The following is a 57,671-nucleotide window of genomic DNA, read 5'->3' as shown; positions in this document are numbered from 1 at the left end:
CTTCGTCCATATCAGCAGCTTGGAATGAGCTGGCTTCTGTTTCTGCGCCGTTATGGATTTGGCGCGATTCTTGCTGATGATATGGGGTTAGGAAAAACAATTCAGCTTATTTCTTACCTATTAAAAGTACGGGAGATGGAAGAAGGGCCGGCATTGATTATTTGTCCGACCTCCGTGCTTGGCAACTGGCAAAAAGAGATCGAACGATTCGCACCAGACATGAACGTTTATTTGCATTACGGTCCAAATCGTCCAAAAGGCGAGGCATTTGCTGAGATCTGTCAAGGCGCAGATGTGGTCCTTACCTCTTATGGTTTGACACACTTAGATCTTGATGAGTTTGAAGCGATGGATTGGAGCTCTATTTCCATTGATGAAGCCCAAAATATTAAAAATGCCGGGACAAAGCAATCAAGAGCAGTGCGCAAACTAAAGGGCAAACATCATATTGCTCTTACAGGAACACCGATGGAAAACCGTTTGTCGGAGCTATGGTCCATTTTTGACTTCACCAACCATGGCTATCTTGGCAGTCTTGGACAGTTTCAGAATAAATATGTCCTTCCCATCGAAAAGGATGACGATAAAGACAAGGTTCGTCAGCTTCAAGCCTATATACGTCCCTTCCTTTTAAGAAGGACGAAACAGGATGAAGAAGTTGCTCTGAATTTACCGGATAAGCTCGAGCAAAAGGAATATTGCCCGCTGACAGCCGAGCAAGCTTCCCTATATGAACAGCTTGTTCGCGATACATTTGCGCAAATTGAAACATTAACCGGACTCGAACGCCGAGGCATGGTCCTGCAGCTGCTGGGCCGCTTAAAACAATTATGCAACCATCCTGGACTGTATTTAAAAGAAGAAAAGCCAAAATCCATCCTTTCGCGCTCTTCGAAGCTCGAAAAGCTGCACGAGCTGATTAGCGCTGTTCGGGAACAAGGGGAAAGCTGTCTTATTTTTACTCAGTATATTGAGATGGGCAGGATTATTCAGCAGATGCTGAAAAGTGAATTCCAGCTTGATGTGCCATTCTTAAATGGAAGTGTGCCAAAACAGGAGCGCGACAACATGATCACGCGTTTTCAAAACGAGGAGTTCCCTGTCTTTCTTCTGTCTCTAAAAGCCGGAGGAACTGGGCTGAACTTAACAGCAGCAAGTCATGTCATCCATTTTGACCGCTGGTGGAACCCAGCTGTAGAGAACCAAGCTACTGACCGTGCTTATCGGATTGGCCAAAAACGATTTGTTCATGTTCATAAGCTGATCAGCACCGGAACTCTTGAGGAAAAAATAGATGTGATGCTTGAGAAGAAACAGTCCTTAAACGATCAGATTATCCAAAGTGAAAGCTGGATTACGGAGCTTTCAAATGATGAATTGCACGATCTTGTTTATTTGAGTTAATTTATCTTTCATCATGTTTGAAGCAAGCGGGAAATATTCCATATTCCCGCCTGCTTTTTTTATTGCAATCGACCTATGTTCCCTTTCGCCAGTGGTTTTTTTCTTGCTGCTGGATTCAAAACATAACTGACCCAATTTCCCTCTTTTATTAAAATACTATAGAAAAATTCCTTTCCATCTGGCTCAGGGAAACAGATTTCTAAATGATTGTTATGTAGTTGGTATTGAACCTGATTCTTTGGGTGATTTGTATTATATTGAAGTGTCAGCGGCATGTTTTCGATTAGCGGGAGCCTTTGATAGGATTTGATCTTTGGACGCTTACTAAGAAGTACAGCATCCCCAAAACTTGGACGATGCATCATGTCGATTTCATTACAGATTCCCTTATAGAAAAGAAATTTCTCTTCCATGGTTTCACCTCCTCTTACCTAGATTTTTACAACAAATAAATACTAAGTATTTACTCTCAGTTCTTTTCTCCTATAACTTTCCATAATCCTCCTTTTTTCTTCTTTTTTCTCCACTTTTTGTGTCAATCCTGTGAATTTGCAAGTTATATCCTTTTAAAATCAGTTAGAAAAAAACCAGTGCAGCTGCACTGGAAAATGGGGATTAGGGGACGTTATTTGATTTTCTCTAATGAGGCTGTGTTTGGGGAATTCCTTTTAGCAGTATTAGATATTATATTACTGAGCTTGCTGGCTTTGTGCTCCCTGGTGTGTCAACACTCTCCTTTCTTCCTCTAAGTCAACCAGCTGGCGGGCATGCTCATTTTTGCTTTGCGAGAGGATGATGAGCTCAAGCTGTCCCACTCTTTTTGACAGCTCTTCTACTCTTTGATTCGATTTTCCCAGCATTCTAATCAAACTCTCAAGCATGCATTCGACCGTGTTATCTGAAGCAGCTCTATCATACATAATTGTTAAAACTCCCTTCCTGCTGGTACTTCAACTGGTTCTTTCCGTTTATCAAGGAAACGGACGCTCTCTGCAACCACCTCGGTTACATAAACTCGTTTTTGTTCATTGTTTTCATAGTGCCTCGTTTGGATTCTGCCTGTAATGCCAATCAGTGAGCCTTTTTGGCAATAGGACGCTGTATTCTCAGCCGTTTTCTTCCATAGTGTGCATTGAACAAAATCAGCGTCAATTTCTCCCTGCTGGTTTTTGTATTGACGATTGACGGCCAGCACCACATTTGTGACCGGCTTGCCATCCTGCGTTCTCTTCAGCTCAGGATCCTTTGTAAGACGCCCGACGAGGGTGACTTGATTAATCATTGTATTTCCAGCTCCTTTCTTTTGATGATCCCAGCTTAATGGAAATCGATAGCATATGTAAAATCGCCAAAATTCAATTTTTGAACATAATCATTTAAAAATATTTATATTTTTTCTAAAAGGAAATAGCTTTTTTGTTTTTTATAATTCAATTTTACAATTTCAGACAAAAAAATCGTTATGTCGATTCTTTTAGGAAAATTCGTTTTCATTCGGCAATGTGTTATACTTTTACTAATAAATAGGATCGAATGGAGGCAGCGTGCATGAAGACGTTTAAGTTAGTTTCGATGCAGGTGGTCGAAGAGGATAAGCTCACGGATATTGTGCTTGATGACGGTTTGATCATTAATAAAGAAGACGAGAACAGCACATGGCTTTTGGAAGCATATATAAACAGTCAGTATAAAAGCTATTTTCAGCAGAAGTCAGATCAAGAACTTGTTGTTCAAGTAGTCATTTCTAAGAAGGAGAACGATCCGGCTGCTTTCTTAACAACCATTTTATCGATGAACGAATTTGATGACCATATTAGCATTTTATTTAAAGGTCAATTAAAGCGCACAAAAAGTGATTTTGCTGAGATTCTTCTTCAAGATCTATTAACACAAGGTTTAACCGGCGAAGACCTCATGAATGAATTTAAACTAAAAATGCGGAGCCGTCCGAAGTTAGCTGCAAAATAACGTTCCTATGACCCGCACGATTTCTATAAAAGCTTTACTAAATACAAAAAAACAATCCATTATGAGGATTGTTTTTTTATTGTGTTGTCACTTTTAGTCGATCATGCCTTATTTGGCAGTGTGACATTATTATGCATTTTTCAATTGCTCAATTACATATTTCGCTTCCATTTTACAGGAATAGTCCATTTCCTTGCCCGTCTGCTTTTGGAGAGATTCGATCTCCTCCATTTGTTCATCTGTTGGCTTTTCTGAGAAGATTTTCTCGATTATTTCGTTAATTTTCGCAGCAAGTTCTTGATGAAATTCAGGGTCAGCTTTCATTTCGTCACTGACTTGGCTATACCAGGAAGAATGATTCTGTATATACTCTTGCCACTCAGAAACAAAGCGCTGAATATCAAATTGCTCTTCGTCCCATTGAATATTGCTCATATACCGTTCAAAAGAAGTTGTAATGGAACGAGATACACTTATTTTGATTCCTTGCGAAAGATCTTTAAACGCCATGCTTTTAAAAGTACCCCCAATCTAAGCTCTGCAAATGAATAAAGTCTATTTGTAATCATACCATAAAAATATTGTAATTAGTAAACAGTAAATGTCATAAATAGTCGATTCCTATATAGTTTTTTACATAATTAGAGAAAATATGTCTTACTTTTCATCTTTAGGTCATACTCTATTTTTAGCTTAACATGTATTGAATTTTGTTTAAAGGAATATTGGTGTGTTTAGGTCACTTGAGGAGGTCGTGTTAAGTAGCTTATTTGAAGAAAGGACAGGCTCCAAAGCCTGTCCCTAATTAGAATTACTGATTATCTTCTTCGTTATCTTTCATTTCATCTTCAATCATATCTTCGCCAGGATTGTCTTCGCCTTCAGTCTCTGTATTCATGCTAGGATCGCCAGTGTCATTAGCATTTGGATCAGTAACATCATCGTTACCTTCATTCATATCCATATCGCCGTTGTCACCTTCGTTCATGTCCATATCCATGTCCATGTCTTCGTCACCAGCTGGGTCCTCCACATTGTTATCCTCTGGCGGCGGGTCCTGCTCGTCATTTCCGCAGCCTGTAAGAAGCATGGCTGAAAGTAAAGAACCTCCAACGATCTTTAAAAGCTTGTTATTCATAATGTTAGCTCCTTTCTTCGTTGTTTATTGTCGACCTGTTATTCGGTCTTTTTTTATGTTTCCCAAAACAACAAACAACTTGCATGAAATATTTTAAAAGCAGTCAATTTCTGATCTTGCCCTTGCATATTAATACATACACTTATTGGAGAGGTTATAAACGCTGGTTGGTTGTCCAATAATATCCAGTTTATCTGGTGAAGAAAGCGGTTAATTTATATGATTTAACTTTTCCCATCTAAAAAAGGAGGAAGAAAATCCTCTCCAGCAAGTCTGCAGGATCTCAGCTTTTTCTTTTTAAGCAGCAGGGTTTCAATTACTACATTTCAACCATGTGTAACAGTAATGCGAAACAGCAGCAATAAAAAACCCGAGTGATCAGAAAGGTTATTCTTTCATCACTCGGGTTTATAGTTGATTTTAAATTTAAGCCAGCATAACCTAATTATTATTTTAACGCAAACATGATTTCTGCTTCGCAAACGATTTCTTCGTCTACGGTTGCAGTGCCTTTGCCTTTGCCGATTGGACCTTTCACACGAATAATTTCAACTTCAAGTCGAAGCTGGTCTCCTGGTTTTACTTGGCGCTTAAAGCGGCAGTTATCAATGCCTGTAAAGAAGGCAAGGCGGCCTCTATTCTCTTCTTTCTTTAGCATGGCAACTGCTCCAACTTGTGCAAGTGCCTCAACGATTAGGACACCAGGCATCACTGGGTAATCAGGGAAATGGCCGTTAAAAAACTCTTCGTTTGCTGTTACATTTTTAAGACCAATCGCTTTTTGTCCTTCCACGACCTCTAACATTTTATCAATAAGCAAAAACGGATAACGATGCGGAATGATTTCTTTAATTTGTGTAATATCGAGCATTTTTAGTACCTCCTCCTATTATTAGGTATTATTGTACTAAAAAACCCGTTGAACCGCAAAGTTAAATGGGGAAAGAACAAGGAACAGAGCCGTTTTTGTTAAAACTAGCACGTTTGGTACAAGTTTTTATTGTTTTCCCCTATTGAATGGTCTTTTCACGTGTAAAAAATTACAAATAGTAAGTTAGTCGAGCTATTTATAGCTGATATCCGCCGTCCAGAAAATATATCCACCGTAAAAAAATTATTTTTGCCGTTATTTCAATATATCCGCCAAACTCCAACTCACCCTCCGAACATAAAAAAAGCAGACCTCCTAATAAAGTCTGCTAAACCATTTATTCTTTTTCAACAAGATCGATAATATGAGTCCAGGTTGACTTTTTAAAGATGTCCTTTGCATCGCCATCCCCCATAACTCCATACCCGACTGCAGCACCAGCAATGGCACTGATTGCAATCAAGACAGCGACAATTATAATCCGAAGCCAGATCGGAATAAGACGAATGCGGATTCGTCTTGCACGCGGTTTTTCTTCATTTACTTTTCGTTCTTTTTTCACTTGTTCGCGCGTTTTCGCCGCTTCTTGATTATGACTGTTTACTGACATGTTCTAAGCTCCTTTAGCGAATTCCGTTGACTAGACCCATCATTTGGTCTGCCATCGAAATCGATCTGGACTGAAACTGGTAGGAACGCTGAAGATTGATCAGCTCGGTCATCTCTTTTGATAGATCAACATTGGATTGCTCTAACCTTCCTTGAGCGATTCCAATCTGATTACGAAGAGGCCCATTCAGCTCTGTTAAAATCTCCTCTGCTTCTACTCCCAAATCAGCCATATTTTCAGGCAGACCTAATAGGTTTCCGCCCTTTTGTTCTAAAAACTGTGGCTTATTCACATATGAAATTCCCAAATCATAACTTGCCGTTCCTCCGCCAGGGACATCAACGGTTAGTCTGCCTGTTTCCGAAAGAGCAAAGTTAGAAGCTTGTGCGTTAATGGTGATTGGATTATCATTTTCATCCAGGACAGGATAGCCATTTCCCGTTACAAGCATTGTTTCGTTTTGAGAGATCGGCGTTAAATAAAAGGCACCGTCTCTTGTATAACGAATGGCAGAACCATTATCATTCTGTTCAAGCACTCTGAAAACCTGTCCTTCTGCTGTTAGCGCCATATCAAGCGGGCGATCCGTTGTTTTCAGGTTGCCCTGCGCCATTACAATTTTTGAAATCGCAAGCTTTGCACCTGTACCCTGACGAATGCCATTCGGTGTCAGCCTCCCAGCATCCCCTGCCCCTGGAGCACCTGGTCCATTGTTAAATTGCTGAAACAGCAGATCAGTGAAGTTCGCTTCTCTTCTTTTGAATCCATTTGTATCAATGTTGGCTACATTGTTGCTGACAATGTCCATTTGCTTCTGCAGCTGTGCCAATGTATTGGTTGCCGTGATCATCGTTCTATTCATTGTTTTTCTCCCTTAGAAAGTATAGACATGATTATCCGATGCGCCCAACTTCATTTGCAGCCTTTTCCATGCTGCGGTCATATGCCTGCAGAACCTTCTGATTCGCTTCAAACGCGCGATAAGCTGTCATCATGTCGGTCATCGTGCGACTGACATCTACATTTGAGCGCTCAAGGAATCCCTGCTGAAGGTTAAACTGCACACCGCCGGCCAGATAGGCACTAGGCAAATTGTTGCCATCTTCTGTCCGGTAAAGGCCATCTCCTTCTTTAATCAGTCTGTTGGCATTGTCTGTATAAGCAACTCCAAGACGAGCCACTTCGCCATTTGCACCTGTCAGGATGCCTTCCTCATTAATAGAGAAGTCATCACTTGTCAGCTGAATCTGCTGCCCTGCATCATCCAATACATACAAGCCGCTGGCCGTTGTTAAATATCCTGCTCCATCGAGAGTGAAGTTTCCGTTACGGGTATAACGCTCTTCTCCAGAAGGTCCAGTAACAGTGAAGAATACTGAACCAACTGCATCTTCCTCCCCATTGTCAGGGACATTCACATTGATTAAGGATACATCTGTATTTAAACCTGTTTCTTTTATATCACCTTGAAGGAAATTAGGAATCACTTCCTGCATATACACACCTGTGCTTATGCTGCCGATTGTTGTGTTTCCAGGTATATTTAAACCCTTCTCTGTCGGAATAGATTGCTGATCCATACGCTGAAGCAGCATTTCCGGGAAGCTTCTAATAGCAGACTGATCTGCTTTAAATCCTGGTGTATTCGCATTCGCCATGTTATTTGAAAGCATTTCTGTTCTCCGCTGCTGAGCAAGCATTCCGGAAGCCACTGTATAAAATCCTTTAAACAAAATTCTCACCTCTTAAAATACTGAACGTCTCCTGAAAAGACGAAGCAGCGGATCAAAAACGCAGAAAAAATAAAAGCTATTTACGTCTTACTTTTATTATAAAAAAAAAATCAACAATATACATTAAAAAAATAAAGGAAAAAGTCATATTTTGAAAAAAATTGGCGAAGCATGTGCAAGCTATTATGAATTGCCGATAAAGCATGTCTGCATGTTTCACTATGTTACTGAAAAAAAGCTGCCAGAATTTCTCACTGGCAGCTTTTTAATTAACTAAATTTCCGCTTAGGCAGCTTGTCAATATTATCAAGCATAATGCCTGTTCCAATTGCTACACAATCCATTGGATTTTCGGCAATAAGCACAGGAACCTTCAGCTCTTCTGCTAAGAGCATATCAATGCCGTGTAGCAAAGCGCCGCCGCCTGTTAAAATAACACCGCGGTCAATAATGTCTGCTGAAAGCTCAGGCGGTGTACGTTCAAGTACGCTCTTAGCTGCCTGAACAATAACAGATACCGATTCTCTTAACGCCTGCTCGATCTCTTCTGAATACACAGTAATGGTTCTTGGCAGTCCTGAAACCATATCACGGCCGCGAATATCCATTTGCTCACTTCTTGAACCAGGGAAAACGGTTGCGATCGTTGTTTTAATATCCTCTGCCGTTCTTTCCCCGATTAAGAGTTTATATTTTCTTTTGATATATTGAAGAATTTCATTATCAAATTTGTCACCAGCCATTTTAATGGATGAAGAAGTGACGATGTCGCCCATTGAAAGAACTGCTACGTCTGTAGTACCGCCGCCGATATCAACTACCATGTTTCCGCTTGGAAGGAAAATATCCATCCCCGCACCAATTGCAGCGACTTTTGGTTCTTCTTCAAGATATACCTTTTTGCCGCCGCTCTTTTCTGCTGCTTCTTTAATGGCTTTTTGCTCAACGCTGGTAACATTGGTCGGACAGCAAATTAAAATGCGCGGTTTTGATAAAAATCCTTTTACATCAAGTTTGTTGATAAAATATTTTAACATTGCTTCTGTTACATCAAAATCAGCAATTACGCCATCTTTTAAAGGACGAATTGCCACAATATTTCCCGGTGTACGGCCAACCATGCGGCGGGCTTCTTCTCCAACGGCAAGTACCTTGTTTGTATTTTTATCAATTGCCACAACTGAAGGCTCGTTCAAAACTATTCCGCGGCCTTTCACATGTATGAGCACATTGGCCGTCCCTAAATCAATTCCAATATCCCTAGCAAACATTCTCTTTCTTTCCTCCTTGAAATTTTGGCCCGCACTGTCCGCAGCGGCTTAAGCAGTAAGACACAGACATTGATGATCACTTCAAAGCCTGAGGTGGCCTATATCAGTTTTAGTACAGTACATATCTTTAATTTCCCTCTGAGAAGTTCTTCACAATTAGCGCAAATCATTCTCAGCAAACGATGTCTTTATGAAAAATTGCGAGCAGAAAAAGACAGACAAAAAAGAGCCTTTTTTCCCACATCTATTAGCTAAACTAAGTTATTATCCTAATTGTATATTTTAGCACATCTATCTATAATAAAGTAACTTTTTGTCAAATTATATAGAACAAATTAAAGAATTTGTCGAATTCGTTCCTATCCAGTTTATCGACCTAATTTCTGGAAGAACCTAGGTCCCTTGTCCATCATATAAAAAACACAAACGGTATACATAGAATCCAGAAAACATTCTTTGCATACCGTTTGTGTTACGTCTTGTTTTGTGTGGTTCCCTTATTAATTGATGGGCTCCCCCTCTAGCTCTTCCTTTTTGTACTTCATTTTAGTGGCTTCTCCCCCACGGAGATGTCTGATGGATTTATGATAATCTAAAATTTCCTTTACTTCATTTGCAAGATCGGGATTAATTTCAGGAAGTCTTTCTGTTAAATCTTTATGGACTGTACTTTTGGATACGCCAAACTCCTTCGCAATCACGCGAACTGTTTTTTTCGTCTCCACGATATACTTTCCAATCTTGATAGTTCTCTCTTTGATGTAATCGTGCACACCACTCGCCCTCCCTAAATTGGATGTGAGAAGTGTGAAATGAGACTCGCTTTTATCTTTGTCCTATACGATAGTCCGCACAATTTACCTGCGGCAGAAAGGCAAAACCTCTCCATTTACCTGCTGTAAATAATCATCTGCTCCTGCTCATTCACTGATAGCATTAAAACGATACCCACCTCAAACATTCTCTTTGTAAGGTTTGTAACATTTTATTAGCTTGGATGAAGATATATGCACAATTTCATGAATCGGGACAAGTCATTGCTTATTTTTTTCAGAAAACTTACAAATTTGCTTATTTCTTTCGGCAATTTTTTAAAAAATCCGGCTATATCATCCGTATTAGTTCTATAGATTCGTGTACTATGACCCATTTCTTTCAGCTGATTAAAAAATCCACTTAGGACAATATCTCTTAAATTTCTGCAGCCATTCTCCCATTTGCATCATAAAAAATAACAAACCTTATTCTCCCCGTATCCATCTGCCTATCAATTCAATAATCCCTTTCCAAATTTACAGTTCCATTCGTCTATTGATGAGTTTTGTATTCACTGTTTTCGTGTATATAGTAACAAAAACCACTATGATTTCTTGCCTATTGTCGCTTCGGGACTATTCACATACACTTATGCTGACCAAAACGTTCATAAATATGGGTATACAGCCAGATTCACCCAAACATATATAAAGTTAATTAAAGGAGATTTAAGATGGAAAAAGCTGTTTTAAGACCTAGGAAGGCACGAATTGATGAAACGCGAAAGAAGAAAATGAGGATAAGAAATACAAAGCTTGCGACAGTCACGGTGGCAGCCGCTGTCACAGCTTCTGCTATTGGCCTTGGCGGAAAAGAAGCAAAGGCATCTGCAGGCACGTATGAAGTGGAGAAAGGCGATACGTTGTACCGAATTTCGAAGGATTTTGATTTAACCGTCCAGCAGCTCAAGGAAATGAACGACTTACACTCGGATAAAATTTTCCCCGGACAGAAACTGGAGGTGCCAACTGAATATCACACAACAGAAACCTTCCTTCAGCACGCAGCTATTTACACAGTAGTCCCCGGTGATACATTGTGGAGCATTGCAGACCGTTATGGCGTGCCAGTATCTGAATTAAAAAGCTTGAATCATCTTCAAAATGATATGGTGCTCATCCACCAGCGCCTGATCATTATGGAGGATATCGCTGTTCAATCCGCTAAAATTATCGGAGCTGCTGATAATTTTACCGTTGAATTTCAAGCAGGCGGCCGCCATTTCGCCTTAAAAGTTCCTTATGGCACGGCACAGGAATATCAGCGCCTTGCGGGAAAAACGGTCATTGTGACACATAAAAACGGTTCTGTTATTAATATTCAGAAATAGAAGAGAAATTAAGTTTATCGTGGTGAATGTAAAGCTGCTGCTTTTCACCTCAAATTCTTGAGTGCCATGCATAGGGCTGAATCTATTTCCTAAACAAGAACAAAAACCCGGACATTATGTCGGGTTTTCGTTTTTATCATCTTATGCGTTAGCTGAGTCCTCTTCAGAATGGTCACCAGTATGGTCCCCTTCTTCTTCAGAGCCGCCTTCTGTATCAGTTTCTTCATCAGAAGTGCCTTCATCTTCAGCTTGGTCATTTGGATTTGTTGTGCTGTCTTCACCAGGTGCTGTTTCAGTGCCTTCTTCTGGAGCAGAGCCATCTTCAGGCGCTGTTTTTTCGCCATCTTCAGGTTTTGCTTCCTCATCACCTTCTGGAGCAGAACTTTCTTCAGAGCCATCTTCATTGTCAGCTGCCTCTGTGTCTCCAGATAAATCAGCTTCCTGTAATGCACTTAGAGATTTGTTAAAGTACTCATGCGGATTAACTGCCTGTCCATCCTTGCGAATTTCAAAGTGGACATGTACACCTGCATCTTCATTAAATAGGCTTTGTCCTGCTTTAGCTAAAACATCGCCTTGCTTAACTTGATCGCCAACCTCAACATTCATCTCAGTAACAGATTGATATTGTGTTACAATACCTTCTGTATGTTCGATTTCAATTTTGTTTCCAAGCGTTCTATCTTCCTCGACCTTTGTCACTGTACCGCTTAGTGATGCAAGGACATCAAATGTCTCCCCATCCTTCATAGCGATATCTATACCAGTGCTAGGGTGGTAGATGTTATTATAAACGATGAGCGCAGCCTCTTGATCTGCAGTGTCAGCACTATGATCATAGAACTGTGTTTGAATAACAGCAGTATCTTCATCAGCTACAGGCATTTTGAAGTCTTCTAGTGAATTTGTTACTTCAATTGCCGGTTCTTCTGTTTTGCCAGTAATATCGGTAGCTTCATGATCAAATTCATCTGACTCTATCGCGCTATCACTGCTATTTTGATACCATAGAACCGCCGATAAAATAATAGCTGCACTTGCAATGTAGATTGCTGGGAATGCCCAACGCTTCTTTAAAAAACGCTTAAAACTTGAATCTTGAGAAGATCGTTTCTTTTCTTCCTCTCTCATTATCATCACCTCAGCAATCAGTCTGAACAGATTGCAAGGATTATATACCTTTTTAAAAATATTTTTTTAGATGTTATTTTTCGACAAAGCTGATTGAATTATTCATATTTCTTATAACTTTTTTTCAAAGGAGTTTTTATCATGTTAAAATGGCTGCTTCGCCTCCTTCCTATTTCTTATATGATTCTTATTTGGATTCTATCAAGTCTCCCGCATAATGCAGTAGTAGAGTTGCCAGACTCCGCTTTTGATCGATTCTTTAAAGAATCGATGCACCTTGTTGAATTTGGCATCCTCTATCTTCTGCTCGTTGGAGCTGCTTTCACTTTTAAACAACCCTTTACGTTTAAAATCAACCTGCTCCTGGCCGCTCTAGCCTGTCTCTATGGCGTTGTAGATGAAATACATCAGTACTTTGTGCCGTACCGTTCTGCAACCCTTATTGACGTTGTGAAGGATGTTATAGGTGTGGCAGTTGCCTATTGGGTAATTTCTCAAGCTGTTTTTGGAAAAAGATTTCAAAAAATCGGCCGCTTTCTGGAAAGTATTAAAAGGGTGACGACTGCAGGGAAGTAATTGTGGTATTTGGGTTGAAAAAACTATGTACGTGGTTCGCTGCTGTAAAATAGAGCAGTGATTGCAATATAGCGGAGTTCGGCATGTGGATATTCGCTGTCCTGGAAATATATTCGCCGTTAGCATAAACTTATTCGCTGTTAAAACATTATTTTCGCCGTTATCTCCAGTTTTTCGCCCAAAATAATAATATATTCGCCAAACCCAACTTTACCGATCGAGTAGGAGGGGGTGACTAACCCCCGACCTCTCACACCACCGTACGTACCGTTCGGTATACGGCGGTTCAATTAAGTTTGACGTAGAAATTCATATCTTTGATATAGACTTTTGAGCCCTCGATTACTCCAATAAGAGTTATTGAGGGTTTTGTTTAGAACCGGACTAGAGGCTATTCTCCAATATCTCTTTCTGGAGTTTCCCCATTCGTATGCCTTTTGGTCTGGAACACCTAAGCCCTTGAGTTTTCTTACTCTTGTCCCCGGATTCTTCCATTGTTTCCATTCAATCATACGAAGTCTTCTCCTAATCCACTCATCAAATTCTTTAAATTTGCTAGGTGTATCGGCTAATGCAAAATATCCACACCATCCCGTTAGATATTGATTTAGTTTCTCAATTCTACCTTCCATGGAAATGGATTTGGAACGGGAGGTTAACTCTCGTATTTTAGCTTTAAGCCTTTTAATACTTTCGTTGGCTATTCGAACCTTCGGTTTCTTATTAATCGTAAAGCTAAAGCCAAGGAACTTTCGTTTCCACGGGCGGTCAACCGCTGATTTATCCCTGTTCACTTTGAGCTTTAATTTCTGCTCAATAAAACATGTAATCGAGTTCATCACACGTTCTCCAGCTTTCTTCGATTTCATGTAGATATTACAATCATCGGCGTAGCGGACAAACTTGTGACCTCTCCTTTCTAACTCTTTATCAAGCTTATCCAAAAGGATATTCGAAAGAAGAGGGCTCAGGGGGCCTCCTTGTGGTGTTCCTTCTTCTGCATCGTAGACTACACCATTTATCATGATTCCTGCTTGGAGATATTTCCGTATTAATTTCAAGACCAATCGGTCTTGGATTCTGCTTGCCAATATCCCCATCAACTTATCATGATTCACTTTGTCAAAGAACTTCTCCAAGTCCATATCAATCACCCACCTATAACCTTCACTTATGTATCCCCTTGCTTTACGAACAGCGTCATGGCCTCTTCGGCTTGGCCTGAACCCATAACTATGTTCTGAGAAGATTGGGTCAAAAAGTGGGGTTAAAACTTGGGCAATTGCCTGTTGAATGAACCGGTCTGTCACGGTCGGTATTCCTAGTAATCTTACTCCACCGTTCGGTTTCGGGATTTCGACTCGACGGACTGGGGTAGGCTGATAGGTACCCTTCCTTAAAGAGTCACATAGGGTGTCCCAGTTTTCATAGAGATGTCTTCGTAGGGATTTTACGGACATTCCATCTATGCCGTGACTTCCTTTGTTCTTCTCCACACGTTTAAGTGCTTCTATTAAGTTTTCCCGTGACAGAATCAGATTCATTAACATGTGATATTTCCTTTCGACGTGAACGTAGAAGTCTAATTATGTTATTCCTGCTCCACCCTCATGAAGTCCCCTGTGGATTCACCACTTCCTCCTTCAAGTAAGTCCTTTCGGATTGTCTGCTTCTACACAGGAATTGTATGCCTAGTTCTCGTTCTTCCTAATTGTTCAGTCCTTCCCTTACCGTCTCGAGTAGGTAAGGTACTATGACCTCTGCTGACTTCTGGTTGTTCAGCTATCTATTTCTAGATAGGTTACCAAGTGTACTTGGCGTACCAACCAGACCTCCCCGGGTAAGAGTACAATCTTTCCCTCCATCTATCTGCTCCATTTACTCTGTACCACCTTCGGCAGTAAGGACTTTGTTTTGTCTGGCAAACTCATCCAATGATACCTAGCCTTGTATGAAGTTCGTGTTCCTCAGACCGGAGGTTTGCCGCTCGCTTCCTTCAGATTCCGCGTCGCCGCGGACACCCTTGCGTTAAGCTAACCACTACTACTGCCTTCGTGGCTCGGGACTTGCACCCTATAGATTGCACCCATGCCGGGCGCACCAGCAAGAGCCGCCGAATGCCTTCGGCGGCTCTTTTGTTTCTGTCTATTTTTTCGCCATCACTTTAGCGAGCATCGTATCAGACGTTGAGATCTCGACTCCCTTATAATAATGATTGACGATTTCTTTATATGTTTTTCCTTCTGCAGCCATGCCATTGGCTCCGTATTGGCTCATGCCAACACCATGTCCATAGCCCTTTGTTTGAATGACCACATTATCGCCTTTTCTTTCCCATGTAAAATCGGTTGATCTTAATCCTAGTTTTTCACGGATATCGACACCTTTTAATTCCTTACCATTAATATTCACCTTGGAGACTCTTTTTCCTGCTGTTCGTTCTGTTACACTTCCGATTGCTGGACCTTCCGGCAATGACACGCCCAGCTTTGCTTCAAAATCGGGCACTGCTATGACCAGTTGATCTGTAAACTCTGGTGATTTCTGATCCCATGGGCTCTCAACACTTTTTAAGTAGGGAATGGCATTTGTCCATACCGACTCTGAATTTTCGGTAAAGCCATTGCTCGTTGAAAAGAATTGTGCCTGTATAGGATTCCCTTCATAAGTAAGGATCTGACCTGCTGTAGCACGAACAGCTTCAGTCACCTTCTTAATATTAGAGTCATATTCTTCTTTCCACTGCTTCTTTAGCTCTTCTTTATTTTTATATACCTGATGATCGACCGTATCATACACTTGTGCATCTCCAGGAATATTCAGATCTTGATCCTTCATTAGATGCTGAACAATATAGGTTCGTGCTGTCAGCGCCTGTGCTTTTAAAGCTTCATCTTCAAACTCTGCAGGCATCTCAGCTGATACGACTCCAACTAAATAATCTTCCATTGCCAGGTTTTCAACCTTTTTTGTCGCTGTTCGGAACACAGCCACTTCAATGGCAGGTTCAGTGCCTGCTGGTTCAGCCACTGTTTCTTCCAGTTCTTCATCCAGCTTTCCTGTCTCTTCATTATTTGAAAATGGGATAACCAGAAGAGACGGAACAATGATCGTGACGGCAAAGAGAATCGACGCTAGTAGAATGAATGGTTTGATTTTTGTCATATGTAAGCCTCCGTAGTTTCAGTCTCATTCCATTCATATGGGATTGGACAAGCTAATATGACAAGTATTCGAAGAAATTTTGGGTGGCTGTTTCTGCCGCTGTTTTAAGAGTTTAGCATAACTCTTATAGCTAGAGAGCATTTGGTCACTGACAAGAATGAGTTTAGCTGCCCAAATAAGCAACGGTACAATTATACATAAATAAAAAAACCGCATACCGTTCTGTCCTTACAGACAATTCGGTGTTGCGGTTTTTCAATATATTCCAGTTGATTAAGCGTTTAAATCTGTTACAAACTTTTCAGCTTGCTGCTCTTCAACTTCCGTAATACGTTCAATATCTGCACCTAACGCAGCCAGTTTTTCATGGAAGCTTACATATCCGCGATCAAGATGCTTTAGTTCTGTAACGCGTGTAATTCCATCAGCAACAAGACCTGTTAAAATTAACGCAGCAGCAGCACGAAGATCCGTTGCAGCTACTTCTGCTCCCTGCAGATTAGAAGGACCATTCATGATAACCGAGCGGCCTTCAATTTTAATTTCAGCATTCATGCGGCGGAATTCTTCCACATGCATAAAACGGTTTTCGAACACAGTTTCTGTGATCACACTAGTGCCGTTTGCATGAAGCAATAACGCCATCATTTGTGCTTGCATATCAGTCGGGAATCCAGGATGAGGCATTGTTTTAATATCTACTGCTTTCAGCTTTTCAGGTGCTAATACACGCACACCTTCTGCCTCTTCAATAAATACAACACCCATCTCTTCCATTTTTGCGATTAAGGATGTAGAATGCTCTGGAACTGCTCCTTTAATGAGTACATCTCCACCTGTAATCGCTGCAGCAACCATAAATGTTCCTGCTTCAATGCGATCTGGAATTATGTTGTGGTCTGCTCCGAAAAGCATTTCCACTCCCTCAATGCGGATCGTTCCTGTACCTGCGCCTCTAACTTTTGCTCCCATGCTGTTTAGGAAATTAGCAAGGTCTACAATTTCAGGTTCTTTTGCAACGTTCTCAATAACTGTTGTACCAGTTGCAAGTGTTGCTGCCATCATAATGTTTTCCGTTGCGCCTACGCTTGGGAAATCTAAATATATTTTTGCTCCGCGCAGACGGCCATCTGCTGCTTCTGCTTCAACAAATCCATTTCCAACCTTTACTGTCGCTCCCATTGCTTCGAAGCCCTTTAAATGCTGATCAATTGGGCGAGAGCCGATTGCACAGCCCCCAGGCAATGCCACTCGTGCACGGCCATTTCTAGCAAGAAGCGGTCCCATTACTAATGAAGACGCCCGCATTTTACGAACATATTCAAAAGGTGCTTCTTCTCTTAACTCTCTTGATGCATTAACGATTACTGTATTATTATCAAACTCCACTTCGGCGTTTAAATAGCGTAATACTTCATTAATTGTAAATACATCGGAGAGAGTAGGGACATCACGAATTATGCTTTTTCCATCACTTGCTAACAGTGTAGCAGCGATAACCGGCAAAACAGCATTTTTTGCGCCTTCAACTTTAACAGTTCCGCTTAGCCGATTCCCGCCGCGGACGATGATTTTTTCCAAAGTGTATTCCCCTCCGCGTCCATTATCTCTATATTAATATTCAATCGTAATGATGGGTGTGCCAATAACTATGGTTGTATTAGCGCCCATCCCTTCAGTTCTTAATCCAATTTGTACATTCATTTTCTTTCCGCCAGCTGCAACCGATTCATGGAACATCGGTGAACTAGCAGTTGTAGAAACAAAATTTTCTTCTTCTAACGTTTCAATTTCTTCTGCATCAAATACTTCTAGTAAATGACTTGCAGTATTTGACAAAGACCCATTAATCTTATCATTGAATTCGCCTTTCATACAAGAGAAAATTGTGGTATTTCCGCGAAATAAGTCGGAAAGTCTGCTTTTCAGCTTATTTTCAGCCAACTGCTCTGTATCGCTGTTCCACAAGCTGCCTTTCATCTCATATGTCAAGTAGGATTGGATCTTTCCGCCAGCTTCTGCAGACATCATTTTAATGCTTTCAGCTATGCCTTCATCATCTGTTTTTGAAGCAGTTGCTTCCCATTGATCAGACTCTGACTTTACTGTCCATTCCCAATCAGCATATGCCTTTTTTAGCTGATTTGTGTATCCTTCAGCTTGATCAAGTGTTTCAAAACTTTCCATTTTTTCTCTTGCATGTAAAGACCACTCAGATATGATAATATTCTCGTCTTCCATTACAGAAGCAAACTTTGATAGGTCAAGCTCTTCATATGCTACAATCGTCTTATTCCCAATCGTTAAGCCCATAAAACCAATTACGGTAATAATTGCTAATAAAATCGCTTTTTTATCTTTCATTTTGAATCTCCTCCCCTTAGTATCATTGTTACCAAGGAGAAGCACGACATACTTAAAAACTCTCGTCACTTTTTGACAATCATCCAATATGTACTCATCAAAATCAGAATGTACTCTGTCTTTTGTCCAACTTTGAAAAATGCTTCACAAGAGTATAAAAACGCGTAATATTTTTTCACAACAAGAGAATCATACTGAAAAATGGCATAAAAGAAAACATGCACGAAGACCTATATTTTAGATAAGCCTATTGTTTGTAAAATCAGAGGCAGCTGCTGTGACCATAATAAGTAGTCAAGGAAAAAATTACTAGCAGCAGAACCAATTATGATGGATAAAAGGATATACAGAACTCTTGCCTGTACAACCCGATTTGGCTTTAATAATTGGTCTAGACGAATAGCCTGCAATGCCCACCAGGCAAGGGCAATAAATACAAGATGTGACATGATGCTGATGAGCGCCTGCTGCCCAAAGTCTCCTGTAATCATCCTAACTCCTCCTCCAGTTTAAAGACATCCATAATAGACACTCCAAATCCATCCTATCATTCGACGTATATTCAAGCTAGTAAGTTACACTTTATTTAAAAAAATTTTACATTCATCAATAACTTTCCTTAATGAATGCTTTTAACTGCATTTAAACTTGTATTATTCTTGCACCGAATTGAGCGGTCTGCTGTAAGCTTGCGCTCTATCTGTTCTTGCACTAGGGATTTGAGACAAAAGTGGTTGTTATACATTGAGAGGTTTTTATAACGAATGGATACGGAGTAATGAGCTAAATCAGCAGTATACTAAAAAACACCTCACAGTTAGTTCTGTGAGGTGCCTTTAACATTCATTAAAAATGTCTCTCAGATACGTTAATTCGATTCATGGCACGCTGAAGAGCAAGTTCTGCTCTGCGGAAATCGATATTCTCACGCTTCTGTTGGTGAAGACGTTCTTCAGCTCGAAGTTTTGCACTTTTAGCTCGTTCTACATCGATTTCTTCAGACTGCTCAGCTGATTGCGCCAAGATCGTCACCTTTTCAGGCTTTACTTCAATGAATCCGCCACTAACAGCGACTAAATCCGTTTTTCCGCCGTTTTTTAGACGGACAGCTCCAATTTGTAACGGTGCTACCATTGGAATATGGCCAGGCAAGATCCCGAGCTCACCGCTTGCGGCCTTTGTACTCACCATTTCTACGTCTGATTCATACACCGGGCCGTCGGGAGTAACAATATTGACATTGATTGTCTTCATTTTTTACCCTCCTGGTCCAGATTTAGACCTCTACGCCCATTTTCTTTGCACTTTCGATCACTTCTTCAATTCTTCCTACAAGACGGAAAGCATCTTCTGGTAAGTGATCGTATTTGCCTTCAAGAATTTCCTTGAAGCCTTTTACAGTTTCTTTAACAGGTACATATGATCCCGGCTGGCCAGTAAACTGCTCAGCAACGTGGAAGTTTTGTGATAAGAAGAACTGGATACGGCGAGCACGTGCAACGACTAATTTATCATCGTCAGAAAGCTCGTCCATACCAAGAATCGCAATGATATCTTGAAGTTCTCTGTAACGCTGTAATGTTTGCTGTACTTGACGAGCAATAGAGTAATGCTCTTCCCCTACGATTTCAGGTGATAGAGCACGGGAAGTAGATGCCAACGGATCTACCGCTGGGTAAATTCCCATCTCAGAAAGCTTACGCTCAAGGTTTGTTGTTGCATCTAAGTGAGCAAATGTTGTAGCTGGAGCCGGATCCGTATAGTCATCGGCAGGTACGTAAATTGCTTGGATAGATGTAACAGAACCTACGTTAGTAGATGTGATACGCTCTTGTAGTTTACCCATTTCTGTAGCAAGTGTTGGCTGGTAACCTACCGCTGAAGGCATACGGCCTAATAGGGCAGAAACCTCAGAACCTGCTTGTGTGAAACGGAAGATGTTATCCATGAAGAAAAGAACGTCTTGTCCTTGATCATCACGGAAGAATTCAGCCATTGTCAGACCCGTTAGAGCAACACGCATACGTGCTCCAGGCGGCTCGTTCATTTGTCCGAATACCATCGCTGTTTTCTTAATAACACCAGAATCAGTCATTTCATGGTAAAGGTCATTACCTTCACGTGTACGCTCACCAACACCGGCAAATACAGAGATACCACCGTGCTCTTGTGCGATATTATTAATTAATTCCTGAATTAAAACGGTTTTACCTACTCCGGCACCACCGAATAGACCGATCTTACCACCTTTAATATATGGTGCAAGCAAGTCTACAACTTTAATACCAGTTTCTAAAATTTCTACTTCAGTTGAAAGCTGTTCAAATTTAGGTGCTTCTCTGTGGATTGAGTCACGGCGAATATCGCCAGCAATGACAGGATCCAAGTCAATTGTTTCACCAAGTACGTTAAATACACGCCCAAGTGTAACATCACCTACAGGAACAGAGATTGCTGAACCAGTATCAACAACTTCGCTTCCTCTTGTTAGACCATCAGTTGAAGACATTGCGATTGTACGTACAGTATCGTCACCTAAATGAAGGGCAACTTCAAGGGTTAAGCTGATTCCAGCTCCAGACTCACTCGCTGAATTGGAAATAGTCAAAGCATTATAGATCTCAGGAAGCTGACCGCTTTCGAACTTAACGTCAACAACTGGACCCATAACCTGAAGAACGCGTCCTTTATTCATCTTTTTCCCTCCTACTAGAAAAGCGTAAGCGCCTTTATAGATGCTGAAGCTAATCATTAATTTAATTATACATCTATTTCATAATTTTCTTATTCATAAAAAATGACGCGGGCAGCCGCAAAAACGGCATGCTTTCAAACATAGAAGCCAGAGCAACATCTCCAGCTTCCCCGTTTCATTCGTCATCTCTTTATTCTAATGCAGCTGCTCCGCCAACGATTTCCGTAATTTCCTGGGTAATCGCTGCTTGTCGAGCACGGTTGTATACCAGACTAAGAGAGCTGATCAGATCACTTGCATTATCAGTTGCATTCTTCATAGCTGTCATCCGGGCAGCATGTTCACTTGCTTTGCTGTCCAGCAGTGAGCCATATATGAGGCTTTCAGCATATTGAGGAAGAAGCACTTCCAAGATCTCTTCAGCATTTGGTTCGAATTCATATGAAGTCAAAGTGCCAGTAGATGAGATATCTGTAAGCGGAAGAAGTTTTCTCTCCGTTACATCCTGCTGAATCGCGCTGACATAATGACTGTAGTATAAATTAAGTTCATCAAATGTTTCATCTAAGTACATTCCGACTGTTTTGCTGGCAATATCTTTAATTTCCGTAAATGACGGCTGATCAGATACTGCAACAATATCAAGAATCACATTCATGCCACGCTTCTTGAAGAAATCACGGCCAGTTCTGCCGATTGCGATGATCGCATATTCATCAGTTGATTTATGGCGTTTTTGGATTGTTTGATATACAGTTCGGATAATATTGCTATTGTATGCACCAGCTAAGCCACGATCAGATGTTATTACTAAATAACCAGTTTTCTTAACCGGCCGGCTAGTAAGCATCGGATGATTTGCATCCTGGCTGCCAAGTGCGATTGAGGCAGTAACCTCTTGAATCTTTTCCATGTAAGGAACAAATGACTTAGCATTCATTTCTGCACGGTTCATCTTAGCTGCAGATACCATCTGCATGGCTTTTGTTATTTGACTCGTCTTCTTTGTAGAAGTAATACGAGATTTTATATCGCGTAATGATGCCACAGGTTCTCACCACCCTCATTCAAAGTTTGTTGACTAAAATAGGAGCCTGATAGGATTTTAGGAGAGGCTTCCCTCTCCAATACTCGAAAGACTTCTATTATTCAGATACTGCGAACGTTTTCTTGAAATCATTGATCGCAGCAGCCATATCGTCATCAGAAGGAAGCTCTTTCGTTGTTACGATATGATCAAGCAACTCTTTGCGGTTGTGGTCTAACCATGTTAAATATTCATCTTCGAAGCGGAGGATATCATTTACAGGGATATCATCCAGGAAGCCGCGTGTAAGTGCATAAAGAATCGCAACTTGTTTTTCAACCTTTAAAGGTTTGTTCAAGTCTTGCTTCAACACTTCAACCGTACGAGCACCACGATTTAATTTTGCTTGTGTAGCTTTATCAAGATCAGATCCAAACTGAGCAAATGATTCAAGTTCACGGTAAGAAGCAAGGTCAAGACGCAGAGTACCTGCAACCTTTCTCATTGCTTTGATCTGTGCAGATCCACCTACACGTGATACAGAAAGACCTGCATTAATCGCCGGACGAACACCGGAGAAGAAAAGGTCAGACTGAAGGAAGATTTGTCCATCAGTAATGGAAATAACGTTTGTAGGAATGTAAGCAGATACGTCACCTGCTTGTGTTTCAATAAATGGCAATGCTGTAATAGAACCTGCGCCCTTTGCATCGCTCAATTTAGCTGCACGCTCTAATAGACGGCTATGCAGGTAGAAAACATCCCCTGGATATGCTTCACGGCCCGGAGGACGACGCAATAATAGGGAAAGCTCACGATATGCAGATGCTTGCTTCGTTAAGTCATCATACACAATAAGCACATGCTTGCCGTTATACATGAACTCCTCAGCCATTGATACACCAGCATAAGGTGCTAAATAAAGCAATGGTGCAGGCTGTGAAGCAGATGCAGTAACAACAATTGTATATTCTAAAGCACCATTTTTACGCAATGTTTCAACTGCGTTACGAACTGTAGATTCTTTTTGTCCAATCGCAACATAGATACATACCATATTTTGATCCGCCTGGTTCAAAATAGTATCAATTGCAACGGATGTTTTACCTGTTTGACGGTCACCGATAATAAGCTCACGCTGTCCGCGGCCAATTGGCACAAGAGCATCGATTGCTTTAATACCTGTCTGCAATGGTTCATGAACAGATTTACGATCCATAACACCAGGAGCCGGGCTTTCAATTGGACGTGATTTAGTTGTGTTGATTGGACCCATTCCATCAACAGGCTGTCCAAGAGGATTCACTACGCGGCCAATCAGTTCTTCACCAACCGGTACTTCCATGATGCGGCCTGTGCGGCGCACTTCGCCACCTTCACGGATTTCTGTGAATGGTCCTAAAATGATAATACCAACGTTATTTTCTTCCAGGTTTTGTGCCATACCCATAACGCCGTTTGAAAATTCAACAAGTTCTCCAGCCATGACATTGTCGAGGCCATGAACACGGGCAATACCATCTCCAACAGAGATTACAGTACCCACTTCACTTAATTGAATTTCCGACTGATAGTTTTCAATTTGCTTCTTTATCAGTGCACTGATTTCTTCAGCTTTGATGCTCATGAGTTTCACCCCTATCTACGAATCTTATCCTAACAATTGACGCTCAAGACGATCTAACTTACCGCGCAGGCTTCCATCGAAAATAGTATTCCCAATTCGAAGCTTAATACCGCCCAGTAGGTTAGTGTCTATAATATTGTCAATACGAAGTGATGTTTTTCCAATCTTTGCTGCAAATGTTGCTGATAAAGCTTGTTTTTCAGCGTCAGTCAATGGTCTTGTTGTATAAACCTTTGCTTCAGCAATTCCTCTAGCTTCATTTGCAAGTCCGATAAATTGATCTGCCACTTCAGCAATAATATCCTCGCGGTGGCGTTCAATTAATATCATTAATGTATTTACAACGAAAGCGTTTAACGAAGCAAAAGCATCCTTTACAATCTCTTTCTTCTTTTGAATAGAAATTTTCGGAGATTGAAATAGCATTTGGAATCCTTCGCTATTTTGAATGACATCTTTTACTACGAGTAACTCTTGCTCCATGCTGTCGATCAGCTGGTGTTCTTTGGCAAGGTCAAAAAGAGCAATTGCATAGCGTTTTGAAACCGCAGCGCTCTTCATCGTTTTTCCCCTGCCTCTTTAATATATTCATCAATTAACTGCTGTTGGTCTTCTGCAGTTAATTCTTTTTCGATAACTTTAGACGCAATTAAAACGGAAAGTGATGCTACTTGATCACGAATTGCCGCTACAGCCTGTTCCTTCTGCTGTTCAATTTCGAGTACAGCAGATTCTTTCAGACGCTGTGCTTCTTTTTGTGCCAACTCAGTAATTTCCTGGCCTTGGATGTCTGCTTGTTTCTTTGCATTGTCAATTAATGTTTGTGCTTCTGTACGAGCTTCTGTTAATAACTGACGCTGTTCGTCCAGATACTTTTTCGCCTCAACTCTGCTAGTTTCAGCTGCTGTAATTTCGTTTGCAATGTATTCTTCACGCTGCTGCATCATGCCCATTAATGGACCCCATGCAAACTTTTTTATTAAAAATAGCAATATAATAAATGTGAAGATTGTAAAAATGATATCTCCACCGGTAAATACACCAGAAGATGCCCCTAAGGCAAAACCATTTAATAGCACGGACGAGTTCACTCCCTTCAGAAATCTTCATCTGGAATCTAAGATAGTATCCATATTTCATTCGATAATTGATTCACTAATCCAAATATTAGGCATAAAGGAATGGCGAAGGTTCTTATCGATCGACTTCGCCATTTCTAATTTTATATACCGATTATTGACCCATTACCATAAACGCGATAACAACCGCCATGATTGGAATCGCCTCTACGAAAGCTACCCCGATGAACATTGTAGATTGAAGCATACCACGAGCTTCTGGCTGACGAGCGATTCCTTCCACTGTACGAGAAACGATCATACCGTTACCTAAACCTGCACCTAATGCTGCTAAACCAATTGCGATTGCTGCTGCTATTGCACCCATTTTGTATTTCCTCCTTGAATTGTATATAGTTTATTTTTGTTTTGTTCAATAAGCTGAACATATAATATATTAATGGTCATGATTTACTTTATGAGACATGTAGACCATTGCTAACAGAGTAAAGATAAATGCTTGGATAGAACCGATAAATACGGAGAATCCTTGCCATACTACCGTTAATGGAATTGCTAGTATGGTTCCCCACCAGGTTGAGTATGCGAGGGAAGTAGAGAGTAGAGAAAGTAAAATTTCACCCGCGTAAATATTTCCATATAAACGAAGACCTAGTGTTAATGTGTTTGAAAATTCTTCTACAAGCTTCAGCGGGAACATAAACGCCTTTGGCCTAAAGAAGTCTTTACCATATTCTTTTAACCCTTTCATTTTCACACCATAGTAGTGTGATAGCGCGATCACCATCGCCGCAAGGGTTAATGTTATGATTGGATCAGCGGTAGGTGATTTCCACCATAGTTCATGGTCGAGGACTACAGCGAATGGCAGACCTAACATATTGGAAACGAATATGAACATAATAAGTGTGATTCCTAACACATGGAATCTTCCACCTGTTTTCCAATCCATTGAACTGTTAATAATGTTTTTAACGAAGTCCATAACCCACTCAATGAAATTCTGCTTGCCCGTTGGTTTCATAGAAAGGTTGCGGGTACAGACGTACGCTATAATAAATACGATAATACTAGCTACAGTTATCATGAGTATATTAGATAAATTAAAATGCAAACCCATGATATCTACAGTAGGAGCACCATGATTCAAATTTTTCACCTCTCTCCCTTGCTGAGTGCTGATTGTAATGTCTGGATGGCAAAATCTATCATAATGACAATATAAGCTGTCATTAATCCTATAATTACACTGATAAAATGCACTTGATCAGGATATCTCGTGGCAATCAGCACTGCTAATGCAGCTACTGCCATTCTAGAGATCATTCCGATTGAATACACTTTTCGGCCAGTGGCAACCGCTTCTCCAAATTGATCTATTTTTCTGACCATTGACCATAAAATATACATACTCAAGGCTGTTCCAATGATTAAACCTAAGTATATATGCTGATGTGACGTGAATCCCCAGCCAAGAACATAGATCGCTAGAAGATAAAACATATACTTTCTTTGCCTAATAAACATTAATTTAAATTCTGGCATATCCCTTTTCTCCTGTCTGCCGTAGAGAACCATTTACCAACGGCCGTATTCATCCTCTTATTAATAGTATGTATGGATTTCTTTTTAAAAGAGGGAGAAGTGCCTGCGCCAAAAACAACAAGAAAAGAGCAACAGAAAAAGCGTATTAATTGATCGGATTTATACAGCAGGTTCGAATTCTTCCCTTTCAAAACTACACGATTTTATGTATTAAAAACCAAATGCAAAGGGAGGTTTAAAACCTTAACAACATGCCAATATTGCTTTGTAAACCCTATCAATTATACCCTTTGTAAGCATACAATAGGGGCTTGTCAATGTCAATGCGTTTCAGGTCAAAAAGTTCACAACCTAAACCTGGAAAAATAAGAGTTCACATATTGTTCATATTTTTTCTTTTTTACCTCTTGAAAGCTTTTTACAGCTATGATTCTTATGTAAATTCTGTTTTAAAATGCAGTTTATAAGAGAAGGATTATTGAATAAAACTATTTAAAGAGCGGCTGCTGCTCTTTGGTTTCCAAAAAGAAATCCACTGTCCATTTGCTCTGGATAGTGGATTTCTAAAGATCCGTTAATTGCACAATGGTCAGTTTAGATTCTTGGACTCAGCCTTCTCGTTCTGCTGTGTTAATTCACCATGCGGGCCAACAACTAAATAGGTTTCAATCCAGTCCTCTTTGCCTGATTTTTTTGCAAATATCTTCGTTAAGTAAAGGCCAGTGGCCGGCAGCTTAGATTCTTCAATTTCCTCTTCCAGCTGTCCTTTCTTCACTTTCCGTTTCCAATCAAGAAAACCAATAAATCGAAGACTTTCCGGATCAAACAGAGCGATTCCGAATTCTTCTGCACCGCCAGGAAGATATGCTTCGTAACGGTATACACCAGGTTTATCGCCTTTTCCAATTGCAAAGCCCATCACTCGTGGATAATTAGGTTCCTCTAGTACATATAAGTAAGGAATCTTAATCTTGTCTGCTCCGGCGTTTAACGTTAGGCTTCCATCATATATTTTTTCGGTAAGTTTTCTCGGGTCGGCTGACATTTTGATTTCAACTTTCTTTCTTTTACCTGGTGCGATTTGAAAAGAAAGCGGCAGTTCCCACTGAATCCCTTCAACTTTGTGCGGAATGTTAAATGAATAGGTTTTTTCTGATCTGCCTGTATTCTCTATTTCAATAGATGTTGTATGCATATGCTGCTGATCGGCAAGCTTAAACTTCCCAAACTGCAGAGAACCCGGCATCACCAGCGACTCTGTTTTTAAGGCTTTTTCCAGCTGAATCCTTCCTGCACCTTGTTCGTAAGTTTTGTACGGAAGTCCCGTTGGATTCACAAGCTGTTTCGCCGTATTCATTAAAGCTGACTTAATCTGTTCAGGTCCCCAATCAGGATGGGCCTGTTTTAAAAGTGCACATGCTCCTGCTACATGCGGCGCTGCCATACTCGTTCCCTGAAGCGGGAGATAGCCGCCTGGGATAGTGCTTTTAATTGCTACTCCCGGAGCAACTACATCCGGCTTAATTTCCCATGTAGAAGTCACAGGGCCGCGTGAACTGAAATCAGCTAATAAATCTTTTTCTTCTATTATATTGGTCTGAGCTAACAAGGGGTTGTTTTTCAATTTTTTAATAAGACGGTTTCCATCTTTTTTTGAAAGCGATGCTGCAGGAATATGATGTTTGCCTTCAAGATTTTCTTGGAAATGACCATTTGTATTGTTATAAATCACAACTGCTTCAGCGCCTGCTTCATACGCATTTTGACTTTTTTCCGAAAAAGTCAGCTCGCCTCGTTCAATAAGCACGATTTTCCCCTTCACATTCTTTAAATCCCTTTTTGTGCCGATCCCTCCGTCTGCAAGGGGATATGATTTATCAAGCTTCCATGCAGGAGAACCCTGTAATAGCTGCAGGCGCGTGTTTCTTCCTTCTACTTTTAGATACGGAATCATGAGAGAGGGAGTGGATGCACCTACAGAGATAGCTTTCGCAGCAGTACCTGGCGAACCGACACTCCAAATATTAGGACCCGAATTGCCTGATGATGCGACAGCTGTAATTCCTTCGTCAACCGCCTTATTTAATGCCATGCTAATCGGCAGGTCTGGCCCGTTAACATTGTTGCCTAGTGATAAATTTAATACATCGACCTTATCTTTAATGGCTTCTTCGACCGCTGCAATAACTTGCTCCGTTGTGCCGCTGCCTCCTGGCCCTAATGCACGATAGGCAATAATCGTTGCTTCTGGCGCAACCCCCTTTAATCTGCCGTTCGCAGCGATAATACCCGCAACATGAGTACCATGCAGAGTGGATTTCCCTCCAGCAGCCCTTGTTTCCATCGGATCATCATCCTCGTCAACAACATCATGACCGCCTCCATAATTCCTGGCCAGATCCGGATGATGATAATCAACACCCGTATCAATAATACCTACTTTCACTCCTTTCCCAGTTAACCGATGATCTGCTTCATCAAAATAACCACGGATTAAATCCCCGCCAATCAATTCAATATTATTTTCTGAGTGTACAGTATACGTGTTAACAGAAGAGATAAAGGAAACGGCTGCCTCCTCCTTCAGTTCTTGAATTGCAGATGAATTCCCTTTAACAGAGATTGCGTTTAAGGCAATATGATAAGTACGGCGGACCTCAAGCCCTGCCTCAATGGCACGCTTTTTCACGCTTTGAACATTTTGCCCGTCCTTTAGTACAATGATTGCTACCTCTTCACCGTCCTCTATGCCAGGAATCGGCGGTGTCTCCAGTGGGGTGCTATATGCAGATAAGGGGAAAATAAGGATAAAAACAAGAAACAATAGAAGAAAATATCTCATAGCGATGCACCTCTTTTTACTGCTTAGCGTTTTCTTTTTGAGATGGGAGTATGCATCTTTTGCTGAAATGCCTGATTGGGTGGTGGGAACGTGTAAAAACGGTCCTATTAGGCTGCCTTTTTGATATCTTTAATTTAAGCAAATCCTTAAATTTCATAAGAATTTACAAAAAAAAGCAGTCCAATTCAATAAGAATCAGACTGCTTCTGCTGCTTTACTAACCGAAGTGATACCACGGTAAGGCCAAGTTTATTTTATTGCGGATTATATTCTTCCGGACGGTTTTCCAGCTGTTTAAAATGATAGCGGATTGCCTCGCAAATACGATAAGAAGCATGTCCATCGCCATACGGGTTAACAGCATGAGCCATTTTTTTGTAGGCCTCTTCATCAGTCAATAGTTCCGTTGCCATCTCATAAATTGGCTGTTCTTCAATTCCTGCTAACTTTAATGTGCCTGCTTGGATTCCTTCTGGACGTTCTGTTGTATCACGAAGAACAAGAACCGGTACACCAAGAGAAGGAGCCTCCTCTTGAACACCGCCAGAATCTGTCAAAATTAAATAGGCACGGGAAGCAAAATTATGGAAATCAATCACATCAAGCGGTTCAATTAAGTGAATGCGATCATCATTCCCTAAAATTTCCCCGGCAATTTCCCGAACAGCCGGATTCATATGAACAGGATATACAACTTGAATATCTGACTGCTCGTCTACAAGCCGTTTAATCGCTTTAAACATATTGCGCATCGGCTCACCGAGATTTTCACGGCGGTGTGCCGTTAGTAATACAAGGCGATCAGATCCAACCTTGTCGAGCACTTCATGATGATATTCATCTTTAACTGTTGTTTTCAAAGCATCAATTGCGGTGTTGCCAGTTACAAAAATGCTTTCTTCCTTTTTATTTTCACGAACTAAATTCTGTGATGACTGCAGAGTTGGAGAGAAATGCAGATCAGCCATCACACCTGTAAGCTGACGATTCATTTCTTCCGGGAATGGCGAGTACTTATTCCATGTCCGCAGTCCCGCTTCAACATGTCCTACAGGAATCTGATTGTAAAATGCAGCAAGTCCTGCAATAAATGTCGTTGTTGTATCACCATGCACTAGAACTATGTCAGGCTTAACTTCCTTCATAATAGCATCCAAGCCTTCCAACCCTCTTGTTGTAACATCAATTAGGGTTTGGCGATTCTTCATAATATTTAAATCATGGTCAGGTGTAATTCCAAAGATCGTCAGCACTTGGTCAAGCATTTCACGGTGCTGAGCCGTAACAGTAACAATAGATTCAAATTGCTCAGGATATTTTTGCAGTTCAAGAACAAGCGGCGCCATCTTAATCGCTTCTGGTCTTGTCCCAAAAATCGTCATTACTTTTATTGGACTTTTCATGATCATCTTCTCCTCCCTTATTTTGTGCCAAATAAACGGTCGCCGGCATCGCCAAGACCTGGAACAATATAACCATGGTCATTTAACTTTTCATCAAGTGCAGCAATATAGATATCAACATCCGGATGTGCTTCCTTCACCGCTTCTACCCCTTCTGGAGCAGCAATTAAGCACATAAATTTAATATGTTTACCGCCGCGTTTTTTCAGGGAATTAATCGCTTCAATCGCAGATCCTCCTGTTGCAAGCATCGGATCCACAACGATAAAATCTCTTTCTTCCACATCACTTGGAAGCTTTGCATAATATTCAACCGGCATTAATGTTTCAGGATCACGATAAAGTCCGATATGCCCAACCTTTGCAGCCGGGATCAGCTTCAGAATTCCATCTACCATTCCAATGCCCGCACGCAAAATCGGAATGATCCCCAATTTTTTACCGGAAAGCACTTTTGACTTCGTGGATTTTACTGGTGTTTCAATTTCGATTTCTTCCAAAGGCATGTCTCTCGTTATTTCAAATGCCATTAACGTCGCAACCTCATCAACAAGCTCCCTAAATTCTTTTGTACCCGTATTCTTTTCACGTATGTATGTTAGTTTATGCTGAATTAATGGATGATCAAATACATATACCTTTGCCATCGAAATCTCTCCTTTTTTGTTTAAAATGGTTCTGTTTGCACTTCGTCTAATTTTACAGAAAAATAAATACGAGGGCAACTATCAAAGCAAATTGTTAAGGAAGTGTCATGAAAGTAAGAATATAAGTGAAGGAAGACGCACAACTGATGTCTGTTTCTCAGCAGCAATTGAGATAGGGGGAGGCGATTAACCTCCATTTATCCCTCTCACACCACCGTACGTACGGTTCCGTATACGGCGGTTCCGATTAAGTCGAACGCTGTAAGTCATATCTAGCAGAAATACTTTTTAACCCAAGGGAAAGCCAGTAGGCTTTCCCTAATGTTTTATGAAGAATTGGACTTTTGGATATCCTCCAATAAGCCTTTCTTGTATTTCCCCATTCATATGCTTTCCCTTTCGAAACACCTAGTTTAATAAGTTTCTTGACCTTCGTTTGGGGAAGTTTCCATTCCTTCCATCGAATCATTCTTAACCTTCGATTAAGCCATCCTTCGAGTTTTGCGATTACTGAACGGGTATCTGCTAAATGATAATAATTAACCCATCCCACTAGATATTGGTTAAGGTTATGAATCCTATCTTCCATGGCAATTGACCTTCGTCTGCTTGTAAGCTTTCTTATTTTATCTTTAAACCGTTTAACTGATTGGGGAGATATTCTCACCTTCGGTTTTAGATTACTTGTAAAACTGAACCCAAGAAATTTCCTTTTCCAAGGGCGGTCTACAGCACTTTTATCCTTGTTAACCTTCAGTTTAAGATTCCTCTCGATAAAATGGGTCATTGCCTTCATAACTCTTTCTCCAGCTCTTTTAGATTTCACATAGATATTACAATCATCGGCGTAGCGGACAAAGCGATGTCCTCTGCGCTCCAGTTCTTTATCCAGTTCATCCAACACAATATTCGAAAGTAAAGGGCTTAAAGGTCCACCTTGCGGTGTCCCCTCAAGGTTAGGACTGACAAGTCCGCCTTCCATAACACCAGAGGTTAAGAACCGTCTTATTAGTTTGAGGAGAGTACTATCCTTTATCCTCATGGCTAATTTACTCATTAATCTATCGTGGTTAACCTTGTCAAAGAACTTTTCAAGGTCAATGTCGACTACCCATCGATAACCCTCTTCTATATAGCTTTGGGCTAATTTAACAGCCTGGTGCGCTCGCCTGTTAGGGCGAAAGCCGAAGCTACATTCAGAGAAACTAGGGTCATACATTCTGGTAAGCACTTGGGTGATTGCTTGTTGAATGAAACGGTCTGTCACGGTTGGGATTCCCAGTTTCCTCTTCCCTTTGCCGTCTGGTTTCGGGATTTCGACTCGACGGACGGGGGATGGGATATAGGTTCCCTCGAAGAGGGATTTTCGCAGTTCGCTCCAGTTGAGCATAATATGTCCACGAAGAGCAGTGACGGGCATTTCGTCCACTCCATGTTTTCCCTTATTCTTTTCTACTCTTTTAATCGCATTAAGTAGGTTTTCCCGTGACATGATTCGTTCCATTAACATTGATATAACCTCCCGCGTAAATAGGTGTTCTGTTTGTGTCCTTTTCATTCTCCACCCTGTTTAATGACCCCCGCGGATTCACCGTTTCTTTCATTAAACAGGTACTATGTTTTCTGTTTCATCGAATGGAAAGATACGCCTAGTTCCTATTTTCCATAACCGGTTCAGCCCTTCCTTATCCTCTTAAGCGAATAAGTACTATGGCTTCTGCTGACGCCTGTCGTTCAACTTATCCTCACGGATAGGCTTACCGCATGAGTACGGCATATCGACAGGTTCTCCCCGGGTAAGAGTACAGACTTTCCTTCCATGTCTCCGCCTCATTTACTATGTGACACCTTTGGCAGTATGGACTTTGTCTTGTATTGCAGACTCACCCAATGTCATCTAGCCTCATATGAGATTCGTGTTCCTCAGAGCGGAAGTTTGCCGCCGACTTCCTTCAGATAGGAGGGTCACCCCGCATATCCTTGTCTTAAGCTACGGCTACTACTGCCTTCGCCGTTCGGGACTCGCACCCTAGAGCCTGCACCCATGCCGGGCACACAATAAAATCCCGGCCAGATGAATCTGACCGGGATTTCGATTTATTTTCTATTATCTCTCAGGATAAAGTGTAAATTGGCTTGTTAAAGCTTCTACACGCTGTTTTGCTTCTGAAAGCTTTTCTTCATTTTCATGATTTTTCAGCGTTAATGCAATAATAGAAGCAATTTCATCCATTTCTTTTTCACCAAAACCGCGTGATGTAACAGCAGCCGTTCCAATACGAACACCGCTAGTGACAAACGGGCTTTGCGGATCAAATGGAATTGTGTTTTTATTGACGGTAATACCGATCTCATCCAAGACTTTTTCCGCTACTTTTCCAGTTAAATCTAAAGAGCGCAAATCAATAAGTAAAAGGTGATTATCAGTTCCGCCAGAAACTAGGTTGATTTCTTCTTTCGCAAGTGCCGCCGCAAGACGCTGAGCATTTTGAATAATGCTGCCCGCGTAGTCCTTGAAGCTTTCCTGCAGCGCCTCACCAAAGGCAACTGCTTTAGCAGCAATCACATGCATAAGGGGTCCGCCTTGAAGACCAGGGAAGATGGATTTATCAATCTTTTTAGCAAACTCTTCTTTGCAAAGAATCATGCCGCCGCGCGGTCCGCGTAATGTTTTATGTGTTGTTGTTGTGACAAAGTCAGCATAAGGCACTGGATTTTCGTGAAGGCCCGCAGCAACTAAACCTGCGATATGAGCCATGTCTACCATTAGATAAGCGCCCACTTCATCAGCAATTTCACGGAATCGCTTGAAGTCGATCGCACGAGGATATGCACTTGCACCCGCAACAATCAGCTTCGGCTTATGCTCACGCGCTTTTTCAAGGACATCATCATAGTTAATGTATTGCGTTTGCTCATCAACACCATATTCAACAAAGTTATATTGAATTCCACTGAAGTTTACTGGACTTCCATGTGTTAAATGTCCGCCATGTGAAAGATTCATACCAAGAACGGTATCACCATGCTGAAGTACTGTATAATAAACAGCCATGTTTGCCTGTGCACCAGAATGCGGCTGCACATTGGCATGCTCCGCTCCGAAAATTTGCTTCGCGCGGTCACGGGCAAGATCCTCAGCTACATCCACATGCTCACAGCCGCCATAATATCGGCGTCCCGGGTAGCCTTCTGCGTATTTATTGGTCAGTACAGAGCCCTGTGCTTCCATTACGGCTTCGCTGACAAAGTTTTCGGACGCAATTAACTCAATTTTTGTTCTCTGTCTCTTAAGCTCATCTTGAATCGACTGAAAAACCTGCTCATCCTGCTGTGCTAAATGCTTCATTTATAATCCTCCCCTTGTCCAACAGCTTATTATCGCGTTCTTCACAAACAGACTTATTCATAAAAAGGCAAGTCATCCCGCCGTGAGGCCATGAAAACCTTGTTCTGCTTGTTAAAACGCATCCTATGTACCAAAAATCTCTTTCATTTTAACATGTTTTTCTGTTTTAATCTTTAAAAAATACGAATCATTTCTGGGGCTATCGTCTATTCGGGGAGCAACCTGTTTTCCAGGAGGATGTGCCACTTATAAGATGATTGAAGCAATGATTGGGGCTGTTTCAAGCATTGCGGCTGATGTGACTGTCTGCCCAAAGGGGCGCAGGCTAGATATTCGCCGTTAAATGGGTTTTTTCGCCGTTATTACGTTTTTTTCGCCGTAAAATGGGTTTTTTCGCCGTTATTACGTTTTTTTCGCCGTCAAATAGTTTTATTCGCCGTTATTATGTTTTATTCGCCGTTAAATAGGTTTTTTCGCCGTTATTACGTTTTTTTCGCCGTAAAATGGGTTTTTTCGCCGTTATTACATTTTTTTCGCCGTAATAGAAATATATTCGCCAACCAAGCCTAACTTCAGCTCATAAAAAAACCTTTGCATACGCAAAGGTTAGCATGATTCATTTTCTGTCTTTTTTTCATAGACAGCTCGTACTCCGCCGATTAATTTAGGCCGTGTTGTTGCCAGTGTGACATGTGCTGCACCAACATTTTTCTGCATGGTTCGAATAGGAACCGCTACATGTTTTAAATGCATGCCAATGAATGTGTCACCTATGTCAATGCCTGCATCAGCTTTTATATGTTCCACAACTACAGGGTCGTTCATTGAGCCGTAAGCATAGGTCGCCATGGCACCTCCAGCTGTTCGAACGGGAACGACGCTGACTTCTTCCCACCCTTTAAACTCAGCAGCCTGCCTCTCGATCACAATTGCCCGGTTCAAGTGTTCACAGCATTGAAATGCCAGGGAAGCTCCCGTCTCACTGATCAATTTCTGCAGTGAATGATAAATCATCTCTGCCACCTGCTCTGTTCCAGCCGTACCGATCCTGCTTCCAGCAACCTCACTTGTGCTGCAGCCGATGACAACCACACTTTTTTCATTTAGAGAAACTGTTTGTAAAAATTGCTCAACAATCTCATCGAGCTCTTTTTTCCATGTCTGCAATTCTTCCGCCATTGTCTTCACACTCCTGAGACAGGTAGATTATTTATTTTCATAAGCCGTAACTTTGCCTACGCGTGTTTCATGACGGCCGCCTTCAAAATCTGTACCAAGCCAGATGCTTGCGATTTCCCGTGCAAGACCAGGTCCGATTACACGCTCGCCCATTGCCAGCATATTACTGTCATTATGTGCCCGCGTCGCTTTTGCACTAAACGTATCGTGTACAAGCGCACAGCGAATGCCTTTCACCTTATTAGCTGCAATACTCATGCCAATGCCTGTCCCGCATATTAAGATGCCGCGGTCAAATTCTCCGCTGGCTACCTTTTCAGCAACTGGCAAAGCATAATCCGGATAGTCAACAGATGTATCACACTCACAGCCAAAATCTTCATACTGTATACCCATTTCATCCATTAAGTTTTTTATTTCTTCTCTAATGTTAATTCCGCCGTGATCTGATGCAATCGCTACCTTCATGTTAACAGCCTCCTCTATTTTCTACTCTTATTTTTACATAAAAGCGCTTAATTATAAAGTTTAGAATCGGGGCGTGGTTCAGGGTGCATATGGGGCGTTTTCGGGGCGTCACTGTGACGCCCCGAAACGCCCCGAAATGTGTCGAATCCCGCACCCAATCTCCCACTCCACAAAAAAAGAGCCCGCAGGCCCTTATGAAGTATGAAATCTGGTGATGGTGTTTTTAAGTTTTTCTGCTTGTGTTTTTAGTTCGTTGGCAAGGACTTCAACGTTTTCAATGACGTTCGTTTGCTGTTGAGAAGAAGCCGCCACTTCTTCTGCACCGGCAGAGGTTTCTTCTGCGATGGCTGCAACTTCTTGGGATTGCTGAGATGTGTGATGAATGCTCTCCATCTGTTGGCCAACGAGTCCTGTAATTTCAGAAACAGATTCAGCCATTTCATTGACCGTTTTCGTCATTTCTTCGATCACTGCATTTGTTTCAGTACCTTTTTTCGCTTCCATATTCGCCGATTGAACTTGCTGACTGATTTGACTTACAACATTTTTTACTTCTTGCTGGATGTTTTTAATCAATTCGGAAATGCCCTGCACTGCCGTCGCACTTTCATCCGCAAGCTTGCGCACTTCATCCGCAACAACTGCAAAACCTTTCCCGTGCTCGCCCGCACGCGCCGCCTCAATGGAAGCATTTAATGCAAGGAGATTGGTTTGAGCTGCAATATCGCCAACAAGCTTGATAATCTGTTCGACCTTGGAGGCATTGTCTTCTAATCTCTTAACCGTCTCTAATGACTGTTCATTTCCAGCTGCAAGCTTTTCAATTCCAGAGATCAAAGAATGAATCACCTTCTTGGAATCAACAAGGTCATCGATTAACTCCTTTGAAACGCTTTCAGAATCTATCGCTTTTTTCTGTACAATTTGGGCAATCTGTATAACACTCTCCACTGACTCAGCCGTTGACTGAATAGAAACTGCAGAATGATCTGCACCCGCTGAAATTTCTGCAATTGTTCTGGAAATGACCTCTGCCTGCTCAGCTGCTGCTGTTGATTCGCGTGAAATAGAGATTACCTTATCATTGGTTTCTTGAAAATTCTCTTCTATTTTCTGAACCATATCCTTCAAGTTGTAGAGCATGTGATTAAAAGCTAATCCTAATGAACGGATTTCATCATCAGACTTAGATAGCTCCACTTCCGCATTGATATCGCCATGTGCTGCTTTTAAAGCCGTTTTTTCCAGCTTTTTCAGCGGGTTAATGAGAAATCCAGCTGCAAAATAAGCCAGAATACCAGACCAGATTGCACCGAGGCTCAGCGTAATAATCGTAAAAATAACTTGTCCAACTGGAACTAGATCTTTAATAAACGGATAAACCACATATAAAAACAAGGCGCTTGTCGTGTATGTAATAATGGCCAGAGTCATTATAAATACAACAAGCTTTTTGCGCAGACCAAACTTATACTTCGTTTTCTCTTCCATAACTTCCCCCTGCAAAGCCGATTTAGTTGCGTTCCTGCTTTTTCCAAGATTTCTCTACCTGATCAATAGTTTCTTTTAAATCATTGAAGGTGGCTCTGTAAATCTCAAGAGATCCTCCGTAAGGGTCAATAATATCTATTGCTGCATCCCCTGCAAATTCCTTCAGCGTAAAAACCTTTCCTTCAACCCCATTAAAACGGTCTAAAATGAGCCGCTTATGATCAGAAGTCATGGTAAACACATAATCGGACCACTGCAGAAGCTCAGCTGTTAATGGTGATGATTCATGGTTAAATGGAATGCCCTGCTCTTGCAGAACTTGCTGCGCATGCAGGGAGGCTTTGTTTCCAGCACCTGCATAAACACCAGCAGATTTCACCTGGAGCCCAGGAATCCCTTTGCTTTTTAAAATGGCTTCAGCCATCGGGCTTCTACAAGTATTGCCTGTACAAACAAATAGTATATTCTTCATATTTGCTGCCCCCTCTATTACATTATAAGACAAAACACCTAAATCCCATAGACTAGATTGCAAAAAAAAGAGAGAAAAGTCACACCTTCTCCCCCAACTTTTTCTATATATTTTTACATAAACAGCAATTTAATACCAAAGGCAAGCAAGATCGCTCCACCTAGAGTTACACTGTATGAGCCCAGCCAGCCTTGCACTTTCCGGCCAATAAAAAGTCCGACCCATGTTAAAATAGCTGTTGCAGCGCCGAACATAGTTAAAACTACCGCTGTTTTAGCTCCGAATATTCCCAGCGATAAGCCGACTGAAAAACTATCCAGACTCACACTCACCGCGAATAATAGCAAGCCAAATCCTACAGGTGAAATTAAGCTGTTTTCTTCCTTTTTAAAGCTTGATAACACCATTTGAATTCCGAGTAAAATCAGCAACCCGCCGCCAATATAAGCGGCAATTTCCCCAAACTTGTCCGACAGGAACCTGCCGGTGATCATGCCTAGCATCGGCATGAGGACGTGGAACAGTCCCACGGTCAGTCCAATCTTCACAATTTGCCGCAAACGAAGCTTAAACATTCCCATTCCCAATCCTATTGAGAAGGCATCCATTCCCAGCGCGAATGCCATTAAGCCGATTGTGAGTAATTCGCCAAATATTTCTGCCATGTTGTATATCGCCCCCTTGGACTTGCTAATTCAAGATATGCAAGTCCAAAGTCATTTAGACGATGTTTTTCACAATGATCTATTTTTTCAAGCTACAGGAAACACAAAAACCGCCTCACACCGAGACGGCTAAAGAAATTAAATGGATATAATACGATATCCGGCCGCTTTAACTAGACGATTCATAATCGCCTGTCCAACTCCTTCATCCGGAAACATTTCACTTAGAATAAGGTCGAGATCCGCGCTGTTAAAATTCCTTAACGTATCATATAAGGAGCCAGCAACTGAATCCAGATTTTTTCTGCTTCCGCATGCAATAACCTTGTCTGCCTGATAAAAGTTTTCGTTTTCCTCAGTTGTCAGGACACCAACCTTTAGTCCCTCCTGCTGCTTTTCAAGTATAAGCCGCTGAATATCCTCCCGTTCCCCTTTAACCAGAACAAGTGCGGCATCTGGAGCATAATGGCGATACTTCATCCCAGGCGACTTTGGTTTTTGCCCGCTATCAAGCAATGCAGGATCAACCGTAATTTTCCCAATAACTTCTTCAATTTGCTGGGCAGTAATCCCGCCTGGGCGCAATATGACTGGCACCTCTTCTGTACAATCCAGAACGGTAGATTCCAGCCCTACTCCAGTTGGTCCGCCATCTACAATTCCAGAAATTTTCCCCTGCAGGTCGTCCCACACATGTTCAGCGGTTGTGGGACTTGGCCTTCCGGAAGAATTGGCGCTAGGTGCGGCAATAGGAAGATTAGTTTTCTGTAATAAAGCAAGAGCTACTGGATGATCTGGCATGCGGATTCCCACTGTGGATAACCCAACCGTTGCCTTTTCAGACAACACCCCCTCTTTCATTTTTAAGATAATTGTAAGCGGTCCTGGCCAATACGCCTTCATCAATTGCTTAGCCTTTTCAGGGATTTCCTCCACAAAGTCCGAAACCACCGCTTCATCCGCAATGTGGATAATAAGTGGATTATCCGCTGGCCTGCCTTTTGCTTCAAAAATTTTCGCTACCGCCTGGTCATTTAAAGCATTTGCGCCCAAGCCATATACCGTTTCTGTCGGGAATGCAACAACTTCATTATTTAATAAAAGATCTGCTGCCTGTGTTATTTGTGGGTAACCAGTTAAATTATCCACATTTTTATCCACTGACCATCTTTTTGTATCCATCTAAATTCACCTTCAATATTTCTTCTTATGAATGCCTATATTACTCACTTTTCTACGAATCACTTTTGAAAGTATAAAAGAAGTTAGAGGATAACTCAAGCTTTTATCCACAAATTGTGTATAAAAATGGCCTTTTTGTGTATAACTTTGTCATTTTATCCACATTTCATATGGAAAACTTCAAGAAATACGAGTTATCCACAGAAAGGATGTGTTTAACATGCTCTGATTCGTATAAGTCCGCAGGCAGCTTCGTGGAATCATGAGGCTGAAAGCCCATTAGCGTAAAGAAGAGGGCAGCACTTTGTTTGTTTGAAGCCATGTACAGCTCCGTTAACCCCTTATCTCTAGCCAACATTAAAATTTGTTCCAGTAATATAAACATATCCTTTTCAGTAGAGTTCGGGCTAAGCACCAGAGATCGCAGCAAACCAACCTGCCCATGAGGCTCTATCCCTAATGATGCCTGAATCTGGCCTAACTCATTCTCACTCAGTAAGAAATAATCAATGGAATCTTTAATCCCTTCAGAACTTACCTTTGCATTCTGTAAAAATAATGATAACTTTTCAACATCCTCAATACCAGCACAACGAACTTCTGCGTTATTCATTCCTCTCACCCCATCTTCAAATAATGAACTTAATCTATGAATATGATTGATAGGAAGACAAATAGAACAGAAAATGATAGAAAAGATGAAATATATGTTGGGGAAAACTAAAAGCTATACAAACCCGATAGTATCAAAGCACAATTAAACACTCAAAGTACAAAAAAACACGGCAGCCACTCGTTGACTGCCGTGCTATGCTGGACGCATATCGATATCCTTCAGGAAATCAAATCTATTAATCGTTAGAGTTTCCGCCTTTGCGGCCGATCTCACGATAAAAGTCTTTATCATGATTTTCACTTGTTGCTTCCCCGCCTTTGCGGCCAATTTCCTGATAGAATTCTTTATCATGATTTTCACTTGTTGCTTCTCCGCCCTTGCTGCCAATTTCCTGATAGAATTCTTTGTCATGATTTTCGCTAGTTGCTTCTCCGCCTTTGCGGCCAATTTCCTGGTAGAAATCTTTATCGTGGTTATTGCTAGTTGCCTCTCCGCCTTTGCGGCCGATTTCTTGGTAGAATTCTTTATCGTGGTTATTGCTAGTTGCCTCTCCGCCTTTACGGCCTCTTTCCTCACGAGACATTTTACCGTTATTGTTGTTGTTGTTAGCCATTGTATCCATCTCCTTTGTTGTTTGATGTTACATTCATATAAATATCCGATTTTGATAGATTGAAACACCTTAAAGAAAGTTACTATAATTTTCCTCTAGACTTTTAAAAGAAAAGACGCAGAGAAAAAAGTCATCCCTGCGCCACAAATGCTTATCCAAAAATCTTATTCCAAATTTCCACTAGGAAAAACTTAACCTCTACCTCTTCTTCATCCTGTTCCCCTGTGTATATCGGTTCTTCCTGTTCTTCCTGTTCTATCTTTTCTTCCTTTTCAATTTTTTGCTCCGTATCCACTTCTTCAGCAGAAGCCTTTTTCCCATCTTCCTCAAAACCTTCACCTACAGCTACTCCATTTGAAAAATCAAGGAAGCACAGGGGAGGAAACAGGACACACCACCAGTTAGCTCCGTCGCCATCTCCAAGTGTGATTAAAATGGCCTCATATTCACCCGCTGGATATAAAAACTGACCATATAGCTTGGTAGGGAACTCTACCTTCCCAAACTCTGCTTTGACTGACTGCGGGACATTTTGTTCTTCTACCACACTCTCGGCAATTGCTTGGATCTCCGGCAGTCGTGACTGAAGCAGTTTGCGAGATTCTTCAACAGATGTTAAATCAGACACCCATTCTGTAATTTTTTCATTGACCGCATCTCTGACCAATCTTTTCACATTTTGATCTGCTTCTGAATCACTATTAGCTAGAATCCGCAGTCGAATGGCTTCATTAGGAATCACCAATTCTTCATCAGCCGTTACCTCTGTTTGCGGTATATATAAACTAAAAATTGTTCCAATCGATAATAATAAAATGTATAAGTTCACAGTCCATTTTGTTTTCATTTCCGGCACCACCCTTTCGATATCCTCATTGTGGACAGATTCGGAAATTCTTAAACTAGTAAAATGGAAAAAAATTATTTGTTCTTTTTAATTGAGATAGGGGGAGGCGATTAACCTCCATTTATCCCTCTCACACCACCGTACGTACGGTTCCGTATACGGCGGTTCCGATTAAGTCGAACGCTGTAAGTCATATCTAGCAGAAATACTTTTTAACCCAAGGGAAAGCCAGTAGGCTTTCCCTAATGTTTTATGAAGAATTGGACTTTTGGATATCCTCCAATAAGCCTTTCTTGTATTTCCCCATTCATATGCTTTCCCTTTCGAAACACCTAGTTTAATAAGTTTCTTGACCTTCGTTTGGGGAAGTTTCCATTCCTTCCATCGAATCATTCTTAACCTTCGATTAAGCCATCCTTCGAGTTTTGCGATTACTGAACGGGTATCTGCTAAATGATAATAATTAACCCATCCCACTAGATATTGGTTAAGGTTATGAATCCTATCTTCCATGGCAATTGACCTTCGTCTGCTTGTAAGCTTTCTTATTTTATCTTTAAACCGTTTAACTGATTGGGGAGATATTCTCACCTTCGGTTTTAGATTACTTGTAAAACTGAACCCAAGAAATTTCCTTTTCCAAGGGCGGTCTACAGCACTTTTATCCTTGTTAACCTTCAGTTTAAGATTCCTCTCGATAAAATGGGTCATTGCCTTCATAACTCTTTCTCCAGCTCTTTTAGATTTCACATAGATATTACAATCATCGGCGTAGCGGACAAAGCGATGTCCTCTGCGCTCCAGTTCTTTATCCAGTTCATCCAACACAATATTCGAAAGTAAAGGGCTTAAAGGTCCACCTTGCGGTGTCCCCTCAAGGTTAGGACTGACAAGTCCGCCTTCCATAACACCAGAGGTTAAGAACCGTCTTATTAGTTTGAGGAGAGTACTATCCTTTATCCTCATGGCTAATTTACTCATTAATCTATCGTGGTTAACCTTGTCAAAGAACTTTTCAAGGTCAATGTCGACTACCCATCGATAACCCTCTTCTATATAGCTTTGGGCTAATTTAACAGCCTGGTGCGCTCGCCTGTTAGGGCGAAAGCCGAAGCTACATTCAGAGAAACTAGGGTCATACATTCTGGTAAGCACTTGGGTGATTGCTTGTTGAATGAAACGGTCTGTCACGGTTGGGATTCCCAGTTTCCTCTTCCCTTTGCCGTCTGGTTTCGGGATTTCGACTCGACGGACGGGGGATGGGATATAGGTTCCCTCGAAGAGGGATTTTCGCAGTTCGCTCCAGTTGAGCATAATATGTCCACGAAGAGCAGTGACGGGCATTTCGTCCACTCCATGTTTTCCCTTATTCTTTTCTACTCTTTTAATCGCATTAAGTAGGTTTTCCCGTGACATGATTCGTTCCATTAACATTGATATAACCTCCCGCGTAAATAGGTGTTCTGTTTGTGTCCTTTTCATTCTCCACCCTGTTTAATGACCCCCGCGGATTCACCGTTTCTTTCATTAAACAGGTACTATGTTTTCTGTTTCATCGAATGGAAAGATACGCCTAGTTCCTATTTTCCATAACCGGTTCAGCCCTTCCTTATCCTCTTAAGCGAATAAGTACTATGGCTTCTGCTGACGCCTGTCGTTCAACTTATCCTCACGGATAGGCTTACCGCATGAGTACGGCATATCGACAGGTTCTCCCCGGGTAAGAGTACAGACTTTCCTTCCATGTCTCCGCCTCATTTACTCTGTGACACCTTTGGCAGTATGGACTTTGTCTTGTATTGCAGACTCACCCAATGTCATCTAGCCTCATATGAGATTCGTGTTCCTCAGAGCGGAAGTTTGCCGCCGACTTCCTTCAGATAGGAGGGTCACCCCGCATATCCTTGTCTTAAGCTACGACTACTACTGCCTTCGCCGTTCGGGACTCGCACCCTAGAGCCTGCACCCATGCCGGGCACACAATAGAAAAACTGCTTAATAATAAGCAGTTTTAGGAAGTCATCTATTTTTGGTCGTCGTCGCTTTCAACGATGTGTTTTAGGATTGACAGTTTGTTATGCCAGAATTATTCGTAATAAGAAAGCCATTGCTGGACCTCTGTCAGCGGCTCAGGGTGAAGCGTGTATATTTTTTCTCTTCCAACCCTTTTTCCGGTCACCAATTGTGCCTCTGACAGGATATGAAGATGTTTGGCAACCGCTGTGCGGCTAATCGGAAAGTGATCGGATATCTTTGAAATCGGCAGTTCCTCGTTAGCCAGCAGACGAAGCACTTCTCTTCTCGTAGGGTCTGCAATAGCCTGAAAGACATCATGTTTAACTGCTGACATTTACCCTTCAACAACCTTGCGAAGGTTTTGAACGATGCCAGCCCAGCCATGATCCATTCGATCTCGTATAACAGAACTTTTTTCATTCGGCTTTGGAAGAATTTCATCCGGAGCCTTCCATCCGCCATGGACAAGAGTGAATTCTGTTTGATTCCCTACCTCTTTTAATAGAAAGGTAACTACCCAACCATCTGTATCCCATGAAAAAGAAATTTTGTTAGGCTCATCAATTTCTAAAACTTTGCATGGTGATGGACCGAAAGGAGATTGAACATGAAACTCATAGCCCTCCTCAAGTTTAAAATCATTAGGCATAAACCATAATTCAATTCCTTTTGGAGTTGAAACTTTATCCCACACTTTCTGAATTGGCGCCTCAATCATCACTGTTTGTTTAATATCTTGTAAAGCTTCCATTGAAAGTCCTCCTTATATAGAACCATTTGGTTTCACTTTGAATAATATAACACCTTTTGGTTATATGTCAATGTATGTACCTTTAAGATTATTTCCTTGAATGATTGATTGTATGAGTGGATGAGGCGAGTTGGTTTGATGTGGTTTGGAGGGGTTGGATGGAGAGTGAGTGATTTGGGTTATGTTCATGGGTTTTTTGATCGGTTCCCGGATCATTTCAATAAATTGGATCGGTTTTCGGTCAAACTCGCATTGGGACCTTGTTTAGGGATCTCTTTTGCATGGAGAAGTGTGGATTTCGGTTATTTCCAATGGTTTTTCGATCATTTCCCAGGTCACTTCGATCAATTGGATTGGGTTTTCGGTCTTTTTGCTGGGTTTTTCGATCATTCGAACAGGTTTCCGCTCTTTTTATGATGCTTTCCAATTCATTTTCTGTCTTTCCTATCAAAATTTTTAATTTTCCTATCAAACTAAACGGTTTTCCTATCAAATTTTCTGGTTTTCCTATCAAACTTTTCGTTTTTCCTTTCAAAATATCAACTTTTCCTATCAAACTGTCTTTTTCCTCTTGAATTTCCGCATAGCGCGAGGAATCCACCCACACTTTATACAAAAAACTACCCCCGCCCGGAGATAGTTTCTTACATTTCCGCAAAGACCATACGATCTTTGCCATTGATATCATATACAACTTGAATAGATGCTTTTGGAAAAGTATTCTGCAGCAGCTGCTTGACTGCTTCACTTTGTCCTGCTCCGACTTCGAAGCCCACAATGGCTGATGGATTTAAGACAGCGGGCAGCTGCTTTATGAGATCACGATAGATCGTCAGTCCATCTACGCCTGCAAACAAAGCCCGATGCGGTTCATGTGCTGTAACAACTTCGGACATCCAGCTTTTATCACTATCTGGAATATAAGGAGGGTTCGAAAGAATAACATCAAAGGTTCGGCCTTCACTAATGAAAGGTTCAAGCAGATTCCCTTCGATGAATTCAATATCAGCATGAAGTTCCCCAGCATTATGTGCAGCCATTTGCAGTGTCGGTGCATATATATCTGTTGCTGTTACTCGAAGTTTGGGCATTTCAAGCTTTAAGGTTACGGCAATAGCTCCGCTGCCTGTGCCAATATCCGCCGCAGCGATCTCAGGCTGATTAAATTTGCGCTCTATCCTTTTAATCGCTTCTAAAACCAGTTCTTCTGTTTCCGGCCTTGGAATAAGTGTATCCTCATTCACTCGAAACATACGGCCATAAAAATACTCATATCCCATAATGTACTGAACCGGTCTTCCTTCACCATGAAGCACCACGGCGTTTTGGAATTGCGCAAGCTTCTCTTCCTCCAGTTCATCCTGAAGGGAAGCAAGCATTTGAGCATAATTCATCTCTAAGAAATGCCTCAGCAAAATGTCTCCCGCATTTTCGTCTCTTCCTTTATCCTTTAAAAAGGAAGAAGCCCAATTAAGGGCTTCAAACACTCGCATGCTATTACTCATTCGAAGCCGCTTCCAGCTTAGCGGATTGCTCTTCCATAATAAGTGTATCAATCACTTCATCAAGCTTTCCTTGCAGGATTTGATCCAGCTTTTGAATCGTTAAGCCGATGCGGTGATCGGTTACGCGGTTTTGCGGGAAATTGTACGTACGGATACGTTCTGAACGATCGCCTGTACCTACCGCAGATTTACGCTGCTGATCGTATTCCGCTTGAGCTTCTTGCTGGAATTTATCATAAACACGCGCGCGAAGAACTTTCATTGCTTTTTCTTTGTTTTTGATTTGTGATTTTTCATCCTGACACGATACAACAACACCAGTCGGCAAGTGAGTCAAACGGACAGCTGACATCGTTGTATTAACACTTTGCCCGCCTGGACCGCTTGATGCGAATGTATCCACACGGATATCCTTATCATGGATGTCGATTTCTACTTCTTCTGCCTCTGGAAGGACAGCAACGGTTGCTGTTGAAGTATGGATACGGCCGCCTGATTCTGTTTCAGGGACACGCTGTACACGGTGTGCACCGTTTTCAAATTTAAGCTTTGAGAAAGCTCCGTTTCCGTTTATCATAAAAATGATTTCCTTGTAGCCGCCAACACCAGTTGAACTTGCTTCAATGACATCAATTTTCCAGCCTTGCACTTCTGCATAGCGGCTGTACATCCGGTATAGATCTCCAGCAAATAGAGCGGCTTCATCTCCGCCTGCTGCTCCGCGAATTTCCATGATAACGTTTTTATCGTCATTCGGATCCTTCGGTATTAAGAGAATTTTTAAGCGCGCTTGCAGCTCTTCAATGGTTTCTTCGAGCTCAGATAGCTCTTCCTTTACCATTTCACGCATGTCTGCATCCAGCTTTTCTTCCAGCATGGCTTTTGCATCCTGAAGCTGTTCTTTTACACTTTTGTACTCTCTATAAACTTCTACTGTTTCTTGAATGCCTGATTGTTCTTTAGAATATTCACGGAGCTTTTTCGGATCGTTGACGATTTCCGGATCACTTAAAAGCTCATTCAGCCGCTCATAGCGGTCTTCGACTGCTTGAAGACGATCAAACACAGTTCTTCACCTCAATTGTTATTAAGAAAAGTTACGCTTCATAGGAGTTGCTTGACTCCATAGGAAGATAAACTTTATGTAATTTTTTATTAAAAAATGCATGGCTGATATCTAGCTATCTTGAAACATTTACAACCAGCCAGCAGATCAAGCCGTATGGATAACATTCTAATTATAGTATAGCCGTATTCCACAGTCAAAATGAAATCAAAATAAGGTCTTGCTCCCTCTACCTATATCCCTTATAGTAAATGGAAAGAATGGGAAGTTTATTATACTTCATACGTTATACTCACCCTGCTGCTTCGTTAAAACAAGGTTTCCTGCTCTCTTATACTTTATCGCTGTAAATGGTTAAGGAGGTTTTACAATGAAGGCTATCCTGCTCGGAGTCTTGTCTGCTTTTTTCTTTGCTTTTACGTTTGTGCTGAACCGCTCAATGGAGATGTCAGGCGGCAGCTGGCTCTGGAGTGCATCGCTCCGCTACTTTTTTATGATTCCGCTTCTAATTATTATTGTTTCGTTTCGAGGGAAACTAAAACCCGTTTTCACTGAATTGAAGAATGCCCCGAGAAAATGGATGCTCTGGAGCACCATCGGCTTTGGACTTTTTTATGCTCCCCTCTGTTTTGCGGCCGCCTACGGTCCTGGCTGGCTCATTGCAAGTACATGGCAAATTACAATTATATCGGGTTCCCTGCTTGCACCACTATTTTATGAAAAAATCACAACACCCAATGGAACGATACAGGTGCAGGGCAAAATTCCCTATCGCGCCCTATCCATGAGTCTGATCATTTTGGCAGGTGTCGCTATTATGCAGTGGGATCACGCTTCAAGTATTTCTATTCAAGAAATGCTGCTATGCATAATTCCCATTGTAATAGCGTCGTTTGCATATCCGCTCGGAAATCGCAAAATGATGGAGGTCAGTGCGGACAGATTGAACGCCTATCAGCGCGTGCTTGGCATGACGATCGCAAGTTTACCGCTTTGGATCATTCTGGCGATTGTCGGCTTTGTCACATCTGGTGTGCCAAGCACTGCTCAATTAACGCAATCAGGTCTTGTCGCTCTTTTATCAGGAGTATTCGCAACGGTGTTATTTTTTGCAGCAACTGATCTTGTGAAAAATGATATGCAGAAGCTCGGTGCCGTTGAAGCCACGCAGTCAATGGAGGTCCTTTTCGCCCTTGCAGGTGAGATCCTCTTTTTATCTGCCGCCTTCCCAACACCGATCTCGCTTACCGGCCTGTTACTTGTTATGATTGGAATGGCTTTGCAAAGCTATGTATCTGTTTCAAAACCCTCTCTAAAAAAGAAAGCCGCTTGATCGGGCTATAAAGAAACGGCAGCAGCTGCTGCCGTTTTGTTTTTACCGCTCTTCATTTACTCGTACTTCTATGTCATAACGAGGCAGCGCCTTCACAAGTGCTTTATGCAATTTTGCTTCCGCATCAATTTTTTCTTCCTGGTTCATCCTGTCATTGTGAAAAGCAGTTACCCACAGCTTTTCCCCATTAATCCACACCTGGTCCGTTTCAAAGCCAGCTATACGCACCGTTTCTTTCGCATGATTGATATCATCAGATTGATCAACTGCATTGCCGTCTAAATTTAAGAAGTTGGGATTTTGTTCGTCCATCGTATGCTCCCGTGTACGTTGGATTTGCTCGTCCCGCTCACTATTGGAATTCGAAAGAAACGTGGTTCCATTTGAGGTCTCGTTTTGACCATAAAGACTACGCGTATTTTGAACTTCGTTTTGGGTTCCATTTTGCGCACATCCTGCCATAAAAAATGCCGCAGAAAGCATAATAAAGAACAATTTCATGCTAACACCTCCTGTTATTAGGATATCCGCTGAGACGAACGTTTCTCAGTCCAAATATAGGAAGTGAAAAAAGCTGTCTGGTAAAATCCAGACAGCTTAGCTTAAGATAATGTTTCTGTTTCAGTTGTATTCTTTAATGTATTAGGCGATTTCGGTACCTGATGGTGATGTCTGCAGCGAGGCTCGTACGCTTCGGATGCGCCAACAAGGATAATTGGGTCATCATATGAAGCTGGTTCACCGTTGATTAGCCGCTGTGTTCTGCTGGCTGGTGACCCGCAAACAGCACAGACAGCTTGAAGCTTCGTCACTAGCTCAGCAATAGCCATCAAGCGCGGCATAACTCCAAAAGGCTCGCCGCGGAAATCCTGGTCTAAACCTGCTGCAACCACACGATGTCCGCTATCAGCCAGATGCTGAATAACATTCACAATCTCATCATCAAAAAATTGAACTTCATCTATAGCAATCACTTCAATGTCAGAAGTGATATTTTGAAAAATTTCAGTGGAATGAGCAATCGGTTTTGCCATAACGGATGAGCCGTCATGTGACACAACAGCTTCCTCGCTATATCTGTTATCTATTTGCGGTTTGAAAACAGCAATCTTTTGCTTTGCAAACTGAGATCGTCTGACACGACTGATTAATTCCTCAGATTTACCAGAAAACATACTGCCGCAAATTACTTCCACCCACCCATGATGTTTCATTACATACACAAACGGCATCTCCTTCCTACAGCCTCATCTGCATGCAAAATGCAGCGATGATAAGGGAAAAATCAGGTTTATAAGTAGTATTATTGCAATAAAAAACAGGCAAGAGAGAAAACTTGCCTGTTTTTGTGTTGTTTATGTTTATTATTTCTTAATGCCGTATTTTTTATTGAAACGATCAACACGTCCGCCAGCTTCAGCGAATTTTTGACGTCCAGTATAGAATGGGTGGCACTCAGAGCAAGTTTCTACGCGGATTTCTTCTAGTACAGAACCCGTTTCGAATTCATTACCGCATGCACATTTCACCATTGCTTTTTTGTAGTTAGGATGAATTCCTGCTTTCATTCTTTTCATCTCCTTCCGCCCTGAATCATGCTGAGACAGAGTTATATGTTACGGATAAACCGTAAATTAAAAACGCACTGGAATCATTATAACAAGTACAAACATTTTTTGCAAATATCATTTTTCATCTATTGTCGAAACATAAATGATTTTAACATTTACATATAAAACAAATTTTATGACTGCGAACGCTTAGACTTCATTTCTTCAGCAAGATTAGCATAAAATTCTTCATTTGATTTTGTCTGCTTTAACTTGCGCAAGAATTTATCGGCAAAATCTGGTGAATCTGACATGGACTTGCGAATCGCCCAAAGCATATCAAGATGTTCCTTCTTAATAAGAAGCTCTTCTTTTCTTGTGCCTGAACGGCGAATATCAATTGCAGGGAAGATTCTTCTTTCAGCAAGAGCACGATCAAGATGCAGTTCCATATTTCCTGTACCTTTGAACTCCTCATAAATCACATCATCCATACGTGAGCCTGTGTCTACTAGCGCAGTTGCTAAGATCGTTAAGCTGCCGCCTTCTTCAATATTACGGGCAGCACCGAAAAAGCGTTTTGGACGATGGAAAGCAGCCGGATCAATACCGCCTGATAAGGTTCTTCCGCTTGGCGGAATGACCAGGTTATAAGCACGGGCAAGTCTAGTAATACTGTCCATAAGGATGACAACATCACGCTTATGCTCAACAAGACGCATTGCTCGCTCAAGCACCAGCTCTGCCACTTTGATATGATTTTCAGGAACTTCATCGAAGGTTGAACTGACAACGTCACCTGCTACAGACCTTTCAATATCAGTTACCTCTTCCGGACGCTCGTCTATTAAAAGAACAATTAATTCTGCTTCCGGGTGGTTTGTTGTAATGCTATTGGCAATTTCCTTTAACAGCATTGTTTTCCCAGCTTTAGGAGGGGCTACGATTAAGCCACGCTGTCCAAATCCGACTGGCGCCAAAAGGTCCATTATACGTGTAGAAATATGCCTTGTTGTCGTTTCAAGGTTCATCAGACGATTTGGATATAATGGCGTCAAACCAGGAAAGTGAACACGTTCCTTAGCCGTTTCTGGATCATCATCATTAACAGCCTCAACTTGCAGTAAGCCAAAATAGCGTTCATTTTCTTTTGGAGGACGCACTTTTCCTGAAACTTTATCTCCGTTTCTTAAGTCAAATCGGCGGATTTGCGATGCAGAAATGTAGATATCCTCTGAGCTCGGGGAGTAATTAATTGGTCTTAAGAATCCAAAACCTTCCGATTGAATAATTTCCAGGATTCCTTCCATAAAGAAATAGCCTTCCTGCTCTGCTCTTGCTTTCAGAATGGCAAAAATAAGTTCTTTCTTTGATAATTTGCTATAATAAGAAACTTTATATTCGCGTGCAAGCTCATAAAGCTCCTTTAATTTCATATTTTCTAAACTCGATATATTTAATCCCATATCAAACAACACCACTCTTTTGAATTTTCAATCAATATCCCTATACGGTTTTATAAACTGAATCAATTTAAATAAGGAAAGATAAATAAGCATGAGGTTTCTAGAAGTTATTGAAGAATCCTTGATTTATGTTTGAGAGATCACCGCAGCACGGATTGTATTGAGGGGTCCCGTAAAACAATCTCTATTTTACCCTTTACGTTCAGTGTTAATCAACTGTATTTTTTTGTAATTATTATTGAAGGAATGGAAGGATTGGAGCTAAGCAGCGATCCAGCTAATGTTTAAAAACAGAGGCTACGCTTCTTTTTAAACTGTTCAGGTTTATTAGGTTAGAAAAAGCAGGGGAAACTGCATCTTTCCCAGTTCCCCAATATTGTGATATATGCAATTATCTCATAACAAGATTTGGTTTCTTTTTCAAGCTATGACGGCCTTCAATGAAGCGGACTGTTCCTGACTTTGCTCTCATAACAACAGAATGGGTAGAACCATATGAGCCTTTAAATTGAACCCCTCTAAGCAATTCGCCATCTGTTACACCTGTAGCAGCAAAAATGGCGTCATCTCCTTTTACGAGGTCTTCCATTAAAAGTACATTATTCACATCGAGACCCATTTTTAAACAGCGTGCTAATTCTGCATCATTTTGAGGAAGCAATTTCCCTTGAATCTCTCCGCCTAAGCTTTTCAGAGCCACCGCTGCTAAAACGCCTTCTGGCGCTCCGCCTGATCCGAATAAAATATCAACACCTGTATGATCAAACGCAGTATTAATGGCTCCTGCCACATCTCCATCATTGATTAGCTTTATTCTTGCACCAGCTTCGCGAAGCTCGTTAATAATATGAGCATGTCGCTCTCTGTTTAAAACGGTTGCCACAACATCCTCGATATCTTTATTTTTTGCCTTGGCAACAGCCTTTAAGTTATCTAAAACAGATGCATTTATATCAATTTGGCCAACCGCTTCAGGGCCAACTGCAATTTTATCCATATACATATCAGGTGCATGAAGCAAATTCCCATGATCTGCTACTGCTAAAACTGCAAGGGCATTCCAGCCACCAGAAGCGACAATATTTGTTCCTTCCAACGGATCGACTGCAACATCTACACGCGGACCATAGCCAGTTCCAAGCTTCTCACCAATATAAAGCATTGGGGCTTCATCCATTTCGCCCTCTCCAATGACAACCGTCCCCTTCATAGGTACAGTGTCAAAAACGTCTCTCATTGCAGATGTAGCAGCATCATCGGCTTCATCCTTTTTACCTCTGCCCATCCAGCGTGCTGAAGCAAGCGCAGCTCCTTCAGTTACTCGGATAAGTTCCATTGATAAGCTTCTTTCCATCCGTTGTTCCTCCCCAGATAACGACATTTCTCTCTATTATTTACGCATTATTTAATTGCTCAATCTCTTCTTTCGTCAGCTTCTCGCGCCAGATGGTCGCACCAAGTCCGCAAAGCTTGTCCACAAGATGACTATAACCGCGGTCAATATGCTCTAATCCGGTTACCTCTGTAACACCTTCAGCCATAAGTCCGGCTATGACAAGAGATGCACCCGCTCTAAGGTCACTTGCCTTCACTTTTGCTCCCTGCAGCTTAACTGTGCCATTTATGATGGCTGAACGTCCTTCTACCTTTATATTGGCATTCATTCTTCTTAGTTCATCAATATGCTTAAAACGAGCACCATAAATCGTATCTGTCACCATGCTTGTTCCTTCAGCAGCTGTTAAAAGTGATGTAAATGGCTGCTGGAGATCTGTTGGAAAACCGGGATATACAAGCGTTTTTATATCAACCGCTTTCATTTTCTCTGCCGGTCCCACAAACACCTGATCATCATTTGCTTCAATCTGAACGCCCATTTCTCTGAGTTTTGCGATCAAAGATTCTAAGTGATGAGGAATCACATTGTCGATCAGCACACCATCTCCAGCTGCTGCACCAAGAATCATATAGGTACCTGCTTCAATACGGTCAGGAATAATAGTATGTCTGCAGCCATCAAGGCTATCAACACCCTCGATGCGAATAACATCTGTTCCTGCTCCCTTAATTTTAGCACCCATATTGGTTAAAAGTGTGGCTACATCAATAATTTCAGGCTCTTTTGCTGCGTTTTCAATAATCGTTCTTCCCTTTGCACGAACGGCAGCAAGCATAATATTAATAGTCGCTCCTACACTTACTACGTCCAAATAGATTCTTGCACCGCGCAGTTCATCTGCCCGTAAATAGATCGCACCCTGCTCGTTTGTCACATGTGCACCTAATGCTTCAAATCCTTTGATATGCTGATCAATTGGGCGAGGACCGAGATGGCATCCTCCGGGCAAACCAATTACAGCCTTTTTAAAACGACCGAGCATCGCACCCATTAAATAATAGGAAGCCCGTAATTTTTTTACCTTTCCATTTGGCAAAGGCATGGAAATCATTGAAGATGGATCAACAGTCATATCATTATTCTCGAAACTGACTACCCCGCCAATTTCTTCAAGAAGTCCTTTTAAAATCTGAACATCAGAAATATCCGGCAAACCTTCAATCGTCACAGGCGACTCTGCTAATATCGTTGCGGGTATTAAGGCGACGGCGCTGTTTTTTGCACCGCTGATTCTGACCGTCCCTTTTAATGGACTGCCGCCTGCAATCATAAGCTTTTCCATTATGATCTCCCTTCTTTTGCCTGGTATGTCAATGCAAGAGTTGCAATTGCAGTCTTTCCTGCGGACAGGCATGTCCTCGTCTAAACCATAATTTTGATAACACCATACTGAATCCGGTCTATCCTTACACTACAGTGTACACGAAAATTTACCAGTCATATACTGATATAAAAAAAGTGGTTATATTTTGAATAGTGAGTTAATTGTTATTTATTATTAAAAATTTTCTATGTCATCAAAATCAGCATTTTTAAGCTTTTGAGAAGGTTTTGTCCTTCCACTCAGAGTACTCACTTTCAGCAAAGCAAACGCTGACAAAAACGATGAAAATATGAAAATCTTTTTTATTAAGACCGAGAGTTCCAGTCTGCTAGAAAGGCTTCAATGCCTTTGTCTGTTAATGGATGTTTGAAAAGCTGCTGAATGACTTTGTATGGAATCGTGGCAATATGCGCTCCCCGCAAAGCCGCGTCCGTTACATGCTGAGGATGTCTAATAGAAGCTGCTATAATTTCAGTGTCAATATCATGGATGGCAAAAATCTCAGCAATGGTTGAAACTATATCAAGACCATTATGACCGATATCATCTAATCTTCCAAGGAATGGGGAAACATATGTAGCACCTGCTCTGGCAGCAAGCAATGCTTGATTAGCACTGAAAATAAGCGTAACGTTTGTTTTAATGCCTTCTTTTGTAAAAACATGGACTGCTTTTAGTCCTTCTGGTGTCATTGGTACTTTAATTGTAATATTTGGAGCAATGGCGGCAAGCTCTTTTCCTTCTCTAATCATTCCTTCTGCATCAAGAGCGATAACTTCGGCACTTACTGACCCGTCTACCAGTTCTGTAATTTCCTTTAAGCGATCATGAAAGGATACGTCTTTTTCTTTTGCAACCAGTGATGGGTTTGTTGTTACCCCTGCGATAATTCCTAGAGCGTGCGCTTCTTTAATTTCTTCCATATTAGCTGTATCAATGAAAAATTTCATTTTAATTCCTCCCTATTTTCGAACCGTACATTTTTATGAACAAAGATCGTTGAATGTCAAAAATCCAGTTTATCTCTTATGTATGTCAATGAAAGAAAACAATAATGATCCAAGAGGCTAAGAAAAAAGAACCAGGGGAACATATCTGTTCTAAACTAGTAAACATTAAGGAAGATTACCTTTTTATAATGAAGGGAAACCGCCTTTTGGTAAAGGCGGTTCCTTTTCACGTTCAATTATGCTTTTGCAGATGAACCAAACTCACGCATTTTGCCGATAACTGTTTCTTTAATCGCCTCACGTGCAGGTCCTAAGTATTTGCGTGGATCATATACTTCACTATCCGCTGCAAGCACTTCGCGAACGCGTTTTGCAGATGCAATTTGGTTTTCTGTATTTACGTTGATTTTTGCAGTACCTAGAGAAATTGATTTTTTGATATCGTTAGTTGGAATTCCAGTTCCGCCATGAAGTACAAGTGGCACACCAGTTAGGTTCCCAATCTCTTCCATCTCTACAAATCCTAGGTTTGGTTCACCCTTGTAAGGACCGTGAACAGAGCCTAATGCTGGAGCAAGGCAATCAATGCCTGTGCGTTTTACAAGCTCGTCACATTCTTTAGCGTCCGCATAGATAACGCCATCAGCAATGACATCATCTTCCTGTCCGCCTACAGTTCCAAGCTCAGCTTCTACAGAAACACCTTTTGAGTGAGCATATTCAACAACTTTAGTAGTTGTTTCGATGTTTTCCTCAAACGGGTGGTGAGAAGCATCAATCATAACAGATGTGAAACCAGCATCAATTGCTTCTTTACATTTGTCGAAGCTTGAACCGTGATCTAAATGAATGGCAACTGGGACAGTGATTTTATAATCTTCAAGAAGTCCTTCTACCATTTTTACAACTGTTTTGAAGCCGCCCATATAACGAGCTGCACCTTCTGATACTCCTAAGATAACAGGAGATTTTTCTTCTTCTGCTGCTTGAAGAATCGCTTGAGTAAACTCAAGGTTGTTTAAATTAAATTGACCTACTGCATAACCTTCTGCTTTTGCTTTATTCAGCATGTCAGTCATAGAAACTAAAGGCATTATACTTCCTCCTTAATAATGATCGCTTGTTGATACAGGTTGTCTGCATTTAAGTTTACCCTATCATGCTGCTGATTATGTAGCAGAGAAACCTGAAGCGACCTATGGAATTCATTTGTATCATACCAAAATGGACAAGGAATTGCTATTATTCCATTGCAATTTTATAAACTGTCATAAAGCAAGCGCTACCATTGGAAAATCATGCTTATTGCGGGACAGGCAAGTACTTTTTAACGGCAGCTCTAATGTCATCAATATCAAACGGTTTGGCAAAATGTGTTAAAGCACCTAGATCTTTTGCTTCTTGAATCATATCTAATTCGCCATACGCTGTCATAATAATGACGCGGATTTCTTTGTTATCGACGCGCATTCTTTTTAAAATTTCAATCCCATCCATCCCGGGGATCTTCATATCTAATAGGACCAGGTCCGGTGTATGCTTTGCGACAATATCAAGAGCTTGAACTCCATTAGCAGCTTGAAATGTTTCGTAGCCTTCTTTCTGCAATACTTCGTTCAGCAATATACGGATGCCAAACTGGTCATCGACAATTAATATCTTCCCTTTCAAAATAGCCACCTCATTGATTATATTTTTTCGAAGAGCTTGTAAATACTATGTAAAAATGTAGCTTTCGCCCAGTCTCATCTTGTAAAATTCTCCTTACCCAATGATAATTCCTGCCTTATTCTTAATTTCGCGTTTTTAATTTCACCTTTTCCACTTGTTTTACTATAATTAAAATTCATACATGCTTAAGAAGGAGGAAATTCGTTTGTTAAAAATGTTTTCTACACAGCTGACAGGTGTCTTTAACACCCTGCAGGAAAAAGAATCTGAGACCATTGAAGACGGTGCACGACTGCTGGCTCAAGCGGCTGCAGGAGCAGGTACCATCTATATATATAGCACAAACGAAATGAAGGCCATTGCTTATGAGGCGACAGAAGGGGCAGAGCCTTTGCAGAATGCAAAAATCTGGAATGAGGAGATGCCGCTTAGCGAGATTCATGATACTGATCGTTTCTTAATCGCAGCGCGCAGCGGAAATGATAAAGAAGCTCTAGAGCTTGGACGGGCGTTATC

Annotated in this window: 62 protein-coding genes (2 of these 62 running past the window's edge); 7 read left to right on the top strand and 55 right to left on the bottom strand. The window is 41.3% G+C overall.

The features are described from left to right. Positions 1–1,404, top strand: the 3' end of a protein-coding gene (locus tag A6754_RS02585; protein ID WP_066451284.1) for a DEAD/DEAH box helicase. 1,413 nt of this gene lie to the left of the window's left edge; 1,404 of the gene's 2,817 nt are visible here — the last part of the coding sequence; its start codon lies off the left edge, out of view; it ends in the stop codon at positions 1,402–1,404. 59 nt (positions 1,405–1,463) lie between these two features. Here A6754_RS02585 and A6754_RS02580 read toward each other — a convergent pair whose 3' ends face one another. From A6754_RS02580 to ssb, 3 genes are all read right to left on the bottom strand, one after another. Then, a complete protein-coding gene (locus A6754_RS02580; protein ID WP_066442379.1) occupies positions 1,464–1,817 on the bottom strand; it encodes a hypothetical protein in 354 nt (117 codons plus the stop codon). 276 nt (positions 1,818–2,093) lie between these two features. Continuing rightward, on the bottom strand, positions 2,094–2,324 hold the full coding sequence (locus A6754_RS02575) for a hypothetical protein (protein ID WP_066442378.1): 231 nt from the start codon (positions 2,322–2,324) through the stop codon (positions 2,094–2,096). A gap of 5 nt (positions 2,325–2,329) precedes the next feature. Then, a complete protein-coding gene (gene ssb, locus A6754_RS02570) occupies positions 2,330–2,686 on the bottom strand; it encodes a single-stranded DNA-binding protein (RefSeq protein ID WP_066442377.1) in 357 nt (118 codons plus the stop codon). A gap of 266 nt (positions 2,687–2,952) precedes the next feature. On the opposite strand from ssb, the gene A6754_RS02565 reads away from it, so the two are divergent. Next, entirely contained in the window at positions 2,953–3,372 is a 420-nt protein-coding gene (locus A6754_RS02565) for a YwpF-like family protein (RefSeq protein WP_066442376.1), read from the top strand. 129 nt (positions 3,373–3,501) lie between these two features. Here the strand turns inward: A6754_RS02565 and A6754_RS02560 are convergent, their stop codons facing one another. The 6 genes from A6754_RS02560 to A6754_RS02535 all read right to left on the bottom strand — a co-directional run bounded on the left by A6754_RS02560 (position 3,502) and on the right by A6754_RS02535 (position 7,724). Further along, on the bottom strand, positions 3,502–3,882 hold the full coding sequence (locus tag A6754_RS02560) for a hypothetical protein (protein WP_066442375.1): 381 nt from the start codon (positions 3,880–3,882) through the stop codon (positions 3,502–3,504). 301 nt (positions 3,883–4,183) lie between these two features. Next, the gene (locus A6754_RS02555) at positions 4,184–4,510 is read right to left on the bottom strand and encodes a hypothetical protein (protein WP_066442374.1); all 327 of its coding nucleotides are present in this window, start codon (positions 4,508–4,510) and stop codon (positions 4,184–4,186) included. 448 nt (positions 4,511–4,958) lie between these two features. Further along, complete coding sequence (gene fabZ / locus A6754_RS02550) at positions 4,959–5,381, bottom strand: 3-hydroxyacyl-ACP dehydratase FabZ (protein WP_066442373.1); 423 nt, start codon at positions 5,379–5,381, stop codon at positions 4,959–4,961. A 337-nt stretch (positions 5,382–5,718) separates the two neighbouring features. Beyond that, positions 5,719–5,991 carry a DNA-directed RNA polymerase subunit beta gene (locus A6754_RS02545; protein ID WP_066442372.1) on the bottom strand — a complete coding sequence of 91 codons (273 nt, stop codon included), beginning with the start codon at positions 5,989–5,991 and terminating at the stop codon, positions 5,719–5,721. 13 nt (positions 5,992–6,004) lie between these two features. Then, positions 6,005–6,853: a flagellar hook-basal body protein gene (locus A6754_RS02540; protein WP_066442371.1), complete on the bottom strand. Its 849-nt coding sequence runs from the start codon at positions 6,851–6,853 to the stop codon at positions 6,005–6,007. A 31-nt stretch (positions 6,854–6,884) separates the two neighbouring features. Next, positions 6,885–7,724 (bottom strand): flagellar hook-basal body protein, encoded by an 840-nt coding sequence (locus tag A6754_RS02535; RefSeq protein ID WP_066442370.1) that lies wholly within the window; start codon positions 7,722–7,724, stop codon positions 6,885–6,887. Positions 7,725–7,875: 151 nt separating this feature from the next. On the opposite strand from A6754_RS02535, the gene A6754_RS23115 reads away from it, so the two are divergent. After that, a complete protein-coding gene (locus tag A6754_RS23115) occupies positions 7,876–8,001 on the top strand; it encodes a hypothetical protein (protein ID WP_257297385.1) in 126 nt (41 codons plus the stop codon). On the opposite strand, the gene A6754_RS02530 is transcribed toward A6754_RS23115, so the two are convergent. Together A6754_RS02530 and spoIIID are read right to left on the bottom strand one after the other, a co-directional pair. Beyond that, a complete protein-coding gene (locus A6754_RS02530; RefSeq protein WP_066442369.1) occupies positions 7,994–8,995 on the bottom strand; it encodes a rod shape-determining protein in 1,002 nt (333 codons plus the stop codon). The two genes, A6754_RS23115 and A6754_RS02530, sit on opposite strands and share 8 nt — an antisense overlap. A 500-nt stretch (positions 8,996–9,495) precedes the next feature. Continuing rightward, entirely contained in the window at positions 9,496–9,768 is a 273-nt protein-coding gene (gene spoIIID, locus A6754_RS02525; RefSeq protein WP_066442368.1) for a sporulation transcriptional regulator SpoIIID, read from the bottom strand. 716 nt (positions 9,769–10,484) lie between these two features. Between spoIIID and A6754_RS02520 the strand changes: the two genes are divergently transcribed. After that, positions 10,485–11,141: a LysM peptidoglycan-binding domain-containing protein gene (locus A6754_RS02520; RefSeq protein WP_066442367.1), complete on the top strand. Its 657-nt coding sequence runs from the start codon at positions 10,485–10,487 to the stop codon at positions 11,139–11,141. 141 nt (positions 11,142–11,282) lie between these two features. Here A6754_RS02520 and spoIIQ read toward each other — a convergent pair whose 3' ends face one another. Then, a complete protein-coding gene (gene spoIIQ / locus A6754_RS02515) occupies positions 11,283–12,272 on the bottom strand; it encodes a stage II sporulation protein SpoIIQ (RefSeq protein ID WP_066442366.1) in 990 nt (329 codons plus the stop codon). 141 nt (positions 12,273–12,413) lie between these two features. Between spoIIQ and A6754_RS02510 the strand changes: the two genes are divergently transcribed. Next, positions 12,414–12,848, top strand: a complete 435-nt coding sequence (locus A6754_RS02510; RefSeq protein WP_066442365.1) for a VanZ family protein — start codon at positions 12,414–12,416, stop codon at positions 12,846–12,848. Between the two features lie 290 nt (positions 12,849–13,138). Here the strand turns inward: A6754_RS02510 and ltrA (A6754_RS02505) are convergent, their stop codons facing one another. The 34 genes from ltrA (A6754_RS02505) to prfA all read right to left on the bottom strand — a co-directional run bounded on the left by ltrA (A6754_RS02505) (position 13,139) and on the right by prfA (position 47,462). After that, positions 13,139–14,398, bottom strand: coding sequence for a group II intron reverse transcriptase/maturase (ltrA, locus tag A6754_RS02505; RefSeq protein ID WP_066442364.1), 1,260 nt, complete (start codon positions 14,396–14,398; stop codon positions 13,139–13,141). Between the two features lie 595 nt (positions 14,399–14,993). Beyond that, the gene (gene spoIID / locus A6754_RS02500) at positions 14,994–16,013 is read right to left on the bottom strand and encodes a stage II sporulation protein D (RefSeq protein ID WP_066442363.1); all 1,020 of its coding nucleotides are present in this window, start codon (positions 16,011–16,013) and stop codon (positions 14,994–14,996) included. Positions 16,014–16,286: 273 nt separating this feature from the next. Then, a complete protein-coding gene (murA, locus tag A6754_RS02495) occupies positions 16,287–17,594 on the bottom strand; it encodes a UDP-N-acetylglucosamine 1-carboxyvinyltransferase (RefSeq protein WP_066442362.1) in 1,308 nt (435 codons plus the stop codon). A gap of 33 nt (positions 17,595–17,627) precedes the next feature. Next, entirely contained in the window at positions 17,628–18,377 is a 750-nt protein-coding gene (locus tag A6754_RS02490; protein ID WP_066442361.1) for a YwmB family TATA-box binding protein, read from the bottom strand. Between the two features lie 230 nt (positions 18,378–18,607). After that, positions 18,608–18,868, bottom strand: coding sequence for a DUF1146 family protein (locus A6754_RS02485; RefSeq protein WP_066442360.1), 261 nt, complete (start codon positions 18,866–18,868; stop codon positions 18,608–18,610). 355 nt (positions 18,869–19,223) lie between these two features. After that, positions 19,224–19,631, bottom strand: coding sequence for a F0F1 ATP synthase subunit epsilon (locus A6754_RS02480; protein WP_066442359.1), 408 nt, complete (start codon positions 19,629–19,631; stop codon positions 19,224–19,226). Between the two features lie 22 nt (positions 19,632–19,653). Next, the gene (gene atpD / locus A6754_RS02475; RefSeq protein WP_066442358.1) at positions 19,654–21,072 is read right to left on the bottom strand and encodes a F0F1 ATP synthase subunit beta; all 1,419 of its coding nucleotides are present in this window, start codon (positions 21,070–21,072) and stop codon (positions 19,654–19,656) included. Positions 21,073–21,262: 190 nt separating this feature from the next. Continuing rightward, positions 21,263–22,120 carry a F0F1 ATP synthase subunit gamma gene (locus A6754_RS02470; RefSeq protein WP_066442357.1) on the bottom strand — a complete coding sequence of 286 codons (858 nt, stop codon included), beginning with the start codon at positions 22,118–22,120 and terminating at the stop codon, positions 21,263–21,265. 97 nt (positions 22,121–22,217) lie between these two features. After that, positions 22,218–23,726: a F0F1 ATP synthase subunit alpha gene (atpA, locus tag A6754_RS02465; RefSeq protein WP_066442356.1), complete on the bottom strand. Its 1,509-nt coding sequence runs from the start codon at positions 23,724–23,726 to the stop codon at positions 22,218–22,220. A gap of 24 nt (positions 23,727–23,750) precedes the next feature. Continuing rightward, positions 23,751–24,287 carry a F0F1 ATP synthase subunit delta gene (locus tag A6754_RS02460; protein WP_066442355.1) on the bottom strand — a complete coding sequence of 179 codons (537 nt, stop codon included), beginning with the start codon at positions 24,285–24,287 and terminating at the stop codon, positions 23,751–23,753. Beyond that, positions 24,284–24,805 carry a F0F1 ATP synthase subunit B gene (atpF, locus tag A6754_RS02455; protein WP_066442354.1) on the bottom strand — a complete coding sequence of 174 codons (522 nt, stop codon included), beginning with the start codon at positions 24,803–24,805 and terminating at the stop codon, positions 24,284–24,286. The genes A6754_RS02460 and atpF overlap by 4 nt, the downstream gene beginning before the upstream one ends. Positions 24,806–24,959: 154 nt before the next feature. Beyond that, a complete protein-coding gene (atpE, locus tag A6754_RS02450) occupies positions 24,960–25,172 on the bottom strand; it encodes a F0F1 ATP synthase subunit C (RefSeq protein ID WP_066442353.1) in 213 nt (70 codons plus the stop codon). A gap of 69 nt (positions 25,173–25,241) precedes the next feature. After that, positions 25,242–25,955 carry a F0F1 ATP synthase subunit A gene (atpB, locus tag A6754_RS02445; RefSeq protein WP_066442352.1) on the bottom strand — a complete coding sequence of 238 codons (714 nt, stop codon included), beginning with the start codon at positions 25,953–25,955 and terminating at the stop codon, positions 25,242–25,244. 5 nt (positions 25,956–25,960) lie between these two features. Continuing rightward, a complete protein-coding gene (locus A6754_RS02440; RefSeq protein ID WP_066442351.1) occupies positions 25,961–26,350 on the bottom strand; it encodes an ATP synthase subunit I in 390 nt (129 codons plus the stop codon). Positions 26,351–26,939: 589 nt separating this feature from the next. Continuing rightward, positions 26,940–29,192 carry a S8 family serine peptidase gene (locus tag A6754_RS02435; RefSeq protein WP_066442350.1) on the bottom strand — a complete coding sequence of 751 codons (2,253 nt, stop codon included), beginning with the start codon at positions 29,190–29,192 and terminating at the stop codon, positions 26,940–26,942. Between the two features lie 254 nt (positions 29,193–29,446). Next, positions 29,447–30,595: a non-hydrolyzing UDP-N-acetylglucosamine 2-epimerase gene (gene wecB, locus A6754_RS02430; protein ID WP_066442349.1), complete on the bottom strand. Its 1,149-nt coding sequence runs from the start codon at positions 30,593–30,595 to the stop codon at positions 29,447–29,449. A gap of 17 nt (positions 30,596–30,612) precedes the next feature. Continuing rightward, entirely contained in the window at positions 30,613–31,242 is a 630-nt protein-coding gene (upp, locus tag A6754_RS02425) for a uracil phosphoribosyltransferase (protein WP_066442348.1), read from the bottom strand. A gap of 247 nt (positions 31,243–31,489) precedes the next feature. Then, positions 31,490–32,752 (bottom strand): group II intron reverse transcriptase/maturase, encoded by a 1,263-nt coding sequence (gene ltrA / locus A6754_RS02420; protein ID WP_066441994.1) that lies wholly within the window; start codon positions 32,750–32,752, stop codon positions 31,490–31,492. A 597-nt stretch (positions 32,753–33,349) separates the two neighbouring features. Continuing rightward, positions 33,350–34,591: a serine hydroxymethyltransferase gene (glyA, locus tag A6754_RS02415; protein WP_066442347.1), complete on the bottom strand. Its 1,242-nt coding sequence runs from the start codon at positions 34,589–34,591 to the stop codon at positions 33,350–33,352. A 606-nt stretch (positions 34,592–35,197) separates the two neighbouring features. Next, positions 35,198–35,770 carry a TIGR01440 family protein gene (locus A6754_RS02410; protein WP_066442346.1) on the bottom strand — a complete coding sequence of 191 codons (573 nt, stop codon included), beginning with the start codon at positions 35,768–35,770 and terminating at the stop codon, positions 35,198–35,200. Between the two features lie 27 nt (positions 35,771–35,797). Then, positions 35,798–36,238, bottom strand: a complete 441-nt coding sequence (rpiB, locus tag A6754_RS02405) for a ribose 5-phosphate isomerase B (protein WP_066442345.1) — start codon at positions 36,236–36,238, stop codon at positions 35,798–35,800. Between the two features lie 192 nt (positions 36,239–36,430). After that, positions 36,431–37,729, bottom strand: a complete 1,299-nt coding sequence (locus tag A6754_RS02400; RefSeq protein WP_066442344.1) for a methyl-accepting chemotaxis protein — start codon at positions 37,727–37,729, stop codon at positions 36,431–36,433. Positions 37,730–37,751: 22 nt separating this feature from the next. Then, a complete protein-coding gene (locus A6754_RS02395; RefSeq protein WP_066442343.1) occupies positions 37,752–38,201 on the bottom strand; it encodes a low molecular weight protein arginine phosphatase in 450 nt (149 codons plus the stop codon). A 113-nt stretch (positions 38,202–38,314) separates the two neighbouring features. Then, complete coding sequence (locus A6754_RS02390; protein ID WP_066442341.1) at positions 38,315–38,866, bottom strand: manganese efflux pump MntP; 552 nt, start codon at positions 38,864–38,866, stop codon at positions 38,315–38,317. 138 nt (positions 38,867–39,004) lie between these two features. Continuing rightward, on the bottom strand, positions 39,005–40,048 hold the full coding sequence (locus A6754_RS02385) for an L-threonylcarbamoyladenylate synthase (RefSeq protein WP_066442340.1): 1,044 nt from the start codon (positions 40,046–40,048) through the stop codon (positions 39,005–39,007). 166 nt (positions 40,049–40,214) lie between these two features. Then, the gene (locus A6754_RS02380) at positions 40,215–40,661 is read right to left on the bottom strand and encodes a GNAT family N-acetyltransferase (protein WP_066442339.1); all 447 of its coding nucleotides are present in this window, start codon (positions 40,659–40,661) and stop codon (positions 40,215–40,217) included. A 238-nt stretch (positions 40,662–40,899) separates the two neighbouring features. Continuing rightward, on the bottom strand, positions 40,900–41,277 hold the full coding sequence (gene gsiB / locus A6754_RS02375; protein ID WP_066442334.1) for a glucose starvation-inducible protein GsiB: 378 nt from the start codon (positions 41,275–41,277) through the stop codon (positions 40,900–40,902). Between the two features lie 151 nt (positions 41,278–41,428). Continuing rightward, entirely contained in the window at positions 41,429–42,124 is a 696-nt protein-coding gene (gene spoIIR / locus A6754_RS02370) for a stage II sporulation protein R (protein ID WP_180320185.1), read from the bottom strand. Positions 42,125–42,295: 171 nt separating this feature from the next. Then, positions 42,296–43,558: a group II intron reverse transcriptase/maturase gene (gene ltrA / locus A6754_RS02365; protein WP_066441994.1), complete on the bottom strand. Its 1,263-nt coding sequence runs from the start codon at positions 43,556–43,558 to the stop codon at positions 42,296–42,298. A gap of 652 nt (positions 43,559–44,210) precedes the next feature. Continuing rightward, positions 44,211–44,474, bottom strand: a complete 264-nt coding sequence (locus A6754_RS02360) for an ArsR/SmtB family transcription factor (protein ID WP_066442326.1) — start codon at positions 44,472–44,474, stop codon at positions 44,211–44,213. Then, positions 44,475–44,891 (bottom strand): SRPBCC family protein, encoded by a 417-nt coding sequence (locus A6754_RS02355; RefSeq protein WP_066442322.1) that lies wholly within the window; start codon positions 44,889–44,891, stop codon positions 44,475–44,477. Between the two features lie 241 nt (positions 44,892–45,132). Then, positions 45,133–45,507, bottom strand: a complete 375-nt coding sequence (locus tag A6754_RS02350; RefSeq protein WP_066442321.1) for a hypothetical protein — start codon at positions 45,505–45,507, stop codon at positions 45,133–45,135. Positions 45,508–45,535: 28 nt separating this feature from the next. Beyond that, positions 45,536–46,384, bottom strand: coding sequence for a peptide chain release factor N(5)-glutamine methyltransferase (prmC, locus tag A6754_RS02345; protein WP_066451283.1), 849 nt, complete (start codon positions 46,382–46,384; stop codon positions 45,536–45,538). Between the two features lie 4 nt (positions 46,385–46,388). Then, positions 46,389–47,462 carry a peptide chain release factor 1 gene (gene prfA / locus A6754_RS02340; protein ID WP_066442319.1) on the bottom strand — a complete coding sequence of 358 codons (1,074 nt, stop codon included), beginning with the start codon at positions 47,460–47,462 and terminating at the stop codon, positions 46,389–46,391. A 370-nt stretch (positions 47,463–47,832) separates the two neighbouring features. Between prfA and A6754_RS02335 the strand changes: the two genes are divergently transcribed. Then, the gene (locus A6754_RS02335) at positions 47,833–48,795 is read left to right on the top strand and encodes a DMT family transporter (protein WP_066442317.1); all 963 of its coding nucleotides are present in this window, start codon (positions 47,833–47,835) and stop codon (positions 48,793–48,795) included. Positions 48,796–48,837: 42 nt separating this feature from the next. Here A6754_RS02335 and A6754_RS02330 read toward each other — a convergent pair whose 3' ends face one another. The 9 genes from A6754_RS02330 to A6754_RS02290 all read right to left on the bottom strand — a co-directional run bounded on the left by A6754_RS02330 (position 48,838) and on the right by A6754_RS02290 (position 57,158). Beyond that, positions 48,838–49,296, bottom strand: coding sequence for a hypothetical protein (locus tag A6754_RS02330; RefSeq protein WP_066442315.1), 459 nt, complete (start codon positions 49,294–49,296; stop codon positions 48,838–48,840). A 101-nt stretch (positions 49,297–49,397) separates the two neighbouring features. After that, positions 49,398–50,018, bottom strand: a complete 621-nt coding sequence (locus A6754_RS02325; RefSeq protein WP_066442313.1) for a thymidine kinase — start codon at positions 50,016–50,018, stop codon at positions 49,398–49,400. A 141-nt stretch (positions 50,019–50,159) separates the two neighbouring features. After that, complete coding sequence (gene rpmE / locus A6754_RS02320; RefSeq protein WP_066442311.1) at positions 50,160–50,363, bottom strand: 50S ribosomal protein L31; 204 nt, start codon at positions 50,361–50,363, stop codon at positions 50,160–50,162. A gap of 176 nt (positions 50,364–50,539) precedes the next feature. Then, positions 50,540–51,811, bottom strand: coding sequence for a transcription termination factor Rho (gene rho / locus A6754_RS02315; protein WP_066442309.1), 1,272 nt, complete (start codon positions 51,809–51,811; stop codon positions 50,540–50,542). A gap of 391 nt (positions 51,812–52,202) precedes the next feature. Further along, positions 52,203–53,165: a class II fructose-bisphosphatase gene (glpX, locus tag A6754_RS02310; RefSeq protein WP_066442308.1), complete on the bottom strand. Its 963-nt coding sequence runs from the start codon at positions 53,163–53,165 to the stop codon at positions 52,203–52,205. 40 nt (positions 53,166–53,205) lie between these two features. Continuing rightward, complete coding sequence (gene murA, locus A6754_RS02305) at positions 53,206–54,492, bottom strand: UDP-N-acetylglucosamine 1-carboxyvinyltransferase (protein ID WP_066442302.1); 1,287 nt, start codon at positions 54,490–54,492, stop codon at positions 53,206–53,208. A 347-nt stretch (positions 54,493–54,839) separates the two neighbouring features. Further along, positions 54,840–55,484 (bottom strand): fructose-6-phosphate aldolase, encoded by a 645-nt coding sequence (gene fsa / locus A6754_RS02300; protein WP_066442301.1) that lies wholly within the window; start codon positions 55,482–55,484, stop codon positions 54,840–54,842. 236 nt (positions 55,485–55,720) lie between these two features. Continuing rightward, on the bottom strand, positions 55,721–56,578 hold the full coding sequence (locus A6754_RS02295; RefSeq protein ID WP_066442299.1) for a class II fructose-bisphosphate aldolase: 858 nt from the start codon (positions 56,576–56,578) through the stop codon (positions 55,721–55,723). Positions 56,579–56,786: 208 nt separating this feature from the next. Then, positions 56,787–57,158 carry a response regulator gene (locus tag A6754_RS02290; RefSeq protein ID WP_151574487.1) on the bottom strand — a complete coding sequence of 124 codons (372 nt, stop codon included), beginning with the start codon at positions 57,156–57,158 and terminating at the stop codon, positions 56,787–56,789. A 211-nt stretch (positions 57,159–57,369) separates the two neighbouring features. Here A6754_RS02290 and A6754_RS02285 point away from each other — a divergent pair, with 211 nt between their 5' ends. Then, positions 57,370–57,671: the 5' portion of a DUF2529 family protein gene (locus tag A6754_RS02285; RefSeq protein ID WP_306806937.1), read on the top strand. Its footprint extends 220 nt past the window's final position; only the first 302 of its 522 coding nucleotides appear in the window; the start codon lies at positions 57,370–57,372; its stop codon lies off the right edge, out of view.

This window comes from Cytobacillus gottheilii, from assembly GCF_001636345.1.
In the GTDB taxonomy this organism is placed as follows: domain Bacteria; phylum Bacillota; class Bacilli; order Bacillales; family Cytobacillaceae; genus Cytobacillus; species Cytobacillus gottheilii.
This window is presented reverse-complemented; position numbering and strand designations above follow the sequence as displayed.

What these genes read in the sequence shown, in the direction of transcription:
- atpD (WP_066442358.1), bottom strand. Translation starts at nt 21,072, where the DNA reads ATGAATAAAGGACGCGTTCTTCAGGTTATGGGTCCAGTTGTTGACGTT.
- A6754_RS02440 (WP_066442351.1), bottom strand. Translation starts at nt 26,350, where the DNA reads ATGCCAGAATTTAAATTAATGTTTATTAGGCAAAGAAAGTATATGTTT.
- rho (WP_066442309.1), bottom strand. Translation starts at nt 51,811, where the DNA reads ATGGGATTAAATATATCGAGTTTAGAAAATATGAAATTAAAGGAGCTT.
- rpiB (WP_066442345.1), bottom strand. Translation starts at nt 36,238, where the DNA reads ATGAAGGTAGCGATTGCATCAGATCACGGCGGAATTAACATTAGAGAA.
- A6754_RS02510 (WP_066442365.1), top strand. Translation starts at nt 12,414, where the DNA reads ATGTTAAAATGGCTGCTTCGCCTCCTTCCTATTTCTTATATGATTCTT.
- A6754_RS02395 (WP_066442343.1), bottom strand. Translation starts at nt 38,201, where the DNA reads ATGAAGAATATACTATTTGTTTGTACAGGCAATACTTGTAGAAGCCCG.
- A6754_RS02385 (WP_066442340.1), bottom strand. Translation starts at nt 40,048, where the DNA reads ATGGATACAAAAAGATGGTCAGTGGATAAAAATGTGGATAATTTAACT.
- A6754_RS02540 (WP_066442371.1), bottom strand. Translation starts at nt 6,853, where the DNA reads ATGAATAGAACGATGATCACGGCAACCAATACATTGGCACAGCTGCAG.
- murA (WP_066442302.1), bottom strand. Translation starts at nt 54,492, where the DNA reads ATGGAAAAGCTTATGATTGCAGGCGGCAGTCCATTAAAAGGGACGGTC.
- gsiB (WP_066442334.1), bottom strand. Translation starts at nt 41,277, where the DNA reads ATGGCTAACAACAACAACAATAACGGTAAAATGTCTCGTGAGGAAAGA.
- ltrA (WP_066441994.1), bottom strand. Translation starts at nt 43,558, where the DNA reads ATGTTAATGGAACGAATCATGTCACGGGAAAACCTACTTAATGCGATT.
- A6754_RS02490 (WP_066442361.1), bottom strand. Translation starts at nt 18,377, where the DNA reads ATGAAAGATAAAAAAGCGATTTTATTAGCAATTATTACCGTAATTGGT.
- A6754_RS02520 (WP_066442367.1), top strand. Translation starts at nt 10,485, where the DNA reads ATGGAAAAAGCTGTTTTAAGACCTAGGAAGGCACGAATTGATGAAACG.
- A6754_RS02335 (WP_066442317.1), top strand. Translation starts at nt 47,833, where the DNA reads ATGAAGGCTATCCTGCTCGGAGTCTTGTCTGCTTTTTTCTTTGCTTTT.
- glyA (WP_066442347.1), bottom strand. Translation starts at nt 34,591, where the DNA reads ATGAAGCATTTAGCACAGCAGGATGAGCAGGTTTTTCAGTCGATTCAA.
- A6754_RS02480 (WP_066442359.1), bottom strand. Translation starts at nt 19,631, where the DNA reads ATGAAGACAATCAATGTCAATATTGTTACTCCCGACGGCCCGGTGTAT.
- ltrA (WP_066441994.1), bottom strand. Translation starts at nt 32,752, where the DNA reads ATGTTAATGGAACGAATCATGTCACGGGAAAACCTACTTAATGCGATT.
- A6754_RS02530 (WP_066442369.1), bottom strand. Translation starts at nt 8,995, where the DNA reads ATGTTTGCTAGGGATATTGGAATTGATTTAGGGACGGCCAATGTGCTC.
- A6754_RS02360 (WP_066442326.1), bottom strand. Translation starts at nt 44,474, where the DNA reads ATGTCAGCAGTTAAACATGATGTCTTTCAGGCTATTGCAGACCCTACG.
- ssb (WP_066442377.1), bottom strand. Translation starts at nt 2,686, where the DNA reads ATGATTAATCAAGTCACCCTCGTCGGGCGTCTTACAAAGGATCCTGAG.
- A6754_RS02485 (WP_066442360.1), bottom strand. Translation starts at nt 18,868, where the DNA reads ATGATTACAGGAGACTTTGGGCAGCAGGCGCTCATCAGCATCATGTCA.
- A6754_RS02390 (WP_066442341.1), bottom strand. Translation starts at nt 38,866, where the DNA reads ATGGCAGAAATATTTGGCGAATTACTCACAATCGGCTTAATGGCATTC.
- A6754_RS02575 (WP_066442378.1), bottom strand. Translation starts at nt 2,324, where the DNA reads ATGTATGATAGAGCTGCTTCAGATAACACGGTCGAATGCATGCTTGAG.
- A6754_RS02560 (WP_066442375.1), bottom strand. Translation starts at nt 3,882, where the DNA reads ATGGCGTTTAAAGATCTTTCGCAAGGAATCAAAATAAGTGTATCTCGT.
- upp (WP_066442348.1), bottom strand. Translation starts at nt 31,242, where the DNA reads ATGGCAAAGGTATATGTATTTGATCATCCATTAATTCAGCATAAACTA.
- A6754_RS02565 (WP_066442376.1), top strand. Translation starts at nt 2,953, where the DNA reads ATGAAGACGTTTAAGTTAGTTTCGATGCAGGTGGTCGAAGAGGATAAG.
- ltrA (WP_066442364.1), bottom strand. Translation starts at nt 14,398, where the DNA reads ATGTTAATGAATCTGATTCTGTCACGGGAAAACTTAATAGAAGCACTT.
- A6754_RS02580 (WP_066442379.1), bottom strand. Translation starts at nt 1,817, where the DNA reads ATGGAAGAGAAATTTCTTTTCTATAAGGGAATCTGTAATGAAATCGAC.
- A6754_RS02555 (WP_066442374.1), bottom strand. Translation starts at nt 4,510, where the DNA reads ATGAATAACAAGCTTTTAAAGATCGTTGGAGGTTCTTTACTTTCAGCC.
- prmC (WP_066451283.1), bottom strand. Translation starts at nt 46,384, where the DNA reads ATGCGAGTGTTTGAAGCCCTTAATTGGGCTTCTTCCTTTTTAAAGGAT.
- A6754_RS02435 (WP_066442350.1), bottom strand. Translation starts at nt 29,192, where the DNA reads ATGAGATATTTTCTTCTATTGTTTCTTGTTTTTATCCTTATTTTCCCC.
- A6754_RS02410 (WP_066442346.1), bottom strand. Translation starts at nt 35,770, where the DNA reads ATGGCGGAAGAATTGCAGACATGGAAAAAAGAGCTCGATGAGATTGTT.
- atpA (WP_066442356.1), bottom strand. Translation starts at nt 23,726, where the DNA reads ATGAGCATCAAAGCTGAAGAAATCAGTGCACTGATAAAGAAGCAAATT.
- spoIID (WP_066442363.1), bottom strand. Translation starts at nt 16,013, where the DNA reads ATGACAAAAATCAAACCATTCATTCTACTAGCGTCGATTCTCTTTGCC.
- spoIIR (WP_180320185.1), bottom strand. Translation starts at nt 42,124, where the DNA reads ATGAAAACAAAATGGACTGTGAACTTATACATTTTATTATTATCGATT.
- A6754_RS02295 (WP_066442299.1), bottom strand. Translation starts at nt 56,578, where the DNA reads ATGCCTTTAGTTTCTATGACTGACATGCTGAATAAAGCAAAAGCAGAA.
- spoIIQ (WP_066442366.1), bottom strand. Translation starts at nt 12,272, where the DNA reads ATGAGAGAGGAAGAAAAGAAACGATCTTCTCAAGATTCAAGTTTTAAG.
- A6754_RS02545 (WP_066442372.1), bottom strand. Translation starts at nt 5,991, where the DNA reads ATGTCAGTAAACAGTCATAATCAAGAAGCGGCGAAAACGCGCGAACAA.
- A6754_RS02355 (WP_066442322.1), bottom strand. Translation starts at nt 44,891, where the DNA reads ATGGAAGCTTTACAAGATATTAAACAAACAGTGATGATTGAGGCGCCA.
- wecB (WP_066442349.1), bottom strand. Translation starts at nt 30,595, where the DNA reads ATGAAAAGTCCAATAAAAGTAATGACGATTTTTGGGACAAGACCAGAA.
- A6754_RS02460 (WP_066442355.1), bottom strand. Translation starts at nt 24,287, where the DNA reads ATGAAGAGCGCTGCGGTTTCAAAACGCTATGCAATTGCTCTTTTTGAC.
- A6754_RS02400 (WP_066442344.1), bottom strand. Translation starts at nt 37,729, where the DNA reads ATGGAAGAGAAAACGAAGTATAAGTTTGGTCTGCGCAAAAAGCTTGTT.
- glpX (WP_066442308.1), bottom strand. Translation starts at nt 53,165, where the DNA reads ATGGAAAGAAGCTTATCAATGGAACTTATCCGAGTAACTGAAGGAGCT.
- A6754_RS02380 (WP_066442339.1), bottom strand. Translation starts at nt 40,661, where the DNA reads ATGAATAACGCAGAAGTTCGTTGTGCTGGTATTGAGGATGTTGAAAAG.
- atpE (WP_066442353.1), bottom strand. Translation starts at nt 25,172, where the DNA reads ATGGGTGCAATAGCAGCAGCAATCGCAATTGGTTTAGCAGCATTAGGT.
- rpmE (WP_066442311.1), bottom strand. Translation starts at nt 50,363, where the DNA reads ATGAAAGCAGGAATTCATCCTAACTACAAAAAAGCAATGGTGAAATGT.
- fabZ (WP_066442373.1), bottom strand. Translation starts at nt 5,381, where the DNA reads ATGCTCGATATTACACAAATTAAAGAAATCATTCCGCATCGTTATCCG.
- fsa (WP_066442301.1), bottom strand. Translation starts at nt 55,484, where the DNA reads ATGAAATTTTTCATTGATACAGCTAATATGGAAGAAATTAAAGAAGCG.
- A6754_RS02330 (WP_066442315.1), bottom strand. Translation starts at nt 49,296, where the DNA reads ATGAAATTGTTCTTTATTATGCTTTCTGCGGCATTTTTTATGGCAGGA.